Annotated in this window: 52 protein-coding genes and 2 pseudogenes; 23 read left to right on the top strand and 31 right to left on the bottom strand. The window is 71.3% G+C overall.

The genetic code is table 11. The features are described 5' to 3' along the window. The first annotated feature begins 15 nt into the window (after window positions 1-15). Entirely contained in the window at window positions 16-1,293 is a 1,278-nt protein-coding gene (locus tag ACQEXA_RS46640) for a PP2C family protein-serine/threonine phosphatase (protein ID WP_432938950.1), read from the top strand. Window positions 1,294-1,432: 139 nt separating this feature from the next. Next, window positions 1,433-2,470, top strand: a complete 1,038-nt coding sequence (locus ACQEXA_RS46635; protein WP_432924679.1) for an MASE1 domain-containing protein — start codon at window positions 1,433-1,435, stop codon at window positions 2,468-2,470. A 49-nt stretch (window positions 2,471-2,519) separates the two neighbouring features. On the opposite strand, the gene ACQEXA_RS46630 is transcribed toward ACQEXA_RS46635, so the two are convergent. After that, entirely contained in the window at window positions 2,520-3,362 is an 843-nt protein-coding gene (locus ACQEXA_RS46630) for a helix-turn-helix transcriptional regulator (protein ID WP_432924681.1), read from the bottom strand. A 102-nt stretch (window positions 3,363-3,464) separates the two neighbouring features. Between ACQEXA_RS46630 and ACQEXA_RS46625 the strand changes: the two genes are divergently transcribed. The 6 genes from ACQEXA_RS46625 to ACQEXA_RS46600 all read left to right on the top strand — a co-directional run bounded on the left by ACQEXA_RS46625 (window position 3,465) and on the right by ACQEXA_RS46600 (window position 9,290). After that, window positions 3,465-4,172, top strand: a complete 708-nt coding sequence (locus tag ACQEXA_RS46625) for an SDR family NAD(P)-dependent oxidoreductase (protein WP_433132897.1) — start codon at window positions 3,465-3,467, stop codon at window positions 4,170-4,172. A 116-nt stretch (window positions 4,173-4,288) separates the two neighbouring features. Beyond that, complete coding sequence (locus ACQEXA_RS46620) at window positions 4,289-5,044, top strand: (Fe-S)-binding protein (protein WP_432924684.1); 756 nt, start codon at window positions 4,289-4,291, stop codon at window positions 5,042-5,044. Between the two features lie 31 nt (window positions 5,045-5,075). Then, a complete protein-coding gene (locus ACQEXA_RS46615) occupies window positions 5,076-6,551 on the top strand; it encodes a LutB/LldF family L-lactate oxidation iron-sulfur protein (RefSeq protein ID WP_433132895.1) in 1,476 nt (491 codons plus the stop codon). Then, on the top strand, window positions 6,548-7,195 hold the full coding sequence (locus ACQEXA_RS46610) for a LutC/YkgG family protein (protein WP_433132893.1): 648 nt from the start codon (window positions 6,548-6,550) through the stop codon (window positions 7,193-7,195). Before ACQEXA_RS46615 ends, ACQEXA_RS46610 begins: the two co-directional genes overlap by 4 nt. Before the next feature lie 22 nt (window positions 7,196-7,217). Further along, window positions 7,218-8,372, top strand: coding sequence for an ABC transporter ATP-binding protein (locus ACQEXA_RS46605; RefSeq protein ID WP_432924690.1), 1,155 nt, complete (start codon window positions 7,218-7,220; stop codon window positions 8,370-8,372). Between the two features lie 177 nt (window positions 8,373-8,549). After that, window positions 8,550-9,290 (top strand): DUF4142 domain-containing protein, encoded by a 741-nt coding sequence (locus ACQEXA_RS46600; RefSeq protein WP_359408484.1) that lies wholly within the window; start codon window positions 8,550-8,552, stop codon window positions 9,288-9,290. Between the two features lie 48 nt (window positions 9,291-9,338). Here ACQEXA_RS46600 and ACQEXA_RS46595 read toward each other — a convergent pair whose 3' ends face one another. The 5 genes from ACQEXA_RS46595 to ACQEXA_RS46575 form a co-directional block, all read right to left on the bottom strand. Further along, a complete protein-coding gene (locus ACQEXA_RS46595) occupies window positions 9,339-9,860 on the bottom strand; it encodes a MarR family winged helix-turn-helix transcriptional regulator (RefSeq protein ID WP_432924693.1) in 522 nt (173 codons plus the stop codon). Between the two features lie 102 nt (window positions 9,861-9,962). Beyond that, on the bottom strand, window positions 9,963-10,898 hold the full coding sequence (locus ACQEXA_RS46590) for an ABC transporter substrate-binding protein (protein ID WP_432924695.1): 936 nt from the start codon (window positions 10,896-10,898) through the stop codon (window positions 9,963-9,965). Continuing rightward, complete coding sequence (locus ACQEXA_RS46585; RefSeq protein ID WP_433132891.1) at window positions 10,895-11,566, bottom strand: ABC transporter permease; 672 nt, start codon at window positions 11,564-11,566, stop codon at window positions 10,895-10,897. The genes ACQEXA_RS46590 and ACQEXA_RS46585 overlap by 4 nt, the downstream gene beginning before the upstream one ends. Continuing rightward, window positions 11,563-12,243 (bottom strand): ABC transporter permease, encoded by a 681-nt coding sequence (locus ACQEXA_RS46580; protein ID WP_432924699.1) that lies wholly within the window; start codon window positions 12,241-12,243, stop codon window positions 11,563-11,565. Before ACQEXA_RS46580 ends, ACQEXA_RS46585 begins: the two co-directional genes overlap by 4 nt. 87 nt (window positions 12,244-12,330) lie before the next feature. Further along, window positions 12,331-12,990 (bottom strand): UdgX family uracil-DNA binding protein, encoded by a 660-nt coding sequence (locus ACQEXA_RS46575; protein WP_432924701.1) that lies wholly within the window; start codon window positions 12,988-12,990, stop codon window positions 12,331-12,333. Between the two features lie 120 nt (window positions 12,991-13,110). Here ACQEXA_RS46575 and ACQEXA_RS46570 point away from each other — a divergent pair, with 120 nt between their 5' ends. Beyond that, entirely contained in the window at window positions 13,111-13,467 is a 357-nt protein-coding gene (locus tag ACQEXA_RS46570) for an ANTAR domain-containing protein (protein ID WP_432924703.1), read from the top strand. A 260-nt stretch (window positions 13,468-13,727) separates the two neighbouring features. On the opposite strand, the gene ACQEXA_RS46565 is transcribed toward ACQEXA_RS46570, so the two are convergent. The 6 genes and pseudogenes from ACQEXA_RS46565 to ACQEXA_RS46540 form a co-directional block, all read right to left on the bottom strand. Beyond that, window positions 13,728-14,522 (bottom strand): RNA polymerase sigma factor SigF, encoded by a 795-nt coding sequence (locus tag ACQEXA_RS46565; protein WP_432938952.1) that lies wholly within the window; start codon window positions 14,520-14,522, stop codon window positions 13,728-13,730. Between the two features lie 301 nt (window positions 14,523-14,823). Next, window positions 14,824-17,067, bottom strand: a complete 2,244-nt coding sequence (gene glgB, locus ACQEXA_RS46560; RefSeq protein WP_433134755.1) for a 1,4-alpha-glucan branching enzyme — start codon at window positions 17,065-17,067, stop codon at window positions 14,824-14,826. Between the two features lie 2 nt (window positions 17,068-17,069). Next, window positions 17,070-18,467: a maltokinase N-terminal cap-like domain-containing protein gene (locus ACQEXA_RS46555; RefSeq protein WP_432924705.1), complete on the bottom strand. Its 1,398-nt coding sequence runs from the start codon at window positions 18,465-18,467 to the stop codon at window positions 17,070-17,072. 46 nt (window positions 18,468-18,513) lie between these two features. After that, window positions 18,514-20,247 carry a maltose alpha-D-glucosyltransferase gene (gene treS, locus ACQEXA_RS46550; protein ID WP_432924706.1) on the bottom strand — a complete coding sequence of 578 codons (1,734 nt, stop codon included), beginning with the start codon at window positions 20,245-20,247 and terminating at the stop codon, window positions 18,514-18,516. A gap of 101 nt (window positions 20,248-20,348) precedes the next feature. Next, window positions 20,349-20,663: pseudogene (locus ACQEXA_RS46545) on the bottom strand (maltotransferase domain-containing protein); the annotation flags it as partial. 79 nt (window positions 20,664-20,742) lie between these two features. Then, window positions 20,743-20,991 carry a DUF5133 domain-containing protein gene (locus tag ACQEXA_RS46540; protein ID WP_359412493.1) on the bottom strand — a complete coding sequence of 83 codons (249 nt, stop codon included), beginning with the start codon at window positions 20,989-20,991 and terminating at the stop codon, window positions 20,743-20,745. Between the two features lie 359 nt (window positions 20,992-21,350). Between ACQEXA_RS46540 and ACQEXA_RS46535 the strand changes: the two genes are divergently transcribed. The 4 genes from ACQEXA_RS46535 (at window position 21,351) to ACQEXA_RS46520 (ending at window position 25,366) form a co-directional block, all read left to right on the top strand. Beyond that, window positions 21,351-21,881, top strand: a complete 531-nt coding sequence (locus ACQEXA_RS46535) for a pep a2 (RefSeq protein ID WP_432924708.1) — start codon at window positions 21,351-21,353, stop codon at window positions 21,879-21,881. A 705-nt stretch (window positions 21,882-22,586) separates the two neighbouring features. Further along, window positions 22,587-23,990, top strand: a complete 1,404-nt coding sequence (sthA, locus tag ACQEXA_RS46530; protein ID WP_432924710.1) for a Si-specific NAD(P)(+) transhydrogenase — start codon at window positions 22,587-22,589, stop codon at window positions 23,988-23,990. Window positions 23,991-24,187: 197 nt separating this feature from the next. After that, window positions 24,188-24,808: an L-threonylcarbamoyladenylate synthase gene (locus ACQEXA_RS46525; RefSeq protein WP_432924712.1), complete on the top strand. Its 621-nt coding sequence runs from the start codon at window positions 24,188-24,190 to the stop codon at window positions 24,806-24,808. 231 nt (window positions 24,809-25,039) lie between these two features. After that, complete coding sequence (locus ACQEXA_RS46520; protein ID WP_432924714.1) at window positions 25,040-25,366, top strand: DUF1876 domain-containing protein; 327 nt, start codon at window positions 25,040-25,042, stop codon at window positions 25,364-25,366. Window positions 25,367-25,430: 64 nt separating this feature from the next. On the opposite strand, the gene ACQEXA_RS46515 is transcribed toward ACQEXA_RS46520, so the two are convergent. Beyond that, complete coding sequence (locus tag ACQEXA_RS46515) at window positions 25,431-27,809, bottom strand: glycoside hydrolase family 65 protein (RefSeq protein ID WP_432924716.1); 2,379 nt, start codon at window positions 27,807-27,809, stop codon at window positions 25,431-25,433. A gap of 76 nt (window positions 27,810-27,885) precedes the next feature. Continuing rightward, window positions 27,886-28,761, bottom strand: a complete 876-nt coding sequence (locus tag ACQEXA_RS46510) for a universal stress protein (protein WP_359396164.1) — start codon at window positions 28,759-28,761, stop codon at window positions 27,886-27,888. Between the two features lie 668 nt (window positions 28,762-29,429). On the opposite strand from ACQEXA_RS46510, the gene ACQEXA_RS46505 reads away from it, so the two are divergent. Both ACQEXA_RS46505 and ACQEXA_RS46500 read left to right on the top strand, forming a co-directional pair. Beyond that, the gene (locus ACQEXA_RS46505; RefSeq protein WP_432924717.1) at window positions 29,430-29,885 is read left to right on the top strand and encodes a Crp/Fnr family transcriptional regulator; all 456 of its coding nucleotides are present in this window, start codon (window positions 29,430-29,432) and stop codon (window positions 29,883-29,885) included. A gap of 99 nt (window positions 29,886-29,984) precedes the next feature. Next, the gene (locus ACQEXA_RS46500; RefSeq protein ID WP_432924719.1) at window positions 29,985-30,629 is read left to right on the top strand and encodes a CBS domain-containing protein; all 645 of its coding nucleotides are present in this window, start codon (window positions 29,985-29,987) and stop codon (window positions 30,627-30,629) included. 36 nt (window positions 30,630-30,665) lie between these two features. Here ACQEXA_RS46500 and ACQEXA_RS46495 read toward each other — a convergent pair whose 3' ends face one another. From ACQEXA_RS46495 to ACQEXA_RS46475, 5 genes are all read right to left on the bottom strand, one after another. Next, entirely contained in the window at window positions 30,666-31,256 is a 591-nt protein-coding gene (locus tag ACQEXA_RS46495; protein WP_432924721.1) for an Rv1733c family protein, read from the bottom strand. Between the two features lie 72 nt (window positions 31,257-31,328). After that, complete coding sequence (locus ACQEXA_RS46490) at window positions 31,329-32,048, bottom strand: CBS domain-containing protein (protein WP_432924722.1); 720 nt, start codon at window positions 32,046-32,048, stop codon at window positions 31,329-31,331. A 33-nt stretch (window positions 32,049-32,081) separates the two neighbouring features. After that, window positions 32,082-32,531, bottom strand: a complete 450-nt coding sequence (locus ACQEXA_RS46485; RefSeq protein ID WP_432924724.1) for a pyridoxamine 5'-phosphate oxidase family protein — start codon at window positions 32,529-32,531, stop codon at window positions 32,082-32,084. Between the two features lie 71 nt (window positions 32,532-32,602). Beyond that, window positions 32,603-33,280: a helix-turn-helix domain-containing protein gene (locus tag ACQEXA_RS46480; protein ID WP_359396152.1), complete on the bottom strand. Its 678-nt coding sequence runs from the start codon at window positions 33,278-33,280 to the stop codon at window positions 32,603-32,605. Window positions 33,281-33,298: 18 nt separating this feature from the next. After that, window positions 33,299-34,369, bottom strand: coding sequence for a zinc-dependent alcohol dehydrogenase family protein (locus ACQEXA_RS46475; protein WP_359396150.1), 1,071 nt, complete (start codon window positions 34,367-34,369; stop codon window positions 33,299-33,301). Between ACQEXA_RS46475 and ACQEXA_RS46470 the strand changes: the two are divergent. Beyond that, window positions 34,260-34,853, top strand: a pseudogene (locus ACQEXA_RS46470) (SpoIIE family protein phosphatase); the annotation flags it as partial. The gene ACQEXA_RS46475 and the pseudogene ACQEXA_RS46470 sit on opposite strands and share 110 nt — an antisense overlap. A 118-nt stretch (window positions 34,854-34,971) precedes the next feature. After that, window positions 34,972-35,352 carry an ATP-binding protein gene (locus tag ACQEXA_RS46465; protein ID WP_432924727.1) on the top strand — a complete coding sequence of 127 codons (381 nt, stop codon included), beginning with the start codon at window positions 34,972-34,974 and terminating at the stop codon, window positions 35,350-35,352. Window positions 35,353-35,589: 237 nt separating this feature from the next. On the opposite strand, the gene ACQEXA_RS46460 is transcribed toward ACQEXA_RS46465, so the two are convergent. The 3 genes from ACQEXA_RS46460 to ACQEXA_RS46450 form a co-directional block, all read right to left on the bottom strand. Continuing rightward, on the bottom strand, window positions 35,590-37,971 hold the full coding sequence (locus ACQEXA_RS46460; RefSeq protein WP_432924729.1) for a phosphoketolase family protein: 2,382 nt from the start codon (window positions 37,969-37,971) through the stop codon (window positions 35,590-35,592). Between the two features lie 363 nt (window positions 37,972-38,334). Further along, window positions 38,335-39,240 carry a universal stress protein gene (locus ACQEXA_RS46455; protein WP_432924731.1) on the bottom strand — a complete coding sequence of 302 codons (906 nt, stop codon included), beginning with the start codon at window positions 39,238-39,240 and terminating at the stop codon, window positions 38,335-38,337. A gap of 262 nt (window positions 39,241-39,502) precedes the next feature. Then, complete coding sequence (locus ACQEXA_RS46450; RefSeq protein WP_432924733.1) at window positions 39,503-40,411, bottom strand: universal stress protein; 909 nt, start codon at window positions 40,409-40,411, stop codon at window positions 39,503-39,505. A gap of 266 nt (window positions 40,412-40,677) precedes the next feature. On the opposite strand from ACQEXA_RS46450, the gene ACQEXA_RS46445 reads away from it, so the two are divergent. The 3 genes from ACQEXA_RS46445 to ACQEXA_RS46435 all read left to right on the top strand — a co-directional run bounded on the left by ACQEXA_RS46445 (window position 40,678) and on the right by ACQEXA_RS46435 (window position 42,433). Continuing rightward, window positions 40,678-40,932: a hypothetical protein gene (locus tag ACQEXA_RS46445; RefSeq protein ID WP_432924735.1), complete on the top strand. Its 255-nt coding sequence runs from the start codon at window positions 40,678-40,680 to the stop codon at window positions 40,930-40,932. Then, a complete protein-coding gene (locus tag ACQEXA_RS46440) occupies window positions 40,904-41,587 on the top strand; it encodes a CBS domain-containing protein (RefSeq protein ID WP_433132889.1) in 684 nt (227 codons plus the stop codon). The genes ACQEXA_RS46445 and ACQEXA_RS46440 overlap by 29 nt, the downstream gene beginning before the upstream one ends. A gap of 144 nt (window positions 41,588-41,731) precedes the next feature. Next, a complete protein-coding gene (locus ACQEXA_RS46435) occupies window positions 41,732-42,433 on the top strand; it encodes a response regulator (RefSeq protein WP_432924739.1) in 702 nt (233 codons plus the stop codon). A 111-nt stretch (window positions 42,434-42,544) separates the two neighbouring features. On the opposite strand, the gene ACQEXA_RS46430 is transcribed toward ACQEXA_RS46435, so the two are convergent. Then, the gene (locus tag ACQEXA_RS46430; RefSeq protein ID WP_432924741.1) at window positions 42,545-44,269 is read right to left on the bottom strand and encodes a sensor histidine kinase; all 1,725 of its coding nucleotides are present in this window, start codon (window positions 44,267-44,269) and stop codon (window positions 42,545-42,547) included. Window positions 44,270-44,619: 350 nt separating this feature from the next. On the opposite strand from ACQEXA_RS46430, the gene ACQEXA_RS46425 reads away from it, so the two are divergent. From ACQEXA_RS46425 to ACQEXA_RS46415, 3 genes are all read left to right on the top strand, one after another. Beyond that, window positions 44,620-45,735, top strand: coding sequence for an AI-2E family transporter (locus ACQEXA_RS46425; RefSeq protein WP_432924743.1), 1,116 nt, complete (start codon window positions 44,620-44,622; stop codon window positions 45,733-45,735). Window positions 45,736-45,872: 137 nt separating this feature from the next. Continuing rightward, window positions 45,873-47,396: a N,N-dimethylformamidase beta subunit family domain-containing protein gene (locus tag ACQEXA_RS46420; RefSeq protein ID WP_432938954.1), complete on the top strand. Its 1,524-nt coding sequence runs from the start codon at window positions 45,873-45,875 to the stop codon at window positions 47,394-47,396. A gap of 125 nt (window positions 47,397-47,521) precedes the next feature. Next, window positions 47,522-48,277: an NUDIX domain-containing protein gene (locus tag ACQEXA_RS46415; RefSeq protein WP_432924745.1), complete on the top strand. Its 756-nt coding sequence runs from the start codon at window positions 47,522-47,524 to the stop codon at window positions 48,275-48,277. Window positions 48,278-48,351: 74 nt separating this feature from the next. On the opposite strand, the gene ACQEXA_RS46410 is transcribed toward ACQEXA_RS46415, so the two are convergent. From ACQEXA_RS46410 to ACQEXA_RS46375, 8 genes are all read right to left on the bottom strand, one after another. Then, window positions 48,352-49,050, bottom strand: coding sequence for an SDR family oxidoreductase (locus tag ACQEXA_RS46410; protein WP_359396132.1), 699 nt, complete (start codon window positions 49,048-49,050; stop codon window positions 48,352-48,354). 166 nt (window positions 49,051-49,216) lie between these two features. Then, window positions 49,217-49,786, bottom strand: a complete 570-nt coding sequence (locus ACQEXA_RS46405; protein ID WP_432924748.1) for a TetR/AcrR family transcriptional regulator — start codon at window positions 49,784-49,786, stop codon at window positions 49,217-49,219. A 68-nt stretch (window positions 49,787-49,854) separates the two neighbouring features. Further along, on the bottom strand, window positions 49,855-50,934 hold the full coding sequence (hypE, locus tag ACQEXA_RS46400) for a hydrogenase expression/formation protein HypE (RefSeq protein WP_432924750.1): 1,080 nt from the start codon (window positions 50,932-50,934) through the stop codon (window positions 49,855-49,857). Beyond that, the gene (gene hypD, locus ACQEXA_RS46395; RefSeq protein WP_432924752.1) at window positions 50,927-52,051 is read right to left on the bottom strand and encodes a hydrogenase formation protein HypD; all 1,125 of its coding nucleotides are present in this window, start codon (window positions 52,049-52,051) and stop codon (window positions 50,927-50,929) included. Before hypD ends, hypE begins: the two co-directional genes overlap by 8 nt. After that, window positions 52,048-52,356, bottom strand: a complete 309-nt coding sequence (locus tag ACQEXA_RS46390; protein WP_432924754.1) for a HypC/HybG/HupF family hydrogenase formation chaperone — start codon at window positions 52,354-52,356, stop codon at window positions 52,048-52,050. Before ACQEXA_RS46390 ends, hypD begins: the two co-directional genes overlap by 4 nt. A 54-nt stretch (window positions 52,357-52,410) precedes the next feature. Further along, window positions 52,411-54,804, bottom strand: a complete 2,394-nt coding sequence (hypF, locus tag ACQEXA_RS46385) for a carbamoyltransferase HypF (protein ID WP_432938956.1) — start codon at window positions 54,802-54,804, stop codon at window positions 52,411-52,413. Next, complete coding sequence (gene hypB, locus ACQEXA_RS46380) at window positions 54,798-55,571, bottom strand: hydrogenase nickel incorporation protein HypB (RefSeq protein WP_432924756.1); 774 nt, start codon at window positions 55,569-55,571, stop codon at window positions 54,798-54,800. The genes hypF and hypB overlap by 7 nt, the downstream gene beginning before the upstream one ends. Before the next feature lie 3 nt (window positions 55,572-55,574). Further along, window positions 55,575-55,970, bottom strand: coding sequence for a hydrogenase maturation nickel metallochaperone HypA (locus tag ACQEXA_RS46375; RefSeq protein ID WP_432924758.1), 396 nt, complete (start codon window positions 55,968-55,970; stop codon window positions 55,575-55,577). Between the last annotated feature and the right edge of the window lie 72 nt (window positions 55,971-56,042).

The following is a 56,042-nucleotide window of genomic DNA, read 5'->3' as shown; positions in this document are numbered from 1 at the left end:
CTTCCCGCGCTGCGGATGCGTCTGCGTGACGAGCTGGGCCGGATCGACGAGCAGTTGCGCGCCCTGCTCGCCGCCGTGGACCGGCTGGAGGGCCTGCTGAACGCGGTGGTGTCCATCAGCCGTGAGGTGGAGCTGCCCGCGGTGCTGCACCGTATCGTGCGCACCGCCATGGACCTGGTGGGCGCACGCTACGGGGCGCTGGCAGTGCTCGACGAGTCCGGCGAGCACGTGGATCAGTTCATCGCCGTCGGTCTGTCCGAGCGCGAACGCGCGGACCTGGACGCGGTCGGCCTCCCTCTCGGGCGAGGTGTCCTCGGGTATCTGATCCGCCACCCCGAACCCCTGCGGGTCGACGACATCTCGGCCCACCCGGCCTCGGCCGGATTCCCCCCGGGACACCCGCCGATGCGCACCCTGCTCGGGGTCGCCGTCCGCACCCGCGGTCATATCTACGGCGATCTCCTCCTCTCCGAGCGGCACGACGGGCGGTCCTTCGACGTCCACGACGAGCACGTCCTGGTGGCCCTGGCCAGCGCCGCCGGCATCGCGATCGACAACGTCCGTCTGTTCGAACGGATACGCAACGCATCCGAACAGTTCCAGCGCCTTCTGCTGCCGACCCTGCCCGATCTGCGGCCTTTCACCGCCGCCGCCATCTACCGGCCCGCCGCGGAGCCCAGCCGTCTCGGTGGCGACTGGTACGACGCCGTGCTGCTGCCGGACAACGTGGTGGCGATCGTCATCGGCGACGTGGTCGGCCATGATCTGCACGCCGCCGCGGCCATGGCCTGCACCCGCAACATGCTGCGCGCCCTGCTGTTCGAACGCGGCAGTCCGCCCGGCTCGGTCCTCGCCCAGCTCGACCGCACCATGCAGGCGATCACCGACAATCCGGTCACCACCACGAGTCTGGCCCGTATCGAACCCGAGGGTCCGGCCTGGCGGCTGCACTGGAGCACGGCGGGCCACGTCCCGCCGCTGCTGATGAGCCCGGACCGGCGGGTGGAATACCTGTTCGCGGAGCCCGGACTGCCACTCGGGGTCGACCTCGAGCAGTCCCGCCCCAACCACACCCGTCTGCTCCCTCCGGACACCACGGTCGTCTTCTTCACCGACGGGCTCATCGAACACCCCGGCCACCCCATCGACGAGAGCCTGGACGAGCTCGCCGCGCTCGCCGCCGACCACGCCGCCCTGCCCCTGGAGGACTTCGTCACGGCCCTCGCGGACAACCACCCCAGCGACGGCCACGACGACATGGCCATCCTCGCCCTGCGTACACCGCGGGCTTGAGGCACGCTCTAAGCGGGTCCAGGGACCGGAAAGTCCCTGGGGACGGGCCGACTGCCCACCCAGATCGCGGCGGTTCCCCGCGGACCCGCCGAGCCGCGGACCGCCGCTGGCGTGGTGGATCCGGCCGGACCGAAGGACCATGGACTACGGGGCGATGCCGATGGAGAGACCTCCCGATGCTGTCGCACGGCGTGAACGGCTGCGGCGGGCCGGTGTGGCCACGCTGGAGATCTGCGCCGTCGCCGCGCTGTACTACGCCTCCGGCAAGTTGGGGCTCCTCCAACAGCTCGTGCGCGGCCAGGTCACACCGCTGTGGCCGCCGACCGGGATCGCCCTGGCCGGCCTGCTCATCCTGGGCCTGCGGGTCTGGCCGGGCATCGCACTCGGCGCGTTCCTGATCAACATCTCGCTCGGTCCGTCGCTCCCCGCCGTCCTCGCGATCGTGTCGGGGAACACGCTCGCGCCCATCTGCTCGTACCTGCTCCTTCGCCGTGCGGGGTTCCATACGGCGATGGACCGTCTGCGGGATGCGCTCGCCCTGGTCTTCCTCGGTGCCTTCGTCGGGATGCTCATCAGCCCGACGGTGGGCGCCGGCGCCCTGCTCCTCGCCGGGGTGCTGTCTTCCGGTGAGTTCTGGCCCACGTGGTCGGTCTGGTGGACCGGTGACGCGATGGGCGTCCTGGTCGTCGCCCCGGTGCTGCTCGTGCTCCGCTCGGCACACCTGCCGAAGAACGTGTCGGCCTCCCGCTGGCTGGAGGGGTCACTGCTCGTGGTGGCGACCGTCTGCACCGGGATCCTCCAGGCCTCCCACACTCCGCTGCTGTTCCTCGGCTTCCCGGTGCTGATCTGGGCGGCCTTTCGTTTCCAGCGGGCCGGAGCCGCACCCTGTGCCCTTGCCGTGTCGGCCTTCGCGATCGTGGCCGCTGCCCGGGCCACAGGACCGTTCGCAAACAATGACCTGCTCACCAACATGATCACTCTGCAGGCGTTCAACGGCTCTGCCGCGCTGACCGCGCTGCTGATCGGGGCGGCCGTGACGGAACGCAACCAGACGCAGAGGGAGATCGAGCAGGCCTGCAGACAGCTCGCCGACATGGTCGAGAGGATCGACCCCGGAGGCGACCATCGCCCGGAGCCGCCGGAGCACGAAGGCGACGACGAGGAGGAGGGCGGCTGAGGAACCTCGGAGGCACACGCGCGCCGGGCCTCACCTCAAGCGGGCACGGTCACCCGACGAGTTCCTGGGTGCCGAGCACTGTGAGAAGGGCGAGGCGCTCGGCGTCCTCGGTGCCGGGATCGGCCGTGTAGATCATGATGTGCAGGTCGGAGCCCGCCACGGTGAGCACGTCGCAGTCCAGGGTCAGGGTGCCCACCTGGGGATGATCGATGGTCTTGCGCGCGGCCTCGTGGCGGCCGACGGTGCCGGAGTCCCACAGCTCGGCGAACCGGTCGCTGCCGGCCCGAAGTTCGGCAACCAGCCGCCGCAGCCGCCGATCGGCCGGAAAGCGGTGGGCGGCCGACCGCAGGTCGGCGACCAGTGCGGCCTCGAACGCGCGCCGGGACTCGGGGGTGTGCCGGACACGGGTGTTGCCCTGGCCCACCAGGTGACGCCACACGGCGTTGCGTTCGTTGCCGCGCCACCGGGACGGATCGCCCATCAGGGCCGCGTACGGCGGGTTGGCCATGAGCAGCGTCCAGGAGGCGTCGGAGACCGCGACGGGCGTCCCGGTCAGTCTGTCCAGCAACCGCTGCACGCTCGGCGTGATGTGCGTGGGTACCGTGTCCGGGCCCGGCGGTGCCAGACCGGCCAGCCGGAACAGGTGTGCGCGCTCGGTTCCCGACAGCCGCAGGGCCCTGGCCAGCGCCTCGACGACCTGCGCCGACGGATGGGAGGCGCGACCCTGTTCGAGTCGGGTGACGTAGTCGACGGAGATCCCGGCCAGTTGGGCCAGCTCCTCACGGCGCAGTCCGGGCGCGCGGCGGCGCTCTCCCGCGGGCAGCCCGGCCGCCTCCGGCGGGACCCGGTCACGCCAGCGGCGCACCGCCCTGCCGAACTCCGCCGTCGTCATGCCCACCAGTGTGCACCGCCGGCCGCGAACCATCCTGGTACCGGCAGTCCCAGGAAGACGGGGTCCCTGGCTGACCGCACTCCGCGGTCGGACTCTTGAGACATGACGACAACACTGATCACCGGAGCGAACAAGGGTCTCGGATTCGAGGCCGCCCGCCGACTGCTCGAGGCGGGCCACTCGGTCTACATAGGCAGCCGGGACGCCGAACGTGGGCGCCTGGCCGCCGAACGACTCGGCGCGCGCCTGGTCGTCCTCGACATCACCGACGACGCGTCCGTCGCGGCCGCGGCGAAGTCGATCGAGGCCGAAGGCGGACTGGACGTGCTGGTCAACAACGCCGGTATCGAAGCGCGGACACCGGACGGTGGCGTGCCAGGAGCCGCGGACCTGACCGCCGACGCGATGCGGACGCAGTTCGACACGAACGTCTTCGGCCTGGTGCGCGTCACCCACGCGTTCCTGCCGCTGCTCCAGCGCTCCGCGGCCCCGGTCGTGGTCAACGTGAGCAGCGGGCTGGCCTCGCTGACCCGGGTCAGCGCCGAGGGCACGCCGACGTACGCCTACCCGGGTGTCGCCTATCCAGCGTCGAAGGCCGCGGTCAACATGATCACGGTGCAGTACGCGAAGGCGTTCCCTGGCATGCGGATCAACGCGGTGGAGCCCGGTTACACTGCCACGGACCTGAACCACCACACCGGCGTCCAGACCGTCGAGCAGGGCGTCGAGATCATCGTCCGTATGGCACAGGTGGGTCCGGACGGCCCCACGGGGGGCTATTTCGACGTCGAGGGCCCACTCCCCTGGTAATGATCGTGGTGGAGGACGGCGAGGTCCGGCTCACCCTGTCGTGAGCCGGGGACTCCCCGAGGCCGCCTCCGCGGATTACGCTGCACTGATCCGATGACCGATCACTAGGAGCCGTGATGCGTGTCGCTCTGTTCCTGACCTGTGTCAACGACACGCTCTATCCGGACACCGGTCGTGCCGTGGTGAAGCTCCTGACCAGACTGGGCGTCGACGTCGACTTCCCGATGGCGCAGACGTGCTGCGGACAGGCCCACTACAACACGGGCTACCGACATGAGGCCGAGCCGCTCGCGGTGAAGTTCTCCGATGTATTCCGGGACTATGAAGCCATCGTGACCCCGTCCGGGTCGTGCGGGGCGATGGTGCGGGAGCTGTATCCCCGGATGGGCGAGCGGGCGCGGGCGGAGGGGCGGGGCGACAGGCTGGCGGCCACGCTGGCGCCGGTGGTCCCGAAGACGTACGAACTGACGGAGTTCCTGGTGGACGTGCTGGGCGTGACGGACGTCGGCGCGTTCTACCCGCACCGGGTGACGTACCACCCGACCTGCCACGGGCTGCGGAGCCTGGGGCTGGGCGAGCGGCCCCTTCGGCTGCTCCAGGCCGTCAAGGGACTGGAGTTGGTGGAGTTGCCGGGGGCCGAGGAGTGCTGCGGGTTCGGCGGCACCTTCGCGGTGAAGAACTCCGATGTCTCGGCGGCGATGGGTGTCGACAAGGTGCGCAACGCGGAGTCGACCGGTGCCAAGGTGCTGTGCGCCGCCGACAACTCCTGTCTGATGCACATCGGCGGGACCATGACCCGGCTCGGCACGGAGATGCGGCCGGTGCACATCGCGGAGATCCTGGCCGGCACGGAAGAGCAGTCACTGGTATGAGTGCCGTCGTCTTGTTGAAGGGACGCATCGCATGAGCGGGACGTTCGTCGGGATGCCGGCCTTCCCGAAGGCCGCGCACGAGGCGGTGGGTAACCGGACGCTGCGCGGGAATCTGCGGCACGCCACGCACACCATCCGGGCCAAACGCGCGAAAGCGGTCGCGGAGGTGTCCGACTGGGCGGCGCTGCGGGAGGCGGGCCGGCAGATCAAGGACCACACCCTGCGGCATCTGGACCGCTACCTGGTGCAGTTGGAGGAGGCGGTGACCGCCGCGGGCGGCACCGTCCACTGGGCCGCGGACGCGGACGAGGCCAACCGGATCGTCACCGAACTGGTCAAGCAGACGGGTGAGTCGGAGGTCGTCAAGGTCAAGTCGATGGCCACCCAGGAGATCGGGCTGAACGAGGCGCTGGAGGCCCAGGGCATCCGCGCCTACGAGACCGATCTCGCCGAACTCATCGTGCAGTTGGGCAAGGACCGGCCCTCGCACATCCTCGTCCCCGCCATCCACCGCAACCGCGGCGAGATCCGCGACATCTTCCGCAGCCAGATGGGCGAGTGGGGCCGCCCGGCCCCCGAAGCACTGACCGACACCCCGGCCGAACTCGCCGAAGCAGCCCGCCTCCACCTGCGGGAGAAGTTCCTGCGCGCCAAGGTCGGCGTCTCCGGCGCGAACTTCATGGTCGCCGAGACCGGCACGCTGGTGGTGGTCGAGTCCGAGGGCAACGGCCGGATGTGCCTCACCCTCCCCGAGACACTGATCTCGGTCGTCGGCATCGAGAAGCTCGTGCCGACCTGGCGGGACCTGGAGGTGTTCCTGCAGACCCTGCCCCGCTCCTCCACGGCCGAGCGCATGAACCCCTACACCAGCACGTGGACCGGGACCACAGGAGGCGACGGCCCGCGCACCTTCCACCTCGTCCTGCTCGACAACGGCCGCACCGACACCCTCGCCGACGAGGTCGGCCGTCAGGCACTGCGCTGCATCCGCTGCTCGGCCTGCCTGAACGTCTGCCCGGTCTACGAGCGGGCCGGCGGACATGCCTACGGCTCGGTCTACCCCGGCCCGATCGGCGCCATCCTCAGCCCCCAACTCCGCGGAGTGCAAAGCGAGATCGACGCCTCACTACCGTACGCGTCCTCGCTGTGCGGAGCCTGCTACGAGGTATGCCCCGTCGCCATCGACATCCCCGAAGTGCTGGTCCATCTACGAGAGCGGGTCGTGGAAGGCGGCAGCGTGACGCAGGCCGGCAACAAGGTGGTCCTGAAGCCGGCCAAGGGACACGCCGCCGAGCGGGCCGCGATGCGCGCAGCCCGCTGGGCCTTCACCCACCCCGGCGCCCTGCGCACCGGCCAGCGCCTCGCGTCGCGCTCGCGCCGCCTCCATCCACGGACGCTGCCCGGCCCCGGTAAGGCGTGGACCGCGAGCCGGGACCTGCCGGCCGTGCCCGCGGAACCCTTCCGCGACTGGTGGCAGCGCACGCACGGCGGGAAGGACACGAAGTGAGCAGCAGGGATCTGATCCTGGGCCGGGTGCGGCGCGCGCTGGCGGACGTAGCACAGGACGACGCGCCGTACGAGCAGGCCGTTTCCCGCAGTTATCTGTCGCGGCACGGCGAGCGTTCCATCGCGCGGACAGTGGATCTGCTCGCCGAGAACCTCGCGGACTACCGGGCACTCGTGCACCGGGCCGACGCTCCCGGGCTGCCGTCGGTCCTGGAAGGACTGCTCTCCGCACACGGCGCCCGGACCGTGCTGGTCCCGCCGGGGCTGCCGTCGAACTGGCTGAGCCTGAGCGGCGTCGAGCAGGTCCCCGACCGCGCGGACGACACGCCGCGCGACCTGGACCGCGTCGACAGCGTGGTGACCGGCTGCGCGGTGGCGATCGCCGAGACCGGCACCATCGTGCTGGACGGCGGCCCGGATCAGGGCCGCCGCCGGATCACGCTCGTCCCCGACCATCACATCTGTGTCGTCCGCGTTCCCGGGCAGGTGGTGTCATCCGTGCCCGAGGCTCTGCGGCGGCTCGACCCTACACGCCCGCTGACCTGGATCTCCGGGCCGTCCGCGACGAGCGACATCGAACTGGACCGGGTCGAAGGGGTGCACGGTCCACGCACCCTTGAGGTGGTGCTGGTGAGCGAGGAGTGACCGGCGCCCTTAGCGTGAGGGAATGATCCGGTTCGAGGAGGTCGCCAAGCGCTATCCGGACGGTACGACGGCCGTGGAGAAGCTGTCCTTCGAGGTCGCGGAGGGCGAGCTCGTCACGCTGGTGGGACCGTCCGGCTGCGGCAAGACGACCACGATCATGATGGTCAACCGGCTCGTCGAGCCCACGTCCGGCCGGATCTTCCTGGGCGGCGAGGACATCGCGGCCGTCGACCCGGTGCGCCTGCGCCGCCGGATCGGCTATGTGATCCAGCAAGTGGGTCTGTTCCCGCACCGGACCGTGCTGGACAACGCCGCCACCGTGCCGTCCCTGATCGGCTGGAAGAAGGCGCGGGCCCGGGCGCGCGCCGAGGAACTGCTGGACCTCGTGGGCCTGGACCCCAAGACGTACGGGCCGCGCTACCCCGACCAGTTGTCGGGCGGCCAGCGTCAACGGGTGGGCGTGGCACGGGCGTTGGCCGCCGATCCGCCGGTCCTGCTGATGGACGAGCCGTTCGGTGCGGTCGACCCGGTGGTGCGGGAGCAACTGCAGGACGAGTTCCTGCGGATGCAGGCGGCCGTGCGCAAGACGGTGCTGCTGGTGACGCACGACATCGAGGAGGCGGTGCGGCTCGGCGACCGGATCGCGGTGTACGGGCAGGGGCGGATCGAGCAGTTCGACACGCCGGGGGCGGTGCTGGGCAGGCCCGCGACACCGTATGTCGCCGGATTCGTGGGCGCCGACCGGGGACTGAAGCGGCTTTCGGTGACGGAGATCGAGCCGGGCGATCTGGAGCAGCCGCCGGTCGCCCGGCTGGACGAGCACGCCGAGCGGGCTGCGGCGCGGCTGCACGCGCAGGGCGCGCGCTGGGCGGTCGTCCTCGACGCGGACGGCGATCTGCACGGCTGGGCCGGGGCCGGCGAACTCGGCACGGGCGGCCTGGTGCGCGACCACGCCCACCGGATGAACTCCTGGGTCCCCGTGGGCACTTCACTGAAGCAGGCCCTCGGGGTCATGCTCCAGCACGACGCCGGATGGGTGGCGGTGCTGGACGGAGCACACTTCCTGGGCGTCCTGACCCCGGCCAAGCTCCACGAGGCACTGCGGCGCTCCGTGGACGCGGAGGCGCGCGGCGTGCCACGGGGGCAGGTGCCGTTCGACTCGGTGGCGGACGCGTAGCCGCCGCGGGGCGGCCGGTTGCGGCTCGGGGGCGTCAGTCGGGCACGCGCCCGTCGCTCCACCTCCCCTGTGACGCATGACACACACGAGCGTGCAATTTTTTGCACAGAGCAATGATGGATCCGCCCGGCCCGTCCGTACCTCCTGGCGTACGAGCCGTTCGCCTCTGGAGAGAGCATGCCCATTTCCCGCAACTTGGCAGGAACCGTCTTCGTGGCCGGCGCACTGGGCCTGACCCTCACAGCCCTCGCCTACCCCGCGATGATCGGCGTCCAGACCACGTCCAGTTCCCCGGACCGCGTCATCGCCAACACCCGCTACGGGCCGCTCACCGAGGCGGACCGCGACTTCGTGGTCAAGGTGCGTTCCGCCGGACTGTGGGAGTACCCGCTGGGCGAGATCGCGCTGAAGAAGGGCTCCACCCCCGAGATGCGGGAAGCCGGCAAGCACCTGATCGTCGGGCACGCCGGACTCGACGCGATGTGCCGCAAGATCGCCCCCGAGCTGGGTATCACTCTGCCCAACCAGGCCACTCCGCAGCAGCAGCAGTTCGTGGCGACCTCGGACGCCGAGTCCGGCAAGCAGTTCGACATCACCGCCGCCAACATCATGCGCGTCACCCATGGGCAGATCTTCCCGGCCATCGCCAAGATCCGCGCCACCACCAAGAACACACTCGTGCGCCAGCTCGCCGACCTGGCCAACGACACCGTGCTCGACCACATCACCGTGCTGGAGAAGACCGGCACGATCAACTTCGACCAGGTCCTCTTCCAGGAGACCACCCCGCCGAAGCTGCCCAAGGACCAGCTCACTCCGCCGCCGCCGCAGCCGGGCGCCCCGATGGTCGTGCTCACTCCCCGCCCCGACCTGAACATCAACACCGCCTCCCCCGCGCCCAGTCCGACGGTCGGCTGATCCGCGGCTGCCGGAGCCGGTATCAGTGAGCCGGAGGCGGTACCGCGGCTACCCGGCGTCCACCACCCAGCCGAGCGGATACGGCTCCGGATCCTCCGCCTCGGGGGCCGGCGGTTCTCCCCCCGCCTCGTTGAAGGCGGCCAGGGCCTCGACGAGCGCCTCCCGCTGGCTGGGGGTGAGCCGTTCGACGATCGCGGCGACCTCGGCACGGCGGCGGGCGGTGACGTCGACGACGGTGTTCCGCCCCTCCTCGGTGAGCCGCAGCAGCGTCTCGCGGCGGTTGTCCGGATTGGTCTGACGGTCGGCCAGCCCGGCCGCGATGAGCCGGTCGACCATGCGCATCGCCGTGGAGGGCGCCACCTGAAGCAGGTCGGCCAGCCCGACCAGCTTGGTGGCACCCCGGGTGGCCAGCACGACCAGCATGCGGAACTGCGGCAGGGTGACCCGCTCCTCGACCTCGGCGAGGGAACGTGCCGAGACCGCGACCAGAAGCCGGGACGCGGTCAGGACCGCCCGGGTGACCGCGTCGACGTCGTCCATGGCCCCCGACCGGGTCTCGCGCTGCGGCATAGGCCTTTTCTACCGCGCCGCGGCGGCCGCCCTGCCGCCCGATGGGAACACCTTTCCGTTCTCATGACCGCTTCACTGCCTGCGCTTTCGCCGCCCGCACCGTCACTTCAGCAGACCCCGCTCCTCGAGGTACCTGCGCGCCACGTCCTCGGGCAGCCGCCGCCGGCTGTCCACCTGCCGGTTCAGCGTCGCCAGGTCCTGCGTGGTGAGGATGGAGTTGAGAGCGCCGAGGGCCTTGGCGACGCGTTCGCCTCCCGCGCGGGAGCGGTTGACGACCGGGACGACGTAGTCCGCGTTCTGCAGGTGCTTGTCGTCGGCGAGCAGGACGAGGCCGAACTCGTCGAGGGTCGCGTCCGTCGTCGTGGTCAGCACCATCTGGTCCTGCCCGCTCTGCACGGCACGTTTGGCCTGGGTGGTGCCGACGCCCTTGGGATCGACGCCGGTGACGTCGATGCCGTACACCGTCTTCAGGCCGGGTTCGCAGTACGGCCGGCGCACGCATTCGTCGCCGGCCGCGAGCCGGACCGGGAGGCCCGACCGGCCAAGGTCGCTCAGTGTCCTCAGGTTGTGTTCGCGGGCGTAGGCCCGCGTCACCGCGAAGGCGTTCTGGTCGACCGCCCGGCCGGGATCGAGCACCACGAGCCCGCGGGGAGCAGTCAGTTTCCGCAGGGCGGCCATCGTGGCGGCGAGGTCGGGTGAGCCGGCGGGGGCCGCCCCGGCGCCGTTGGTCCTGGCGCCCAGCCAGTCGGCGAAGGTGGCCGCGTACTCCGGGACGACATCGATCTGCCCCGACTCCAGGGCCGGTTCGTACAGTTCGCGGTTGGCGACGGTCAGCATGGACGTCTTGTATCCGGCCTGGTTCAGCAGCAGTGCGTACATATGAGCGAGCAGATCGCTCTCGGTGAATCCGGCCGAGCCGACGGTCAGATGCCTGCTGTCACCGGGCGGCGCGGTGACCCGGCCGCGGGTCTCCAGCGAGGGGCCCGTGCTACAGGCGGCGACCAGCAGCACGCTCGCCAGCGCCGCGTACCGTCTCACGGCGAGCCTCGGGTCCAACGCGGTGCCAGCCGCTCGACGGCCTCGAAGACTCCTTCGACGATCAGCGCGAAACCGGCCACCAGGAAGGCCCCGGCGACGACCTGCGGCGTACTGGCCAGATTGAAACCGGCGGTGATGATCCGGCCGAGCCCGCCACCGCCCGCCAGCGCGGCGATCGTGGCCGTGGCGACGAGCTGCACCGCGGCGATCCGCACCCCGTTCAGGAGCATCGGCAGGGAAAGCGGCAGCTCCACCCGGAGCAGCGTCTGCAGGCCGGTCATTCCCATCCCGCGCGCCGCCCGCACCACGTCGCGGTCGACTTCGCGCACTCCGACATAGGCGTTGGTGAGCAGCGGCGGCACGGCGAACAGGACCAGGGCGACGACGGTCGGGCCCTCGCTCCAGGTGCCGACCGGGGTGAGCAGCAGCAGCACCAGCACGGCGAAGGTGGGCACCGCGCGACCGATGTTGGAGAGGTTGACGGCGAGCGCGCCGCCCTTGCCGAGATGTCCCAGGACGAGCGCCACCGGCAGCGCGATCACACAGCTGGCGGCCAGACAGACGGCGGTCAGGACGAGGTGCTGCACCAGCCGGTGCCAGATGCCCTCGTCGCCGGTCCAGTGGGCCGGATCGGTGAGCCAGCCCCAGGTGTCGCCGAGAGTCCTCATCCAGGTCTCGCCCTGGCCCAGGGCGTGATCAGCCACTGCACGGCGAGCAGCAGCAGATCGGCCACCACGGCGATCACCACGCAGAGCACGGACGCGGTCAGCACCTGCGCCTTGAAGTACGTGTTCATCCCCGCGTAGATCAGGTTCCCGAGCCCGCCGAAGCCGACGATGGCCCCGACCGTGACCAGCGAGACCGCCGAGACGGTGGCGATGCGGAGCCCGGCCATGGCGGCGGGCAGGGCGAGCGGCAGCTCGACGGTGAGAAGCAGCCGGATCGGTCCGTACCCCATGCCGAGCGCGGCCTGCCGGGTGTCCTCGGGGACGGCGCGCAGTCCGGCGAGGAGGTTGCGGATCAGCACGGTGAGCGAGTAGAGGACGAGACCGGCGACGACCAGCCCCGCCGACAGCCCGTACAGCGGCAGCAGCAGCGAGAACATCGCCAGGGACGGGATCGTGTAGAGGATCGTGGTGGCGGCGAGGACCGGACTCGCCGCCCAGCCCCAGCGCCGCGCCAGCACAGCCAGCGGTACGGCCACAAGCAGGCCGATGGACACGGACAGGGCGGTCAGCTGCAGATGCTGGAGCACCGCGTCCAGCAGGATGTGACGGCGCGTGCGCAGATACTCCCCGCAGATCCATTCGTTGCGGGCGAGGCAGTCGTCCGGGGGCGCGGTCACCCGTCCATTGCACCGGCCCTTGGAGCGGGGACGCTCGTTGTGCTGACCCGTCCGAGGTGCCGCCTGCCGGACCGCCGCTCCGGCCCCCTACGCATTGCCGTTCAGCGCTCGTGCCACCACCTTGAGGTCGGACACCAGACCCGCGTAGGCGGCCTCCCGGTCGTCGGCGCGCAGGATCGCCGAGGGGTGCACGGTCGCGACGACGTACTGCTCCTCGTCGGTGCCGGGCATCGGCAGCAGACTCCCCCGGTCCTTGGTCACCCGGAAGGAGCCGCCCAGCAGCGCCTTGCCCGCGGTCGCGCCGAGGACCACCACCACCTCGGGGCGGACCAGGTCCAGTTCGGCGCGCAGCCAGGGCCGGCAGGCGGAGATCTCGCGCAGACCGGGCGCCTTGTGGATGCGGCGCTTGCCGCGTTCGGCGACGGTGAACTTGAAGTGCTTGACCGCATTGGTGACGTACGCCGTGTCCCGGTCGACACCGGCCTCCGCCAGCGCCTTGTCAAGGAGGCGGCCGGCCGGGCCCACGAAGGGTTCCCCGGCGCGGTCCTCCTGGTCTCCGGGCTGCTCCCCGACCAGCACGACCCGCGCGGAGACCTCTCCCTTGCCGAAGACGGTCTGGGTGGCGTTCTCGTACAAGGGGCAGCCACGGCAGCCGGCCGCGGCGCGCCGGTACGCTTCCAGGCCGCCGTCACGCGGCAGGAACGGAGTGGCGTCAAAGGCGCTCGGCCGGTCGTCGGAACGGCTCATACCTTCACCTCCGGTGCCAGGTCCCGCAGTACCCCTTCCCGGCTCGCACACACATCGCCGTATGGTGACGATGGGAAGGAAGCCCGACATCGCCGCACGCCACCCGACCCGGAGGGGACGATGACCTCGAAAGCCCGTCCGGAGCATGAGGGGCCCGACGCCACCGGCCCGGACTCGGAGCGGATCTTCCAGCTGGAGGAGGAGGTCGGCCAGCTCAAGGAGGCCGTGAGCTCCCACGCGGTCGTGGATCAGGCGATCGGCATGCTCGTCGTCCTGGGGCATGTCACCCCGGACGAGGGGTGGCAGGTGCTGCGGGAGGTCTCCCAGCACGCGAACATCAAGCTGCGCAACATCGCGGAGATGATAGTCGTCTGGGGACGCAACGGGGATCTGCCGGATCATGTGCGCGTCCTCCTGGAGGAGACACTCGACCGCTACGGTCCCACCCGGCTTCCCGAGGATCCGCCGCCGCAGTGACGCCTTCTCACACCACGCAGGTCCCTGCGTTCATGGCTCTGGGGTGCTCCTCCCGTCGCCCATAGTGAGTCAGCCGGCCTGAAGTGTGTTTCGAATACCCTCTCGCGGATAGTCCGGAAAGGGTCGGCGCACTGGCCAAACCGTTCCCGGGAGGGTTCGGCAGTGAGCCCACCGCAAACGGCCGTCCGGTCGATGAGCGGCCGGGCGGCCGGATGCCGGCCGACCCCGCGGACGGGGGGCCGGCAGGACGGACCGGGACATCAGGCGGTGTCGGCCAGTGCCTCCTCGCGCACCCGTGCGCAGCAGCCGCTGAGCAGACGTGAGACGTGCATCTGGGAGATGCCGAGCTGGTCCGCTATGCGGCTCTGGGTCATACCGCGGAAGTAGCGCAGGTACAGGATGGTGCGCTCGCGCTCGGGCAGCGACTCCAGACACGGTTTGACCGCCTCGCGGTCGACGATCAGGTCGTAGCCGGAGTCGGACTCGCCGAGGGCGTCGCCCAGCGCGTACCCGTCGTCGCTGCCGGCCACCTCGGCGTCCAGGGACAGCGCGGTGAAACTGTCCATGGCCTCCAGGCCGATCCGCACGTCATCCTCGCTGAGGTGTGCGTGCTCGGCGATCTCGGCGACGGTGGGGCCGCGCCCCGGGGTCTCCTGCGAGAGCTCCTTGGCCGCGACCCGCACCCGGTTGCGCAGATCCTGGACGCGGCGGGGTACGTGCAGGACCCACATGTGGTCGCGGAAGTGCCGCTTGATCTCACCGGTGATGGTCGGGATCGCATAGCTTTCGAAGGCGTACCCGCGTGCCGGGTCGTAGCGGTCGACCGCCTTGACCAGGCCCAGTGCCGCGACCTGGCAGAGATCCTCGACGGATTCGCCCCGGCCGCGGTAGCGGCGGGCTATGCGTTCGGCCATGGGGAGCCATGACTCGACGATCTCGTCACGAAGCTCGTGCCATTCGGGGCCGCCGGACAGACCGCGAAGCCGTGCGAAGGCCTCGGTGGTATCGGGGGCGTCGTCGTGCGGGTGCTGCTTCGCTTTGACCGTGATGCGCATGGTGCTCTTCAACTCCCTCAAGGGGCTGATTGGACAGTCACCGTTGGGAGGGCGCACTCACAGGCACACGGGAAACACACCCGGGGTCTGGTGGGCCAGCTCCCACGGACGTGCCTCCTGTCCGAAGCACTAGTAAGAGCCATTCCCGAATTCCACTGTGCCAAACAATTCACCCGGCGAGTCACTCAGGGCGTTCTCTCGATTCCCGCTGGTGACACCGGGCGACTGTCGCGGAAATTGCGGTCCGGTAATTCTCAGGGAAATTGGAGAATCGGCGTAGCGAGGGATGATCCGTGGCGGATCAACGTCCCGGAGGCCGCCGCACGGAACGCTCGGCGCCCGGCCCGGAGACGGGGCGCAGCCATACGGTGGCCAGCGGGGGGAGAGTGAGACGGATCCGGCCGCCGGACCCGGGCTCGGACAGGACCGGGTCGGGATTGTGGACGTCGCCGCCGTACCTGGCCAGGTCGGTGTTGAGCACCTCGTACCAGGCCGGGACCTCACCGGGGACATCCAGGCGGTAGTCGTGGCGCACGACGGGGGAGAAGTGGGAGACGGCCAGCAGTGGTGTGCCCTCGGCGTCGTAGCGCAGGAACGCGAACACGTTGTCGTCGGCGGCGTCGCCCACCACCCACTGGAAGCCGGACGGCTCGGTGTCGCGCTGCCACAGCGCCGGCGTGTGGCGGTAGCCCGAGTTGAGGTCGCGGACCAGGTCACGCACGCCCCGGTGGTCGGCCTCCGCCCCGTACGCCGGGTCCAGCAGCCACCAGTCCGGTCCGTGTTCGTGCGACCATTCCCCGCCTTGGGCGAACTCCCGCCCCATGAACAGAAGCTTTTTGCCGGGGTGGGCCCACATGAAGCCCAGATAGGCACGGTGGTTGGCGCGGCGCTGCCACCAGTCCCCCGGCATCTTCGACACCAAGGACTGCTTTCCGTGGACCACCTCGTCATGGGAGATCGGCAGAATATAGTTCTCGCTGTAGGCATATACCATCGAGAACGTCATCTCATTGTGGTGGTACTTGCGGTGCACCGGGTCCTTGGAGGCATAGACCAGGGAATCGTGCATCCAGCCCATATTCCATTTCAGGCCGAACCCCAGACCTCCCTGGTCGGTGGCGCGGGTGACGCCGTCCCAGGCGGTGGACTCCTCGGCGATGGTGACCACGCCGGGGCAGCGGCGGTAGACGGTGGCGTTCATCTCCTGCAGGAAGGCCACGGCGTCCAGGTTCTCGCGGCCGCCGTGCTCGTTGGGCCTCCACTGGCCGGGCTCGCGTGAGTAGTCCAGGTAGAGCATGGAGGCCACCGCGTCCACGCGCAGCCCGTCGATGTGGAACTCCTCGCACCAGTACACCGCGTTGGCGACCAAGAAGTTGCGTACCTCGCGCCGTCCGTAGTCGAACTCCAGGGTGCCCCAGTCCGGGTGCGCCGCGCGCAGCGGGTCCTCGTGCTCGTACAGGGGGCGGCCGTCGAACTCGGCCAGTGCCCAGTCGTCCCGCGGGAAGTGCGCCGGCACCCAGTCCATCAGGACCCCGATGCCCGCCCGGTGCAGGGCGTCCACCAGGTACTTGAAGTCGTCGGGGGAGCCCAGGCGGGCGGTGGGCGCGTAGAAGCCGGTGACCTGGTAGCCCCAGGAGCCGCCGAAGGGGTGCTCGGCGATCGGCATCAGCTCGACATGGGTGAAGCCCAGGTCCTTCACGTAACCGGGCAGTTGCTCGGCCAGCTGCCGGTAGGTCAGGCCCGGCCGCCAGGACCCCAGATGCATCTCGTACACCGAGAACGGCGCCTCGCGCACCGGAGTGTCCGCACGCTGTGCCAGCCACTCCTCGTCCCCCCACACGTAGTGGGAGGCGGTGACGATCGAGGACGTGTTCGGCGGTGCCTCGGTTCGGCGCACCAGCGGGTCGGCACGCAGGGTCCTGGAGCCGTCCGGGCGGGTGATCTCGAACTTGTACAGTTCGCCCTCGCCGATGCCCGGCACGAACAGTTCCCAGACGCCGCTCGAGCCGAGCGAGCGCATCGGATGGGCGCCGCCGTCCCAGTGGCAGAAGTCCCCGCAGACCCGGACCCCGAGCGCGTCCGGCGCCCAGACGGTGAACCGGGTTCCCCGGACCCCGGCGTGGGTCATCACCCGCGCGCCGAGCGCCGTCCAGAGCTCCTCGTGGCGCCCCTTGCCGATCAGATGCAGGTCGAACTCGCCGAGCGCGGGCAGAAAGCGGTACGCGTCGTCGGTCTCCAGCACCGTGTCCTCGTAGGCCACCAGAAGCCGGTAGGAGGGGATGTCCTGGAGCAGCAGCAGTCCCGAGAAGAAGCCGCCGCCGTCGTCGTGCAGCTCCGCCCACTCCTCCCCCAGAACGACGGTCACCGAGAGCGCACACGGGCGCAGCGCCCGGAAGGCCACCCCGGCCGCCACCGGGTGCGCGCCCAGCACCGCGTGCGGGTCGTGGTGCGTGCCCGCCAGCAGCCGCTCCCGGTCGCCAGGTGCCGCGGGAGCGGGCTCCGGGGTGCCCGACGACGGTGAGGCGAGGGGCGGTTGTCGGGTGATGGTCACGGCGTCAGCCTCCTCAGGCCGGGGCGTTCGGCGAGGCGTGCGATCGCCGCCATCGGCACGGGCAGCCAGTCGGGGCGGTGCCGGGCCTCGTACAGCACCTCGTACACGGCGCGGTCCGTCTCGTACGCCCGCAGCAGCGCGGGCTCCGCCCGGGGATCCCAGCCCGCCTCGGCGGCGTAGCCGGCGCAGTAGGCCTCGCGGCAGTGCAGGGCCCACTCGGGGCGCCAGGGCCTGCGGGCGTGGGCGGCGTAGTCGAAGGACCGGAGCATGCCCGCGACATCACGGACCGGGGACCGGGCGCGGCGCCGCTCGGGGAGCGGGCGGGCCGGCTCCCCCTCGAAGTCGATCACGTGCCACCGCCGTTCGGCCCACAGCACCTGTCCCAGGTGCAGGTCACCGTGGATGCGCTGGGCGGGCCGGGGCGTGCGCAGTGCGCCCAGCTCGTTGAAGGCCTCACGCAGCCCGGACGCGTGGGGCAGCAGTTCCGGTACGGCGTGGATGGCGTCCCGCAGACGGCCCGTCATCGCGGACGCGAGCCGCCTGTTCCCGGGCGCGCCCCGGGCCTCGACGGGGAACGCTGCGGCGAGTGCCAGATGCACCTCGGCCGTGGCCCGCCCCATCTCGTACGCCTCGGCCCCGAAAGCCCGCCCGTGGGCGAGTGCCTCGAGGGCCTGCGTCCAGCCGTCGACGCCGCCGCGCAGGAACGGCTGGACCACACCGAGCGTCGCGTCCCACGGGCTCGAGGTGCGGAACCAGGCCACCGGTGCGGGTACGCGAGTACATCCCTGCCGGGCCAGGGCCCAGGGCACTTCCAGGTCCGGGTTGATTCCGGGGAGGACCCGGCGGAAGACCTTCAGGATGTACGTGTCGCCGTACACCAGCGAGGAGTTGGACTGTTCGGCCTCGAGAAGACGAGGGGCCAGTCCGGTGGGGATCGACACCCGCCAGTCACGTTCGAAGCGGAGGGCGCCCGTGGTGTCCGGCGTGCGCAGCCGCTCCAGGAGCAGGGACGCCGCGTGCGGTTCCTGGAGGGCGTCGTGGACCAGCAGCCCCGCCAGGGGGCCTTCGGTCACGCGCCCCAGCACGGCCGGGGAGAGCCGGGGCGACAGCGACTCCCCCACGCCGAGGAAGAGCTGGTAGCAGTCGTGGGCCGGGGCGGCGTCCGGCCCGCGTATCGCGGGCGGTTCGGCGTGGTCGACGCGTACCAGGACGTGCAGGAAGTCCGGTTGCAGCTCGGTCACCGACAGCAGCGCCAGATCCGTGACCGGGCGCCCCTTGCCGGCGAACCAGCGCTGACGCGGCAGCCACTCCCGCAGCAGACCGGAGAGCGAGGCCAGCAGCGAGGTGGGGCCGAGGCTGTACGGGCGGAGCGTTGCGGTCTGGGTCTTCGCCATGGCATCGCGTCCTTTCCGTGGCGGCCGGCGGATCAGCGGCGATCGGTCAACTGCCGACGAACAGATGGACCCTGGTGGCCTGCGGCACGTTCTTCCGGAGTCGGAACCAGTAGAAGCCGTGGCCTGCGAGGGTGAGCAGGTAGGGGAGTTCGCCGATGGCGGGGAAGCGGACTCCGCCGATCAGTTCCACGGGATGGCGGCCGTTGAAGCGGCGCAGGTCCAGTTCGGTGGGCTGGGCGAACCGGGAGAAGTTGTGCACGCACAGCACCAGGTCGTCCTTGTACTCCCGCAGGAACGCCAGCACCGCCGGGTTGGAGGAGGGCAACTCCGTGTAGGAGCCCAGCCCGAAGGCCGGGTTCTGCTTGCGGATCTCGATCATCCGCCGGGTCCAGTGCAGCAGCGAGGACGGCGAGGACATCGACGCCTCGACATTGGTGACCTGGTAGCCGTAGACCGGATCCATGATCGTCGGCAGATACAGGCGGCCCGGATCACACGAGGAGAAGCCCGCGTTGCGGTCCGGGGTCCACTGCATCGGCGTACGCACCGCGTCCCGGTCACCGAGCCAGATGTTGTCGCCCATACCGATCTCGTCGCCGTAGTACAGGATCGGCGAACCGGGCAGCGACAGCAGCAGCGCGGTGAACAACTCGATCTGGTTGCGGTCGTTGTCCAGCAGCGGAGCCAGCCGGCGCCGGATCCCGATGTTGGCGCGCATGCGGGGGTCCTTGGCGTACTCCGCCCACATGTAGTCGCGTTCCTCGTCGGTGACCATCTCCAAGGTCAGCTCGTCGTGGTTGCGCAGGAAGATCCCCCACTGGCAGTTCGAGGGGATCGCCGGGGTCTTGGCCAGGATCTCCGAGACCGGATACCGCGACTCGCGGCGCACCGCCATGAAGATCCGCGGCATCACCGGGAAGTGGAAGGCCATGTGGCACTCGTCGCCGCCGCTTTCGAAGTCGCCGAAGTAGTCGACCACGTCCTCGGGCCACTGGTTGGCCTCCGCCAGCACCACCGTGTCCGGGTACTGCGCGTCGATCTCCTTGCGGACCCGCTTGAGGAACTCGTGCGTGGCGGGAAGGTTCTCGCAGTTGGTGCCCTCCTCCTGGTAGAGGTAGGGCACCGCGTCCAGCCGGAACCCGTCGATGCCCAGATCCAGCCAGAACCGCAGCGCGGAGATCATCTCCTCCTGCACGGCCGGGTTCTCGTAGTTCAGATCCGGCTGGTGGGAGAAGAACCGGTGCCAGTAGTACTGCTTGCGGACCGGGTCGAAGGTCCAGTTGGAGGCCTCGGTGTCGACGAAGATGATCCGCGCGTCCTGGAACTGCTTGTCGTCGTCGGCCCACACGTAGTAGTCCCCGTAGGGGCCCTCCGGATGGGCGCGGGACTCCTGGAACCACGGATGCTGGTCGCTGGTGTGGTTCATCACGAAATCGATGATCACCCGCATGCCCCGCTGATGCGCGGCGTCCACGAACTCCACGAAGTCCGCCAGATCCCCGAACTCCGGCAGCACCGCCGTGTAGTCGGACACGTCATAGCCGCCATCGCGCAGCGGGGACTTGAAGAACGGCGGCAGCCACAGGCAGTCCACCCCCAGCCACTGCAGATAGTCCAGCTTCGCGGTCAGCCCCTTCAGATCACCCACACCGTCGCCGTTGCTGTCCTGGAAGGAGCGGACCAGGACCTCGTAGAAGACGGCACGCTTGAACCACTGCGGATCACGCTCGGCGGCCGGAGTGTCCTCGAAAGTGTCCGGGACGGGCTCGTTGACGATCATCGTGTGGGTGACCCCCCGATCTGCGGTGAGGACGGTCGCAGAACACTGAGCACATGCGCCGGACTCTCACCCGGCACAAGCCGCACATAATTGGTCCTGCCCCAGCGGTAGGTGACGGACGACGGTGTCACCTCGGCGCCCCAGCGGTCGGTGCCGGGGGCGAGCTCGCGCATCGGCGGCCATGGACCGGGGCGCCCCTGCGGGTCCGTGACCACGACGTTGGCGGCCACGGCGTCGTGCCCCTCGCGGAAGACCGTCGCGGAGATCTCGAACTCCTCGCCCACCACCGCCTTCGCCGGGCGGCGGCCACCGTCGACAGCGGGCCGGACGTCCACGATCGGAATGCGTCCGATCACGGGCCTGGTGCCCCCGGCGACAGGCGACGCACCGTCCCCGTGCACGGCCTGCGGTTCCATGGGTGTCACCTCCTCCCCGGTCTCGGGCCTGGGTGGCCGCCGGCTCTCCGGCCTCGCTCACCGCTGTGTACGGCGTCGCCTACGCGCTCGCCGTGGGCCGAGTGCCGCCCGCGGTTCGCTCGCGGGGCCGGTGGGTGTTCAGATACAACTCGGCGGCGTCGACGGCCTCGCGCGCACAGCGCTTGCCCATCAGCACGCACAGCGTGTAGCCCGTGTTCTCGAAGTTGCCCCGCACCGCCCGGTTTTCGGGGGACGCGAGCATCAGGCGCTCCCACGCCCGGTAGCGCTCGAGATGTCTGGCGACCTCGGCTCTGGCCGGCAGCAGCATGGCACCGGTCACCTCCCAACGTCTTCGCTGGAGCACGGATCCGGACGGTTCGCGGGTGGTTCGCGCGTCGCTGTCCGGACGGTGCGTGAAGGCCGCGCACGGAGTGGGGGTTGATCCGTTACGGCGATCGAGACTTTCACCCATGGTGCACGGCACATCACGTAGCGTCCTGTTCGGAATTCAACCACTGAGTCACGTGTGCACTCGCGTTTCGGGAATGTCTCGTGTTGCACGAATGGAGTAGTGCTCTCACCCTGGTACTGACTCAGGAGCGACGAACGCTCACGCTTCGTGTTCGGGGCTCGGCCCACCTGGGAGCGAGGAGAGGCGAGAGCTTCGCCGGTGAGGAGCCAACGAGAATGAACACCCCAGCGCCCTGCTACTACCACCTCGACGTGGAGATCAGCCCCGAGCGAATCGGGCAGGTCCGGCGGATTCTGGCCGCCCATCTCCGGTACTGGAACCTGGAGACCCTCGTCGAGCCCGTCTGCCGCTGCTCGGACGCGCTGCTGCGCACGATCGACGCACACGCGGTGGACAAGAACGCCACCATCGAGATGTGGTGGAACGGCCATCACCTCATCACCGCTGTCCAGGACAGCGAGCGGGACATCCGGCCGCACTACGCGCCGAGCGGCTGCCTCGCGCAGATCGCAGCGCTGAGCAACGGCTGGGGGTGTTGTGCCACCGACACCGGCGGCAAGATCATCTGGTTCTCGCAACGAGCCCGGACCGGTGACCACGCCCCGCTCGTCCCCCTGGGCCCCTCGCCGAGTCTGCGCGAGAGACGCCCGCTTCCGCGTGCGCTGCCCCTGACGGCGGATGCCGCCGCGCGGGAACGGGAGCAAACGTCGGCCGGGCGGCGGGAGCCCGCCGTGGCCCCGGCCTGACGACCGGTCGCCGGTGTGTTCGCCGAGGCGGACACACCGGCCGGCGCACCCGACCGCGGCGCCTGCCGCACTCACGACGGGGTGCGTCGTCACGGCCCAGCCGACGCAAGCCGCGCGCCGATGCCGACCAGGCCTCGGCTTCCCGCGGAGCAACAGCTGTCCGCCGAGGCGGACTCACCAGTCGGCGGACTCGGCCGCGATGCTGTCGCACTCACGGCGGGATCCGTCGTCAGTACGGCGCCGGACGGCCCAGCCGACGCCTGCTGCGCGCCGTTGCCGGCCAGGTCTCCGCTTCCCGCGGAGCCACCCGCTGTCCACCCAGGCGGACACACCGGGCCCCGCGCCCGACCGCGGCGCCTGCCGCACTCACGGCGGAGTCCGTTGTCAGTACGGCGCCGCACGGCTCGCGCTCGGCCAACCCGTGTCCCCCTGGCCACACTTCCAGCGCACCCGACCGTCTTCCGGTCGGCCACCGCTCCGCCCGCGTCGGCCCTTGCCGACCGCAGCCCAGGCCGGGGCGCCATGGAAGACGTCCGGGCCCGGTCGCCGTAGGCACGGCTCGGCCTGCTGACCGTGCGTCGTCAACCGGCCGTAGGCGCACGGGCGTTGCACCGGGGCGCACCCGGCGCGGACGCGTACCCCTGCCACGGATCCCGTCACCTTCGCCCTTTCGGCCAGGGGGTCCGGCCTGACAGACTCCGGAGCGTGCCCGACTTCGACATACTCGTCATCGGATCCGGCCCGGGCGGCCAGAAGGCCGCCATCGCCGCGGCCAAGCTCGGCCGCCGGGTCGCCGTCGTCGACCACCCCGACATGGTCGGCGGGGTCTCCATCCACACCGGGACCATCCCCTCAAAGACCCTGCGCGAGGCGGTCCTCTATCTGACCGGTCTCACCCAGCGGGATATGTACGGGCAGAGTTACCGGCTCAAGGAGGACATCACCGTCGCCGACCTGACCGCGCGCACCCGGCATGTGGTCGGGCGGGAGGTCGACGTCATCCGCAACCAGCTCTCCCGCAATCATGTCTCCCTGTTCGCCGGCACCGGGCGGTTCGTCGACCCCCACACCGTGGCCGTGCGCGAAGCGACCGGCAACGAACGGCTGTTGAGCGCCGAGCACATCATCATCGCGACCGGCACCCGGCCCGCCCGCCCGGCGAGCGTCGAGTTCGACGGCCGGTCGATCATGGACTCGGACAATGTGCTCGAGTTGGAGCGGGTGCCGCGTTCGATGGTCATCGTCGGGGCGGGCGTGATCGGCATGGAGTACGCCTCCATGTTCGCCGCCCTGGGCAGCAAGGTCACCGTGGTCGAGAAGCGGCCAGGAATGCTCGACTTCTGCGACGTCGAGGTGATCGAGTCGCTGAAGTACCACCTGCGGGACCTGGCGGTCACGTTCCGGTTCGGCGAGACCGTCGCGGCGGTCGAACGGCACTCCAAGGGCACCCTCACCATCCTGGAGAGCGGCAAGAAGATCCCCGCCGACGCCGTGATGTACTCGGCGGGCCGGCAGGGGATGACGGACGGACTCGACCTGGAGAAGGCGGGCCTGAACGCCGATCAGCGGGGCCGGATCACGGTCGACGACAAGTACCGCACCGAGGTTCCGCACATCTACGCCGTCGGCGATGTCATCGGCTTTCCCGCGCTGGCCGCCACCTCCATGGAACAGGGCCGTATGGCGGCGTACCACGCGTGCGGCGAGCCGGTGCACGGGATCTTCGACCTCCAGCCGATCGGCATCTACACCATCCCCGAGATCAGCTTCATAGGACGGACGGAGGATCAGCTCACCGAGGACCGCGTGCCCTTCGAGGTCGGGATCTCCCGCTACCGCGAGCTGGCCCGGGGGCAGATCATCGGCGACTCCCACGGCATGCTGAAGCTGCTGGTCTCCCCCGAGGACCGGACCCTGCTCGGCGTGCACTGCTTCGGAACCGGGGCCACCGAGCTGATCCACATCGGCCAGTCGGTGATGGGCTGCGGGGGCACGGTGGACTACCTGGTCGATGCGGTCTTCAACTACCCGACGCTCGCGGAATCGTACAAGGTCGCCGCGCTGGACGCGACCAACAAGATCCGGCAGATCGACCGGCTCAGGGACTGAGGGAACCGGCGGAACCCGACCGCAACGCCTGGCCACGACACGTGTGGCCAGGCGTTGCGGAAGACCCGACGGCAAGCGCGCGAAGGGACCTGGAAGCGGCGGCTCGCGGGGGTGCCGGCGCACCGGAGGGTGACACCGACGTGCGTCGTCGGCCCTTCGCATGGACAGCCCGCCCTCCGGTGATCGAGACTCGGCGGATGGCAAGGTACTTCGACGTTCACCCCGACAACCCGCAGCCACGCACGATCGCTCACGTCGCCGACAGCATCCGCGACGGTGCGCTCGTGGTCTACCCGACGGACTCCTGCTTCGCGCTGGGATGCCGGCTCGGCAGCCGCGACGGCATCGACCGCATCCGGGCGATCCGTCATCTCGACGACCGCCACCACTTCACGCTCGTGTGCCGGGACTTCGCGCAACTGGGCCAGTTCGTGCAGATCGACAAGGACGTGTTCCGGGCGATCAAGTCATCGACGCCGGGCAGCTACACGTTCATCCTCCCGGCCACGCGCGAGGTGCCGCGCAAGTTGCTGCACCCGAAGAAGAAGACGGTCGGCGTCCGCATTCCCGATCATGTGGTCGCCCAGGCACTGCTGGACGAACTCGGGGAACCGCTCCTTTCCAGCACGCTGCTCCTGCCGGGTGAGGAGGAGCCGATGACACAGGGGTGGGAGATCAAGGAGCGGCTCGACCACGACGTGGACGCCGTGCTCGACTCGGGCGACTGCGGTACCGAGCCCACCACAGTGATCGACTTCTCCGGCGGCGAGCCCGAGATCGTACGCAAGGGTGCGGGCGACACATCGCGGTTCGAGTGAGGTGACGCCGAGTTCCCGGGGCCGGGTGGGCGTTCGCCCACCCGGGGGATGGCTGTGCGCGAAGCCGGCATTTGTCTGTGACGGGCCGTGATGATCCAGCGGCCACCGCTGCTGCCCCAGACCGGTGAACGAGGTGACGATCGACCTCGTGCACGGACGGCTGGACCGGCTCCCGCGGCAGGTGCAGGCTGAGAGACGGCGGGGCGAGCGCCGCACGGCCCGCAAGGACCCGTGGCAGGGCTCGCGGCTCGCGGCATCGCCTCGCACCTCGCCGCAGAACTCCGCACGGAAGTGATCGCGATGGAAGCCAAGCAGTGGACCGTGCAGATCTACATCACCGAGGAAGGCGACGACACCCACGCGCGTGCCGTCCTGAGCAGCCGTGACACGGCGACCGTCACCGGCCGGGGCGTGGCCCGGCGCAATCCGGTCGACCGGCCCATTCCGGAGATCGGCGACGAACTCGCCGCGAGCCGCGCCCTGGAGGACCTCGCCATCAGGCTGCACGACGTCGCCTCCGACGACATCGTGGAACTGGCGGGCCCCGCCGCACCGTGACGGCGCCGGAAGGCGCGTCCCCGCACCGCGACAGCGATGGGCCGCGGGCCCCGCCGCGCACGCCTCAGTCCGGGAGCGGCAGCCGGCACGTCTCCCCCGGCTGGACGGACATCGCGCGGCCCGGCAGCCGGATGTCGATGGGGGACCGGTCCGACGAGGGCACCGCGATCTCCAGGCCGCCCCGCAGGAGCCGGAGCCGTACGCCCCAGTGGCCGCGGTAGCGGAGCGAGAACCCGTACGACGACAGCTCCGGCAGCGGTGCGGGATCGAGCCAGAGCGCTCCCTCGCGGGTCTCCAGACCGGTTAGTCCGCGCTGGACGAGGTCGAGGGTGCCCGCCATGGCGCCGAGGTGGATGCCCTCCCCGGTGGTGCCGCCCTGCACATCGGCGATGTCGCCGCACAGGGCCTCCTGGCAGTACGTCCACGCCTCGGCGCGCCGGGCCCGGGCGAGTACCCAGCCGTGGACGAGACCGCTGAGCGTGGACCCGTGACTGGTGCGGGCCAGGTAGTAGTCGACGGTGCGCCGCCAGGCGTCCGCGTCGAGCCGGTGTCCCAGGCGGGCGAACAGCCCCTCGAGCTCGGCGGGCCCGAAGAGATAGCCGAGCATGAGCACGTCGGCCTGTTTCGAGGCCTGGTAGTGGTTGGCGCTGTCGCCCTCCGCCTCCAGGATCCGGTCCAGGCGCCGGATGTCGCCGTACCGCCTCCGGTAGCCGTCCCAGTCGAGTTCCGCGAGGGCGCCATAGCCCTCGAACTGGCTGATGACGTCGTCGTGGAAGGGCACGTGGAGCGTGCGGGACACGTCCTCCCACAGCTCCAGTTCGCGCTCGTCCAGTTCGGTGCGCTCCACGAGTTCCTGGCGGCGGGGTTCGGGGAGGGCCCGCAGCACCTCCAGGGTGCGGGTGAGCACCCAGGCGGCGGTGACGTTCGTGTACGCGTTGTCGTCCACTCCCGGCTCCGGCGCGCCGGGATACGCGTCGTGGTACTCGTCCGGGCCGACCACGCCGCGGATGCGGTGCCGTCCGAGACTCTCGTCGTAGGTCGCCGAGTCCGCCCAGAAGCGGGCGATCTGCAGCAGCATCTCGGCGCCTTTGGTGTTCAGGAACTCGGCGTCGCCGCTGGCCTCCCAGTACTGCCAGATGTTGTACGCCACCGCCGAGCCGACGTGGCGCTGGAGCCGCGTGTTGTCGGGCAGCCACCGACCCGAGCGCGGGTTGAGGTGCAGCTCCTGGGTCTCCTCGCGTCCGTCGCTGCCGCTCTGCCAGGGATACAGCGCGCCTCTCCGGCCGATCGCGTGCGCCGCGGCCCGGGCCCGGTCCAGGCGCCGGTGGCGGTAGCGGAGCAGGGCGCGGGACACCTCGGGGAAGTGCAGATTGAGGTACGGAAGCACGAACAGCTCGTCCCAGAAGACATGCCCGCGGTAGGCCTCCCCGTGCAGTCCCCGGGCGGGCACTCCCACATCGAGGTCCGCGGTGTTCGGCGAGAGGGTCTGCAGGACATGGAAGAGGTGCAGCCGCAGGATCTGCCCGGCCTCACCGGGGACGTCGAGACCGGCCCGGCGCCAGAGCTGGTGCCAGGCGGTGCGGTGGGTCGCGAGCAGCTCGCCGAAGTCCGGGGCTGCCTCCACCCGGTCGATCGCGGCGTCCAGCGGGTCGCTGATCGCCGGGTCGCGGGAGGTGTGCAGGGCGACGGTCTTGTCGACGGTGACGGTCCGCCCGGGCTCCAGGTGCACACGCACCGCCTGGACGGCACACGGCGAGGTGTGCCGGACGGTGACGGGCGCCTCGGCGGTCAGCCGGGCCGCCATACCGATCCTGATGTCGGAGGTGCGGGTGCGGCAGCGCAGCCACACCGTGTCCGGGGCGGCGGTGCCGGTGTGCACGTGTACCAGATGGCGGCCGTCCAGATCGTGGTAGCGCGGCACTCCGGCGTTGATCACGCCACCGTCGAGCGCCGCCTCGACCTCCAGTTCGTCCGGTGCCCCGGCATCGCCCTCGACCGTGAACTCGGTGCGCAAGGCGGCCAGGTGAGGGTCGGCCATGTGCACCAGCCGCAGCTGGCGCACACACAGCGTGCGCCCCTCACCCAGCCCGTACCGGGTGCGGCGTTCGAGTACGCCCGAGGACAGCTGCAGGGCCTGGTCGTGGCCGAGCACGGTCCCCGTGTCCGGCGAGAGCCACGGCTCCCCCGCACGGCGGAAGCGCAACGGGAGCCAGTTGGGGAGGTTGACCATGTCCTCGTTCTCGACCTGGCGTCCCGCCACCTGCGAGGTGAGCCGGTCGTAGCAGCTGGCCGCATACGTGCCCGGGTAGTGGACCTCGTCGGCGGCGCACTCGGGGAGCGCCCCGCGGGTGGCGAAGTAGCCGTTACCCAGCGTGCACAGGGACTCCCTCAGACGTTCGTCCGCGGGGTGGTAACCCTCGTACCGCCAGGTCCAGCCGGTCACTGCGGGGTTCCTGCCACGAGGGGTTCTCCGAACGTCGTACCGCCGCGTCGCCACCAGTCTCGCGCGTGCGGGGCGGTCACACCTGCTGCGGGACGACCGCGACGGGGCAGTCCGCGTGATGCAGCAGGGTGTGGGCCACCCGGCCGAGCTGGAGCCCGAAGTGGCCGTGCCTGCGCCGTGCCCCGATGACGACGAGATCGGCGGCGGCCGAGCGTTTCAGCAGTGCGGTGCGGGCCGGTCCTTCGACCGTGTCCGGGCGCACCCGGACATCCGGGTGGTGCGCGCTCTCGTCCCGGATGAGGCGCTCCAGCTCGGCGGACGCCTGCTGCTCGTGCCGTGGCTCCGGTTCCCACCTCGCCGGCGGGTGATCGGCGGTCTCGGACGCCGGGCGGCGCCAGGCCCGTACGACGTCCAGCACGCAGTGCCGTGCTGCCGCCTCCCGGAAGGCGAACCGCACGGCCTCGGTGCTCCTGGCCTGATCCCCGGCCCCGAGCAGGATCCGCTCGTGCAGACCGGCCAGCCCGGCCTTGTCGCCCCGGACGACGATCACCGGGCAGTGGGCCCGCGCGGCCACGGCGAGCCCGACCGAACCGAGGAGCACCCCGGTGAGCTGGCCGCGGCCGAGGCATCCGGTCACCAGGGCGCAGGCGGTGTCGCCCTGGCGCACCAGGGCGTGCACGGCGTCCTCGGGCAGGACCTCCGCGACGACCTTCACCCGCGGGTTGCGGCTGCGCACACGCTCCGTCGCCGAGCCGACGATGAGCTGCGCCATCAGTTCCCCGGACGGGGGCTCGGGACCGCTCCACGGGGCGGCACCTTCGTAGCGCTCCCACAGGGACGCGTAGACCAGCCGCAGGGGGACACCGTGCCGGGCGGCTTCGTCCACGGCCCAGTCGACCGCCGTCAGGCTGGACTCCGAGCCGTCGACGCCCACGACCAGGGGCAGCTCCATCTTCTTCACCGCCTCTCGCCGGACCACGCGGCCACGCGGCCGGACACCACTTTCACGATCCCACCCGGACCCCGAGGGCGGCCATGGGTGGTTCGGCCCCGGCGGGGATGTCCGGCCCTGTGCGCCCGGCTCGGCGGCGGCCGCGCCGCAGCCGAGCCGACCTGGCGGTTCCGCTTCTCACGTGGTGTCCTGAAGGTGACGGGAAGGGCTCCGACGACAGACGCGGAGAAGCGGCCGGCGGCCGTGCACCGCGCAATCAGGATCCGGGAGAACCGGGTGGGGTCCTTCCCGCCTCGTCCTGCCCCGTCCGGTCGCTTCCCCCCGGGCAGCCCCAGGTTGGGCCGAACGACCCCCCACCGGGACCGGGCGGCCCGTGTCGCCACCGCCGTCGGGCGTCCACCCTGGTCCTGGGCAGCCACGGCAGGCCGGAGGGGATGATGAGAAGCAGCCTCAGGACCGCCCTCCCGGCCGGGACTCCGGGGGCGGCGAAACGGCCGGTCCTCGGCCCGGCCGCGCGGGACGGCCGCGCGGGACGGCGCCCTGGTCCTGGCCGGCTCCTGCCCCGGCTTCCCCGGCGGAGATCCGGTGCGCGCCGGGAAGCGGAGCCGGTGCCGGCACCGGTCGGCCGCCGCCCGTTCGCGGCGACAGGAACGAAAGGACACGGAGCGATGACCTCTGTCACCACCATGACGGCCGCCCTTCCCGTGGAGTACCGCGAACGGCTGATGCACATCGCCCGCGAGGTCTCCTTCCCCGAGGGGACCCGGCTGTTCGAGGAGGGCCGGCACGCCGACCGGTTCTGGATCGTCCGGACCGGGACCGTGGCGCTGGACCTGCATGTGCCCGGGCGCCGGGCCCCGGTCATCGAGTCACTGGGCCGGGGCGAGCTCGTCGGCTGGTCCTGGCACTACACGCCCCATGTGTGGCAGATGGGCGCCGAGGCCTCGACCCCAGTGCGCGCCTATGAGTTCGACGCGCTGCATGTGCGGGCGATGTGCGACGAGGACGCCGAGTTCGGCCGCGCCATCGCGGTCTGGGTCGGCCGGGTGGTCGCCCACCGGCTGCACGCGGCCCGCACCCGGCTGCTCGATCTGTACGCCCCCTACGGCAGCGGCAGCCGGTGACGCCGATCCCCGTCACCCCCGCACCGCGCGGCCCGTAGTGATCCGCCCGCATTCCCCGACCGTGCCGCCGAGCGCGCCCGACATCCCGAGGAGGAGACCGTGACCGGCAGCCCGTACGTCGTGAGCGACGTGATGACCCACTCTGTCGCCGCCGTCGGCCGCGACGCGTCGTTCAAGGACATCGTCAAGCTCATGGAGCAGTGGAAGGTCAGCGCTCTTCCCGTGCTGGAGGGCGAGGGACGCGTGGTCGGCGTGGTCTCCGAGGCCGATCTGCTGCCGAAGGAGGAGTTCCGCGACAGCGATCCCGACCGGCAGACGCAGCGGGACCGCATGCCCGACCTGGCGAAGGCCGGCGCGCTGACCGCGGGCGAGCTGATGACCGCACCGGCGATCACCGTGCACTCCGGCAGCACCCTCGCCCAGGCCGCCCGCATCATGGCCCAGCGCGGGGTCAAGCTGCTCCCCGTCGTCACCGAGGAGGGCCTGCTCGAAGGCGTCGTCAGCCGCGCAGACCTGCTGAAGGTCTTCCTGCGGCCGGACAACGACATCGCGGACGAGATCCGGCGCGACATCGTCGACGTCCTCTTCCCCGACCCGGTCGAGCCCGTGCATGTGATGGTCACCGAGGGCGTCGTCACCCTCACCGGGAAGGTCCCGGACGCCACCCTCATCCCGGTGGCCGTCCGTCTGGCCCGGGCCGTCGAGGGCGTCGTCGACGTCGAAAGTCATCTCGGCGGAGCCTGACCGCCGGCCCCGGCGCGCAGCCGGTGGGCGGCCGCGTCAGCCGGTCGTGCGGCGCCACCGGGGACCGACGGACTCCCACTCCCGGTCCCACGCCCGCATGCGCTGCCGCTCCAGCCGGCGGCGCGCCGCCCCTTGGCCGGCCAGCACCACGCCGGCGGCGCCGATCCCGGTCAGCGAGCCGACGATCTGGGCCTGCACCCGGGCCTGGGCCTCGGTGGCCGGCCGCGAGACCAACTCGCCGTCCCGACCGGTCCACACGGTGACCGACGTGCCCGTCCTCAGGCCCGGCTGGACCTGGGCCAGACCCGTGTGCTCGGCTCCGGCCGCTCTCCAGTGCACCTTCGCCCACACGCTGCCGCCGCCGTACGCGGGCACCGCCCGCGGGGCCCTGGCCGCGTCCTCGGCCAGTACGGCCTGCACCGGGTGCGAACGGGCGCCCCGCACGGCGAGTTCGTGCTCCACCGCATGCGTGGCGGCCCATCCCGCGAGCACACCGAACAGCACGACGAACACCCCGGTGACGAGCAGGAGCCACGCTTCCAGACGGTCACTGCGGCGCAGCAGCGGATTGCGCCGCCAGCGCCACAGCCACACCTGCGCCACCGTCCTGTGCCGTGTCGTCGCCATCGGTCATCACCTTCTTCCGCGTGCCGCGGGCCGTGGCATCTCCCGCCAGGATGCTGCCGCGGTGTCCGCCGCTCACGTGATGGTTCCGGCTCTCCTCGGCCACCGTGTCGCATCCTCCCCCGGAAGGTCGGCGTCGAGGTCCGGAACGCGGGGCGGTCCCGCGAGTGCGCAGTCCACGTCCACCACGCCCTCGGTTGCCAGTACCAGGCGTCTCACGACGGGCACGAGGGTGGTATCGCGGATCCGGCCCGTGAGCCTGACGACACCGTCCTGCACCTCCACCCGGACGGGCTCCAGCGGCGCGGGGAACAGGGCGACGACACTCTGCCGGATCTCCTCCTCGATGTCCTCGTCGTCCCGCAGGAACACCTTGAGCAGGTCCGAGCGGCTGACGATGCCGAGCAGCGTGTCCTCGTCGCCGACCACGGGCAGCCTTTTGACCCCGGCGCGGGCCATGGTGCGGGCAGCCTGGCCGACGGTTTCGTTCGCGCGGACGGTGACGGCCGGAGTGGTCATCAGCTCCTCGGCCTTCACGGCGCCCGACTTGACGAGGTCGGACAGCCGCTCGAGGCGCCCGGACCGGGCGGGCTCAGTGCCGCGGAACTCCTCCTTGCGCAGCAGATCCGCCTCGGAGACGACGCCGACGACCCGGTTCTCCTCCTCGACCACGGGCAGCGCGCTGACGTTCCACTGCCGCATCGCCTTAACGATGTCCTTGAAGGTCGCCGTACGGCTGAGCGCGACGACCCTGCGGGTCATGACATCGCTCACGAGGTGGGGAGTGCCATCCATGGTGTCCTCCGGTGATCTGGGACGGGAAGCGGGTCACTGCCGATCGGGGCGGGACGTCCACCCGTACACGCTGCGGCCGCCCGCGAGTTCGCGGCCCGTCACCAATGCGGGCTCGATGCGTACGAAGACCTCCTTGGGCGAGGGCGCCCAGGAGCGGGGACCCGACCGGGTCAGTCGCGCGTGTTCGGCGGGATCCGTGACCACCGCGGCCGGACCGGTGACGACCACGCTCCAGCCGGAGTGCGCGACCGCGTCGAACTCGTCCGCCTCGAAGGCGACGACCGAGCCGTCGACCGCGCGGACCAGTTCCGAGGCCGCCGAGGTGCGCAGCAGGACCGCGCCGTCGCCGTCGAGGGAGAAGTTGAGCGGCAGGACCGCGGGCAGCGCCTGACGCGTGTGGACGATACGGCCGATCGGGACCTTCGCCAGCAGACGGAGGCACTCGTGGCGGTCGAGTTCACGGAAGCCGTCGTTCGGGTACATGAGTCGGTCCGTCTTTCGCCTGGTGCGGCGGCGCAGCGGTGCGGCCTCGTCCCCGGTCCGGTGCCGAGGCGCTAGACGACCGTGATGCGCCGCCCGGTGATGGTGTCGGGGACGATGCGGATCCACAGATCGCGGTGTCCGCCCACCCAGGGCGTGCTGTGCGCATGTTCCTCCAGCCGGCGCACGTCGTCCGCGTCGGTCACGGTGCCGGCGTGTCCGCGCACCAGGACGCTCCAGCCCTGGCTGAAGGCGGCGTCGATACGGTCGACCTCGAAGGCCACCTGGGCGCCGGCCGCCCGCGACGGCAGCGTGTCCGCCGCGGTTCTGAAGACGACGGATCCGTCGACGACGGCGTAGTTGAGGGGAACGATCTCCGGGCCGCTGTCGGTGGGCAGGGCGAGCCGTCCCACCCCGTGCGTGGAGAGCAGATCCCGGCACTCCTCCATGGTCAGTTCGGTGAACTCCGGACGTCGCCCGGCCTGCCCCATCCCAGGCGGGAGTTCGACATCGCCACCGGTGAGCTCGAGCACCGTGGTCTCGAGCGCACCGGCCAGTCTGAGGAGGGTGCTCACCCCGGGCGCGGCGGTCGGCTGCCCCTCCAGGTACTGGAGATAGCTGGCAGCCATCCCCGCCCGGTTGGCGACCTCGTCCAGGGACAGTCCGAGTTCCTCGCGCCGCAGAGCGATGCAACGTCCGAGATTGCCCGCGGGGTGGCCCGCCACCGCGCCCGACGCTCCCCGTGCGCCCATGGCCGTCACATCCTCTCCTCAGGCCGCCCGGACGGCGACCACTTCGTGCTGCGGACCGCCCAGTACGACCTTGAGCGCCCCGGTGTCGGCGCCCCGGCCGAAGATGTCGTACGCCTCCTCGATCTGGTCCAGCGGGAAGGTGTGCGTGATCAGCGACGAGGTGGGCAGCCGGCCGGCGGCAGCCATGCGCAGCAGCGTGGCCGTGGAGTAGGTGTCGACCAGTCCGGTCGTGATCGTCACGTTCTTGATCCACAGCTCCTCGAGGTGGAGGGTGACGGGCTTGCCGTGCACGCCGACGTTGGCCACGTGCCCGCCGGGCCGCACCATGCGCGTGCACAGTTCGAAGCTCTCCGGCACGCCGACCGCCTCGATGACCACGTCGGCGCCCAGTCCGTCGGTGAGGTCGGCGATCAACTGCTCGGGCGCCTCCTTGGCATCGGCCACGGCGTCGGCGCCGAACTCCTTCGCCGCCTCCAGCCTGGCTGCGGCCAGGTCCACGGCGATGACGCGTCCGGGAGCGAACAGCTGGGCCGTGGCGATCGCCGCGAGCCCGATGGGGCCGGCTCCGACGACGGCGACGGTGTCACCGGGCTGCACGTGCCCGTTCAGGACGCCCACCTCGTAGGCGGTGGGGAAGATGTCCGCGAGCAGCACGGCGTCCCTGCCGTCCAGCGCGCCGGGCAGTGCGTGCACGGACAGGTCCGCGTACGGGACACGGACGTACTCGGCCTGCGTACCGTCGATGACATGGCCGAGGATCCAGCCTCCGCCTCCGCGGCACTGGCCGTACGTCCGCTCCCAGCAGTAGCCGCACCGGCCGCAGGCGGTAATACAGGAGACCAGGACTCGCTCCCCCGGCTGCACGGTGTGCACATCGCTGCCGGTTTCGACGATCTCGCCCACCGCCTCGTGCCCCAGCACCGTGCCCGGGCGCACCTCGGGCAGATCCCCCTTGAGGATGTGCAGGTCCGTCCCGCAGATGGTGGCGATGTCGACGCGCACGATCGCGTCGGTGGACTCCTTGATGTCGGGGTCCGGAACCTCTTCCCAGCCTGACTGGCCGGGACCGTGGAAGACGAAGCCCTTCATGGCGATCCTTCCTTCCTCTCCCCGGGCCGAGGTCCGGGGACTCTCCGGAAGCCGGTACGGCCGGGCGCCGGCGGGGTGCCGCGTTTGCCCAGCAGATCCAGCATGTCCGATCTCTCCGAGATCCGCTTGGGCCAGTCGGCCCCATCGCCCCGCCGGGCAGGCCCGCCCCCACGGGACGCCCGGCCGCGGCGGCCTGTCGACAGCGCCCGCCACCAGCGGTCCGGAGCGTCCGTGGCCTCCTCCCCGCATCGGGCTGTGCGCTCCCCCTCGCCTGCCGGCCGGCTCGTGGAAAAGCCGAGCGTGGCCGGGGTGTCCGGAGCGGACGTCCACGCTCCCGCGGGGTGCCACCCTCGTGCTGTACACGGACGGTCTGATCGAGACCCCGGGCAGCAACATCGAGGACCAGCTCACGCAGCTCGTCGCCACGCTGGACGAGCTCATGACCGCGGCGCCGGACCTGGAGGCCGCCGCCGACCACGTCCTGACAGCCCTGCTGCCCGACGCCCGCGGCCATGACGACGTAACGATGCTGCTGACGCGTCTGCCGGAGGCCCCGCTGGCCACGGCCTCGGGATCTGCCGTCCGAACCGGAGTCCGTGTCGGTGGGCCGCGCATTCCTCGACAAGACGCTCGGCACATGGGACTGCGCGCAATCGGCGGACGACGCACGCCTTCTGCTGTCCGAGATCCTCACCACCGCGGTGCAGCACGCCCAGGGCCAGATCGGTGTGCATGTGTGCCGCACGGACACCGACCTCACCGTCGAGATCAGCGACCGCAGACCGCATCTGCCCCAGCCGCACCTGGCGGCCGAGGACGCGGAGTCGGGCCGCGGCCTGCTGCTCGTCCGTGCCCTCGCCGACGACTGGGGGGTGCGGCCCACGGACGAGGGCAAGACGACATGGTTCAGCGTCTCTGGTTGGCTTAGCGAGGCTGAGCGTTGCTCAGCGTTGCAGCCAATCGCCTTCGTGCCCTGGTACTGAACGACAGGAGCCGCCAGCCCGCGTGGCACGTCCCTCCGGACGCTGGTCGACCGGGCCGTAAGACTCGACCGAGGAGGGTGCCCGACGTCGCCTGGGCGCCGGGCGTGCGCGTAGCACTCTGCCACAGGTTCACTACGCTTCGCTAATCCAACTGGTGAGCCTGAAGCTGTGACGTCCTGCCCCAGGGTCGCGCCCACCCCGCGGTCGGCCGGGCCGGCTCCCCCGCGGAACAGGGGATCAGGACGTCCAGGCCCAGTCGGCGACCTCGGGCATGTCCGTGCCGTGTTCGCGGATCCAGGCGTGGTGACGGGTCCGGGCGTCGGCCATCTCCTGGCGCACGACGGCGGCACGGACGGCGAGTCCGGGTACCCGGTCGATGACGTCCATGACCAGGCGGTACCGGTCCAGGTCGTTGCGGACCACCATGTCGAACGGGGTGGTCGTCGTTCCGGACTCCTTGTACCCGCGCACATGCAGGTTGCCGTGGCCGTCCCGGCGGTAGGCCAGGCGGTGGATCAGCCACGGGTAGCCGTGGTACGCGAAGATGACGGGCTTGTCCGCGGGGAAGAGGCCGTTGTACTCGAAGTCGGTCATCCCGTGCGGGTGGTCCTCGTGCGGCAGCAGGCAGGTCATGTCGACCACGTTGACGACACGGACCGCGAGCCGGGGCAGATGACGGCGCAGCAGTTGCGCGGCGGCCAGCACCTCCTGGGTCGGCACGTCGCCGGCGCAGGCGAGCACGACGTCCGGTTCGGTGCCGTTCTCGGTGCCCGCCCACTCCCAGATGCCGGCTCCGCGGGCGCAGTGGGCGCGTGCCTGGTCCATGGAGAGCCAGTCGAAGCAGGGCTGTTTGCCCGCCACGATCACGTTGACGTAGTCCCGGCTGCGCAGGGCGTGGTCGGCCACGGACAGGAGGGTGTTGGCGTCCGGGGGCAGATAGACACGGACGACCTCGGGGCTCTTGTTGAGCACATGGTCGACGAAGCCCGGGTCCTGGTGCGAGAACCCGTTGTGGTCCTGGCGCCACACATGCGAGGTCAGCAGGTAGTTGAGGGAGGCGACGGGAGCGCGCCAGTTCAGCCGCCGCGATGTCTTGAGCCACTTGATGTGCTGGTTGACCATCGAGTCCACGATGTGCACGAACGCCTCGTAGCAGGAGAACAGTCCGTGCCGTCCGGTCAGCAGGTACCCCTCGAGCCAGCCCTGGCAGAGGTGTTCGGAGAGGACCTCCACCACCCTGCCGTGCCGGTCGAGGTGTTCGTCCACCGGGAGCATCTGGGCCTGCCAGGCCTTGCCGCTGGCGTCGAAGACGGCCTCCAGCCGGTTGGAGGCCGTTTCGTCGGGGCCGACCAGGCGGAAGTCCCGGCGGGCCGTGGTGTCCTCCATGATCCGTTCCAGGAGACCGCCGAGCACCCGGGTGGGCTCGTGCAGGGTCGCGCCCGGCTTGTCGACGGGTACCGCGAAGTCGTCCAGGGGCGGGACCGGCAGATCGCGTACGAGCAGCCCGCCGTTGGCGTGCGGGGTGGAGCCCAGCCGCCGGGTGCCCTCGGGCACACAGGCCAGCACGTCGGGGCCCGGGCGTCCTTCGGGGCCGAAGAGCTCCTCGGGCCGGTACGACTTCAGCCACTCCTCCAACTGCCGCAGATGCTCCGGGTTCTCCCGGACGCCGGGCAGCGGGACCTGATGGGCGCGCCAGGTGCCCTCGACCGGCACGCCGTCCACCTGCGCCGGCCCGGTCCAGCCCTTGGGGGTGCGCAGCACGATCATGGGCCAGTGCGGCCGCTCGGTCACGTCCTCCTCGCGTGCGGTGCGTTGCAGCAGGGCGATGCGGTCGAGCGCGTCGTCGAGGGCCTGCGCCATGGCCCGGTGGACGTGGGCGGGGTCGTCACCGGCGACATGGATCGGCTCATGCCCGTACCCCCGTAGCAGCGCGTCGAGTTCGGGCTCCGGGAGACGGGCGAGCACCGTCGGGTTGGCGATCTTGTAGCCGTTGAGGTGGAGGATCGGCAGGACGGCACCGTCGTTGACCGGGTCGAGGAACTTGTTGGAGTGCCAGGACGTGGCAAGCGGACCGGTCTCCGCCTCGCCGTCGCCGATCACACAGGCGACCAGCAGGTCCGGGTTGTCGAACGCGGCGCCGTAGGCGTGGGCGAGCGAGTAGCCGAGTTCGCCGCCCTCGTGGATCGAGCCGGGCACCTCCGGTGCGATATGACTGGGTACCCCACCGGGGAACGAGAACTGCCGGAACAGCTGCGCCATGCCCTGCGCATCCCTTGTCACGTCCGGATACGTCTCGCTGTAGCTGCCCTCGAGCCAGGAGTTGGCGAGTACGGACGGGCCGCCGTGCCCGGGCCCCCAGATGCACAGCGCGTCGAGGTCGCGCGCCTTGATGACACGGTTGAGGTGGGTGTACACGAGGTTGAGGCCGGGCGAGGTGCCCCAGTGGCCGAGCAGTCGCGGCTTGATGTGCTCGGGCTTCAGCGGTTCGGTCAGCAGCGGGTTGGCCGTCAGGTAGATCTGTCCGGCGGCCAGGTAGTTGGCGGCTCGCCAGTGGGCGTCCAGTGTGCGCAGTTCGTCGTCGGTCAGTGCGGTGCCGGGGGTTTGTGCGGCGTTGGCCATGGGTGACTCCACAAGTCGTCGACGGTCCTCGTCGGGCACGGCAGGCGTCTGGTCTGCCGCGGGGGTGTGAAAACTGCCGGTCACGCCGACCGGGTACCACGGAGACCGGGCGGCCGCAGCACGATCACGCAAAGGTCCATGCAGCGCGGCCTGCGGTGCCGGAAACGAAGGGCGCTCTCGGCCGGTGGCGCGGGGCGCCATGGGCGGCGTGGGTGCCGATCCGGCACCGTTCGCGGGACGCGGGGCGGATGCGGACCTGGCCGGGGGTTCCGGCGCTCCTCGACGGCCCGGGGCCGGCCGAGGGCCCGGACGGCGGCTGTCTGCATGAGGACTCTCCTCCGTGCGGGGGCGAGTGGGGTCCGGTCAGTTGTGGGCGACGACGGCCACGGGGGCTGTGGCGTGGTGCAGTACGGCGTGGGTGACCGAGCCGATGTGGGTGCCGAGGGCGCTGCGGCGGATACGCCGGCCGACCACGACCAGCGACGCCTCACCCGAGGCGGCGACGAGGCGGTCGGCGGCGGTGCCCGTCGGGACCTCGGCCGACACCTCCACCGCCGGGTACTTCTGCCGCCAGCCATCCAGCACCTCGCTCAGGGACTCGGGGTCCGGGCCCGCGGGCTCGACGGGGATCCCCTGCCCCATGGAGAGGCCGTACAGGTAGGAGGACGAAGGGTTCCAGGCATACACGACGCGCAGCGCGGTGGCGCGCAGACGGGCCGCCTCGAAGGCGAACTCGATCAGCGATTCGTCCGGGCTCGCGATGTCGAGGCCCAGCAGGACGGGCCGGAAGGGCGCCGCCGCGGAGGGGATGCCCGAGGGGTCCGGCTCATGTTCGTCGGGCGCCTGCTCCCCCGCCCGGACCAGGACCACCGGACGGGTGGCGTGTGCGACGACGGCGAGTGAGACGGAGCCGACCAGGAAGCCGACGGTGCCGCTCATGGCGCGCGAGCCCAGCACCAGCAGTTCGGCGTCCTCGGACCGGTCCACGAGCACGCCACCGGGCTGGCCCTCCACGTGCTCGGAGGTCACCTCGACCCCCCGGTGGCGCCGGCGGAGGCCCTCGGCGGCCTCGCGGGGGATCTGCTCGGTCCAGTGCTGCTGGGTCTCTGCGCCGAGCAGCGGGGCCTGCGCCATGGGGTCCGCAACGGGTTCCCAGACGTGCACCACCTTCAGCGGCAGACCGCGCAGTTCGGCCTCGCGGGCCGCCCACTCGGCGGCGGCCCTGCTCTCGGGTGAACCGTCGAGACCGATGATGACGGGGCGGGGCATGGTGTCCTCCTGGTCGCAGGTCGCGGATCCGGGCATCCGTGCTCAGGTTCGTACGGGCAGAGGGCGGGATGCAGGGGCCGCAGGTCCCCCATCGGGGCCGACCGGCCCCATGGGCCGGCCGGGGCGGCGGGGCGGTGCGAGGTCTCGTGACGGCCACTGGATGCCGTCCGCGGGGGTCGGTGGGACACCGCGAGCCCCGTCCTTGGGCCATGGGAAGGTCCTCCCGTGGGCCTCGGATCCCCGAACGCGTCCACCAACCGGTTCAGGTGTGCGACACCACGGCGACTGGGCAGCCCACATGGTGGAGCACGGCGTGCGTGACGGAACCGATGTGCCTGCCGAGCCGGGCGTCGCGGGTCCGGCGGCCGACGACGATCAGACAGGCGTGCGCCGCCGCCTGCACCAGCTCCGCGGCGGGCCGCCCCACGGTGACGGTCTCGGACACCGGCACTCCGGGGAACTTCTCGGCCCAGGGACGCAGCGTGGCCGCCACGAGCTCCCGCCGGTCCTTGAGCAGGTTCGCGCCGCGCGCCGCCCCCGCCCTGCCGTCGGCACCGCTGTCCGACACGTCGCAGGCGACATGGATCACCCGCAGCGAGGTGCCAAGACGCCGGGTGGCCGCGAAAGCGAACTCGATCAGTTCGTCGGCGGGGTGCCGGGGGTCGAGGCCGAGCACGACGTCGCGGAACGGTGTCTCGGGTATCTCCTCGGGCGAGACGCCGTCCAGGGGCGGCAGATGTTCGTCGGTGCAGGTCTCCCCGGCCCGTACGAGCACCACGGGGCACAAGGACCTGGCGACGACGCGCTGGGACAGCGAGCCCATCACGAACCCGGCGACGGTGCCGAGGCCGCGGGACCCGAGTACGAGCAACTCCGAGTCCTCGGCCGACGTGAGCAGGACCGTGAGCGCGGAGTCGCCCACCAGCACGTCCTCGACCCGCAGCCCTGGATGCGCGGCATGGACACTGCGGACCGCCCGCTTGAGAACGTGCTCCGCCCAATCGTGCTGGGTGGCGTCCATGGGCACGGAGGGCGGCGGTGTCAGCTGCCAGCGCCAGGCGTGCACGAGGCGCAGCGTGGCACCCCGGCGCAGGGCTTCCCGTGCCGCCCAGTGGGCGGCCGCAAGACTCTCGTCGCTCTCGTCGACTCCCGCGGTGACGTGCCGAACCATGGGTCGAACCTCCTGCGTCCGGGATGTTCTGTTGTCGCGTCGAGCCTCGTGCGCACAGGGCCCCGTGCACAGGGCCGCCCGGGCCGGTCCGGAGGGCCTGCCGGGCCAAGCCGCCTCGCGGGCCACGGCGCGCCCCGGGTCTCGAGCACCGGTCTTCGCCCGGCTCGCCGAGGCCGCTCGCGCAGGTGGGCCAGGTGGCCCATGGTCAGCGCCGAAGGACCGGGAGACGCTGGAAGCGTCGGGTTCCCAGCACCTTGGAGGCTGTGATGAACGCGCCTCCCCTCACCAGCATGCTCCGCGCGCTGCCCCTCGGGCACCGGGAACGGCTGATGCGGACCGCCCGCGAGGTGCTCTCCCTCCGTTCCTTGTTCCAGGGAACGCGCCGTGTCGACGTGGACGGCCGCGCCGCGGACCCGGCTGCCGGATCTCTGCGCCCCGTACGGCAGCGGCAGCCCCCGCTGACCGGAAGGGCCGTCGACAGGAGGAGACATCATGCACGGCACCCCGCACATCGTCAGTGATGTGATGACCCAGACGGTCGCAGCCATCGGCCGCCGCGCGCCCTTCAAGGAGATCGTGCAGATGATGCAGGACTGGAGGGTCAGCGCCCTGCCGGTGCTGGAGGGCGAGGGCCGCGTCGTCGGCGTCGTGTCGGAGGCCGACCTGCTGTCCAAGGAGGAGTTCCGCGGCGACGATTCGTCCCGGCAGGGCGCCCCTGAGAGCTCGCCCTTCGCCCGGCGCCGCGGCATTGCGGGCTCGGGCAAGGCGGACGCGGTGACGGCCGAGCAGCTGATGACCTCCCCCGCTCTGACCACGCATGCCGACGCGACCGTCGCGCAGGCGGCGCGGATCATGGCGCGCCACAAGGTCAAGCGGCTGCCCGTCGTCGACGACTTCGGCATGCTCCAGGGCATCGTCAGCCGTGCGGACCTGCTGAAGGTGTTCCTGCGGGACGACGAGGAGATCGCCGAGGAGGTCCGGCGCGAGGTGGTGTGGTACCTCTTCCCGCCGCCGGCCTCGGTCGTGCACGTCGAGGTGGAGGACGGGGTGGTGAAACTGGGCGGCCACATTCGGGACACCGCTCTGGTGCCGGTGGCCGCGCGTCTGACGCGGGCCGTCGAGGGCGTCGTGGACGTACGGTTCGAGCTCACCGCACGAGAGCCGACACCTGCGTAGGACGGAGTGCGGCGTTCCTTCCCGCCGGGCACCGAGGGCGCCACTGGGGCCGATCGGCCCTGGTGCGGGGCGGTCCCCACGGGTGATGATCGTCGGCACGGGCCCTCCGCGGTCTGTCCTCCACCGGGAAACGAGAGGTACCCCATGGCCGAGGCACACACCTTCAGCGAGCGGAACCCGATCCGGGTCTTCCTGCTGGACGACCACGAGGTGGTACGGCGGGGCCTCGCCGATCTGCTCGACGCCGAACCCGACATCTCGGTCGTGGGCGACGCCGACACCGCGGAACACGCGCTCGCCCGTGGGCCGGCGGTACGGCCGCACGTGGCCGTCCTGGACGTACGCCTCCCCGACGGCGACGGCATCAGCGTCTGCCGTGAGCTGCGCAGCCGCATGCCGGAGCTGGCCTGCCTCATGCTGACGTCGTTCGACGACGAGGAAGCGCTGCTCGACGCGATCATGGCCGGGGCCTCGGGCTATGTACTCAAGCAGATCAAGGGCTCCGACCTGATCTCGGCGGTCCGCACCGTCGCCTCCGGCCAGTCCATGCTCGACCCGGCGACCACGGCACGGCTGATGCACTCACTGCGGGCCGACCCGGCCGAGCAGCCGGCCGTGGCGCCCGAGCTGGCGAGTCTGTCGCCACGTGAGCGCGACATCCTCGCCCTGATCGGGGACGGGCTGACCAACCGGGAGATCGGGAAGAAGCTCTATCTGTCGGAGAAGACCGTCAAGAACCACATCTCACGGCTGCTCGCCAAGCTCGGCGTTCAGCGCCGCGTGCAGGCCGCCGTCCTCGCCTCCCAGTTGGAGACGCCCGAGTCCGGGGACCGTTCCGCCCGGTGAGCCGGAGCCGTGCGACGGCATCCTGGGGCCGGAGGACGCGTGCTGCGCCGTCTCGCGCCCCAGCGCCGCGCCGTGCCGCTCATGAGGTACTCGACGGCCCGGCGGTCGGCGTCACCCTGAACGCACGGGGACACGCCACACCAGTCGCGTTCCCCCGCCCTCGCGTCGTTCGCCCACCGTGAGGGTGCCGCCCAGCGCGACCGCCCGTTCCTCCAGGTTCCGCAGCCCGCTGCGCGCCGCGTTCTCCGGCACCCCGCAGCCGTCGTCCGCCACGGTCAGGGTCAGGTCACCGCCCAGGAGCCGGAGGTGTACGTCCACGCAGTGGGCCCCGGAGTGCCGTGCGGCGTTGCTCAGGGCCTCACCGAGGACGGCGACCACATGATCGGCCACATCGCCCGGGACATCGGTGTCCACCAGGCCTTCGATCCGCAGCGCGGGAGTGAAACCGAGGGAGGCGGCCGACGCCGTCACCGCCTCGGACACCCGGCTGCGCAGACCGGCCTCCTGCTTGCCGCCGCCGTGCGTACGCAGCCCGAAAATCGTGGACCGAATGATCTTGATGGTCTCGTCCAGGTCGTCCACCGTCCGCGACAGCCGCTCGGCGGCCTCGGGGTGGTCCACGAAACGCTGGGTGCTCTGCAGGGTCATGCCCGCCGCGAACAGCCGCTGGATCGCGAGGTCGTGCAGGTCCCGGGCGATCCGGTCGCGGTCCTGGAGCAACGCGATCCGCTCGGCGTCCCGGCGCCGCTCGGCCAGCTCCAGCGCCAGCGCGGCCTGTCCCGCGAAGCCCAGAAGAGGGCCGGCGTCGGTGTCCGTGAACGGGTTCCGCCCCGCGGTGCGCCCCAGCAGCAGCGCCCCGATGGACTTGCCGCTCGCCACCAGCGGCACTCCCACCACGGATCCGAGCCCGCCCCACAGGACCGAGTCCGGATCGATCCGGGGGTCCTGCCGGATGTCGGGGCTGATCAGCGGTTCCGCCGTGCTCAGGGTGGCCTCCACGAAGCCGTCCTGCCCTGACATCACGAGCCCGCTGCGCCGCTCCGCGTCGCGGCCGACCGCGAACAGCGGCCGCAGCACCTCTTCCCCGGCCGCCCGCTCGGCGATCATCCCCACGTCGGCGGAGACGATGCCCCGCGCCTGCTCGACGATCAGCTCCAGCACGTCCGCGCTGGGGGCACCGGAAAGCAGCGCGCTGGTGACCTGCGCGCTCGCCCTCAGCCACCGTTCGCGCAGCCGGGTCTCCTCGTAGAGCCTGGCGTTCTCGATGGCGACGCCGGCTGCCACCGCCAGAGTGGACAGCACGGCCTCGTCCTCGGCGTCGAACTCCGCCGCGCCGCGCTTCTCGGTGAGGTACAGATTCCCGAAGACCTGGTCGCGCACCCGGATGGGCACGCCGAGGAAGGAGCGCATCGGCGGATGGTGGGCCGGGAAGCCGTAGGAGGCCGGGTGCTCCGAGAGCTCGGACAGACGCAGCGGTTCAGGGTTGCGGATCAGTTCCCCGAGGATGCCGTGTCCACTTGGCAGCGCCCCGATCCTCGCGCGCTCCGCGTCGCCGATGCCGACGGTGAGGAACTCGGAGAGCATACGGTCCTCGCCGATGACGCCCACTGCGCCGTACTCGGCGTCCACGAGGACGACGGCCGACTCGACGATGCTTCGCAGCACCTGCTGCAGATCGAGTTCTCGTCCGACCGACAGGACGCCCTCCAGGAGGCGGTGCACCCGGTTCTGCGTTCCGCGCGCCGCGTCGATGCGGGCCTGGACCTCGTCCAGCAGCTCGTCCAGCCGCAGCTTGGGCAGGTGCTGCTCCGGCCGCCCATGCCCTTCCCCGCTCATCGCTTCCTCCACCGCATCAGGCAGACAAGGTGCGGGCCCGCGGCAACCCTTGGTCCTCACGATACTGGGTGGCACACCCGACCGGGCGACCAGCGCTCACATACCGTCACCTTCTGGCCCGTGCGCTCCGGCACGGGTGGCGCTCCACCCCGCGAGGCTCTCCGAGCCGCCCCGGCGAGGTCGGACCGTACGCAACGGCGCACCACCGTTTGCCGTGCACCCGGGCGTGTTCCACGCCGCGCCCCATGTCCGATTTACCCCTACTGTGCTGTCGAGACGACCGACACCGGGACACGGGAGACGTGGTGGCGCATGCGGGCGGCCGGGACCGGGGGCGCAGGAGGGGCGCCGTGGTGCGGGGCAGCCGCCCGCCCCGTTCCGCACGCGTCGCACGGCGCGCCCCGTCCCCCCCAGGAGTCCTGGAGGCCGAGCGCACGGTTCCATGGCTGCGGGTCGCCGCCGCCTACGCCTGGCGTCTCGTCCTGGTGGGGGTCGTCGTCTACGTCGTCTTCATGGTGCTGGGCCGCTTCCAGCTCATCGCCGTGGCCCTGTTCCTCGCGCTCGTCATCACCTCGCTCCTGAAGCCCGTCACCGACCTGCTGAACCGTCTGATGCCACGGCCCCTCAGCGTCGCGATCGCCCTCATCGGCAGCATCCTGGTGCTGGTCTCCCTGCTCGCCCTCGTGGGCGACGCGGTCGTGGGCGAGTCGGGGAAGCTCGCCGGCGAGTTCCGCGGCGGCATCCGGCGGATCGAGAAATGGCTGGAGAACCCGCCCTTCCGGCTCAGCCACCGCAAACTCGGCGATCTGCAGCGACAGGTCGCCTCCTACATCTCGACCCACCGCTCCGAACTGCTCAGCAGCGCCGTCAGCGGCCTGGGCAGGGTGGTGGAACTGATCACCGGGGCCGCACTCGCGATCTTCGCCTCCGTCTTCTTCATCCACTCCGGGGAGAAGCTGTGGTCGTGGGCCCGCGACACGTTCCTGCCCCGCTCTGCCCGGCCGGCCTGGGACCGGGCGGGGCATGCGGCCTGGCGGACCTTCGCCGGCTACACACGGGGCATCATCATCGTGGCCGCGACGAACGCCGTGCTGGTCGGCATCGCCCTGCTCCTGCTGCGGGTGCCGCTCGCGCTGCCGCTCACCCTGCTGGAGTTCATCGCCGCGTTCGTCCCACTGGTCGGCTCGCCGGTGGCGCTCGGGGTCGCGACGGTCGTCGCCCTCGCGGGGCGCGGGCCCCTGACGGCCGCGGCCGTGCTGTTGCTCATCGTGGTCATCGGCCAGCTCGAGGGGCACGTGCTGCATCCCCTCGTGATGAGCTGGGCCGTCAGTCTCCATCCGCTCGTCGTCGCCGTGTCCGTGATCGCGGGCAGCATCGTCGCGGGGGTGACCGGCGCCGTCGTGGCCGTCCCGTTCGTCTCCGTCGTCTGGGCGGTGCTGCAGGCGCTGCGGCCGGCACCCACCTGACGTCCGGCGACCGGCCGCGGGGCGCGCCCCGCCCCGCCGTGCGACTCTGGCCTGAAGGCGATGGCACCCCGGCCGTGAGCAGGGGAGGCGATGTGAGTCCAGACGAACGGAGCAGGCCGCAGCACGGCGGTGAGCACATGCGGCGCCGGCACTTCCTCGGTGTGTGCGCGGGCGTCGGGCTCGCCTCGGCGGCGGCCAGTGCCGATCCGGCCCCGCACGCGCGCAAGCGGCCCGCGGCAGCGGCCGCCCACCGGGCCGAGTCCGAACGCGACCGTCCGGGGACCCCGGACTGGCGCGTCACCTCGGAGGGCCCGGCCACGTCCGTCGCCGCCTACGCCGACCGGGTGAGCGTGACCCCGGGCGAGGAGTGCGGTCTGTACGTCTCGACGACCGCGTCCTCCGTCCGCGTCCATGCCTTCCGCATCGGCTGGTACGGCGGAGCCGAGGCCCGGCTCGTCTGGTCCTCCGGGCGCATACCTGGGCGGCCGCAGCCGGAACCCCGCCTGCTCCAGGGCACCCGCACGGTCCGCGCCGACTGGAAGCGCACCCTCGTGTTCAGCACGGGCGGCTGGCCGGAGGGCGCGTATCTGCTGCGAGTGGACGCGGACAACGGGCACCAGCGCCATCTCCCGCTCATCGTGCGCTCCACCCGGGCCGCGGGACGTACCGTCCTGATGCACGCCCCGGCCACTTGGCAGGCGTACAACGGGTGGGGCGGGTACAGCCTGTACGCCGGGCCGTCGGGCGCCTACGCCACCCGGTCCCTGGCCGTCAGTTTCGACCGGCCCTACGACTCCGAGGGCAACGCCAGGTTCCTGACGTACGAGCGGGCGCTGGTGGTTCTGGCCGAACGGCTCGGCATACCGCTGGCGTACACCACGGGCTTGGACGTGCATCGCGATCCGCGGGTCCTGCGCGACGCGACCGCCATGCTCTGCCTGGGCCATGACGAGTACTGGACCCCGGAGCAGCGGCAGCACATCACCGAGGCCCGCGACGCCGGCACCAACGTGGCCTTCCTCGGCGCGAACACGTGCTTCCGCCGGGTCCGGCTGGAGGAGGGCGAGAAGCAGCCCGACCGCACCGTGGTCTGCTACAAGTCCTCCGTCCGCGCCGACCCGTACTACGCGACCCGCCCCGCCCTGGCGACCACCGACTTCCGCCAGGCACCCGCGGCCGACCCGGAGTCGTCCCTCACGGGTGTCCTCTACGAGGGCTATCCGGTGGACGCGCCCTATGTCGTCCACACGGCGGATCACTGGCTGTACGAGGGCACGGGGGTGCGGGCAGGCGACGGCTTCGACCACCTGGTCGGCGTCGAGTACGACCGGGTCACCCCGGCGGCGCCCGTGCCCGAACCCCTGGAGATCACGGCCCACTCGCCGCTGGTGTGCAACGGCGAGCGCAGTCACAGCGACTCGGCCTACTACACGGTCCCGAGCGGAGCGGGAGTCTTCGCGACCGGCACCATGCGCTGGGTGGAGGCGCTCATGGCCGACACCGCCGACGGCGGCCGCGACCACGGCATGGACGGCCGTACGCGAGCCTTCGTGACCCGTACCTCGGAGAACCTGCTGCGCGCCTTCGCGGAAGGCCCGGCGGCCGGCCGTCGGCCAGTACCGCGTCCCAACGTGGATGAGGTGTACACGAGGCCGGACTGAAGCCCGGTCCGGCCTCTGCGTCCACGCCTCGGTCCAGCAGGGCCTCCCCGTTGCGTCCTCGTGCGCCGCGACACGTGCCGCGGCCCGCGGCGGCGGCCGAAGGCCGGGTGTGCCAGCATGTGCCGGTGACCGAGCCACTGCCGCGATCTTCCGATGTCGCCCTGCTGGACGTCCACCGGCTCCGGTTCGTCGAAGCGGCCACACCGCTGCTGTCACCCGACGACCGTTCGGCCATGGACCGGGTGTGGGAGGAGGCGGTCCGGGCCAACCCAAGCCTCTTCGACGGGCCGGTGGCAGCGTGCGCGGGCGTCGAACGGGAGGGTCCGCACAGCCTGGTGGTCTCCTGGGCACGGACGACCTACCGGCACTACGTCCTGCGCCGGGTACCGGGTGCTGTTTCCTGGCTGCCGTCGCTGTTCGTCGCCGTGGTCCAGCCGACGGACGACGGGCGCCTGCTGGTGGCACGTATGTCGTCGTCCACGGCCGCGCCAGGCCGCTGGCAGCTGCCGGGCGGCTCCGTCGAACCGCCGGACGACCAGGAGCCCCTCGACCTCGGCACGCTGCGCCGGCACGCCGCGCGGGAGCTGGTCGAGGAGACCGGGCTCGACATGCCACCCGGGGAACTGACGCTGTGGCGCGTCACCCGCGGCCGCAACGGGAACGTCGGCGCCCTGTTCACCGCTCCCCGCAAGCCGGCGTCGTTCCTGTACGAACGATTCGAAGCCCTGGTGCGCTCGGAGACGGCACACGGCGTGGAGCCGGAACTGGACCGGATCGCCCTGATCCGCTCCCCCGGCGATCTGGCCGGACTCGACGGCCCGCACGTGGACTATCTGGAACCGGTCGTACGCCTCTACACCCGGGCGGTGCCGCAGCCATGACCTGCGGACTCTGCGGTGCGCCGCGAGAGCGGAGCCGCCGTACCGCCCCGATCGCCGTGAGGCCGTGACCGCGGTTACCGCAGCTGCTCGTACAGGGCCTCCAGCTCCCCGGACAGCGCCGACTTGACCTGCCGGGTGACGTCGTCGACCAGCACCTCGTGCGCACCGGACTCGATGCCGTCGAGGGCCGCCACGGCGACGTCGCGGGGGCTCGACTTGGGCGCGTCGATACCCGAGGTCATGTCGGTGTCGACGTAGGCCACATGAAGCCCCGTGACGGTGATGCCGCGCGGCCGCAGGTGCAGGCGCAGGGAGTTGGTCTGCGACCACAGCGCGGCCTTGGAGGCGCTGTAGGGGGTGCCGTCGGCGAGCCAGGAGAGGGCGGAGTGCACGTTGAGGACGTGGCCGCCGCCGTTGCGCTCGATGACCGGCACGAAGGCGCGCGCGACCTGCAGCGGACCGTAGAAGTTGATGTCCATGTCACGGCGCACGTCGTTCATCGGCGAGTCGAGGTACGAAGCGTGGCTCGCGGTCCCGGCGTTGTTGATCAGGATCGTGACGTCCCCGGCCTGCTCCGCGGCGGCCGCGACGGAAGCGGGGTCGCTCACCTCCAGTGCCACCGGGACGGCGTCGGGGTGCGTCACCGTGCGGGGGTCGCGGGCCGTCGCGTAGACCTTGCCCGCACCACGGGCGTACAGCTCCTCCACCAGTGCCTTGCCGATGCCCCGGTTGCCACCGGTGACGAGAACGGTGGCGTTTTTGATCGCGGTCATGATTGCCTCCACAGCAGGAAACCGATCGGTTTCCGCTTACCGTAAACCGATCGGTTTCCTCGTTCAAGTCGAGGCGCGCATTCAGTTTGTTTTTCCGACGCAGGGCGCGGGGCAGACGCGCCCCGCCCTGGCGAAGGCGCTCAGGGCCCGGCCGGCGGCCTGTGGCTCAGCGCACGCCGGCCGCGTCGAGGAGGGTGGTGACGGTCGGGCCGACCAGGCCGGCCAGGGACTCGACCCGGGCACCGGCGCGGGCGCTCGCACCGTCGAAGACCAGGACCAGTTGCCTGGCCAGCAGATCGGGGTCGTTCGCCCCGCCCCGTTCGGCCTCGCCGCGGAAGAAGGCGGTCAGATCCCGCTTGACCCGGCTCGCCACACGGCTCGCGGGATGGTCCGGGTCCTTGAGCTCGGTCAGCACGGCGAGGTAGGGGCAGCCCCGGTAGTCCGGGGCCACCGACTGCTCCTCCGTCCGCTCGAAGACGTACAGGATGCGTTCACGCGGCGACCGGCCGTCGTCGGCGTCCGGCAGCAGCTCGGCCGCGTAGAAGGGAGCCCGCTTGTCCAGACTCGCCGCCAGCAGTTCGTCCTTGCTCTCGAACAACTGGTACATCGAGCGTTTCGACACACCCGCCGTCCGGCACAGCGCTTCGACGCCCACGCCGACACCCTCGAGGTAGGCGAGTCTGGCCGCCGCATCCAGCAGCCGGTCACGGGAACTCTGTTTCGCGTCCGTGGTCATGTACCAGAGGTTAGACCCGTTTCCGCCCCATGAAAACCGATCAGTTTACCTGGTGACGGTCGTGCGGGTCAGCAGATCCTCGGCAACTGCTCGCCGATCGGCATGTCCACCACGCGGGTGCCGCCGAGGCCGGTGCGGGCCACGACCATACCCGGATGGGTCGCCACCGCCTCGCCGACGATCCGGGACTCCCTGCCCAGGGGGTGCGCGCGCATGGCGTCCAGGACCGCGTCCGCGTGCTCGCGCGGGACGAACGCCACCAGTTTCCCCTCGTTGGCCACATACATGGGGTCCAGGCCCAGCACGGCGCAGGCGTTGGCCACGGGCTCCGGGACCGGGACCTCGCGTTCCGTGATCACGACCCCGGTGCCCGAGGCGGCCGCGATCTCGTTCAGCGCCGCCCCGAGGCCGCCCCGGGTGGGATCGCGCAGGACGTGCAGGTCCGGGGTGACGGCGAGCATGGTGTCGACCAGTCCGACCAGGGCCGCGCAGTCGCTCTCGATCTCCACGCCGAATTCGAGGCCCTCACGCACGCTCATGACCGCCACGCCGTGCACACCGATCGGGCCGCTCACGATCACCACATCACCCGGAACCACTCGCTGCGGCCGCAGATCGACCCCCTCCGGGATCAGGCCGATACCGGCGGTGTTGATGAACACACCGTCGCAGTGGCCGGCCTCCACCACCTTGGTGTCGCCCGTCGCCACCTCGACTCCGGCGGCCCGTGCCGCCCTGCCGAGGGCGTCGGCGACGCGGGCGACCGTCTCCGTCTCGACTCCCTCCTCCAAAATGAATCCGCAGGACAGGTACGCCGCGCGGGCCCCGCTCATGGCGAGGTCGTTGACGGTGCCGTTGACGGCGAGATCGCCGATGCTGCCGCCGGGGAAGAACAGCGGGCGTACGACGAACGAGTCGGTGGAGAAGGCCAGTCGGACACCGCCCAGCGACAGGGCGGCGGAGTCACCCAACTGGGCGAGGGCGTCCGAGCCGTAGGCGGGTGCGAAGACGTGCTGGACCAGCTCGGCCGAGAGCGCCCCGCCCCCGCCGTGGCCCATCACGATGCGGGACTGGTCGCGCAGTGGAGCAGGGCAGGTCCAGGTCGCGGGGTCCACGGCCGGCGTGCCGAGGTCGAGGGTGTCAGACAACGGAGGTCGCCTCCCGGGGCTTGGGGGTGGTGTCCAGGCGCCGGTAGAGGTAGTACGCGGCGCAGGCGCCCTCGCTGGAGACCATGGTGGCTCCGAGCGGGGTACGGGGTGTGCACACGGTGCCGAACGCCTCGCACTCGTGCGGTTTGATCAGGCCCTGCAGAACCTCGCCGCTGCGGCACGCGGCGGGCTCCCGGGTCTGGATGTCCTCGACCGAGAAACGGTGCTCGGCGTCGTATTCGCGGTACTCGGCGGAGAGCCGCCAGCCGCTGGCGGGGATCACGCCGATACCGCGCCAGGCGCGGTCGGTGACCTCGAAGACGTCCTCCAGCATGGCCTTCGCCGCCGGGTTCCCCTCGGGCCGGACGGCGCGCGGGTAGGCGTTGTCGACGGTGTGTTCGCCACGCTCCAGCTGTGCCACGGTCCGGCGTACGCCTTCGAGGATGTCCAGCGGTTCGAACCCGGTCACGACGATCGGGACGCGGTGGCGGGCCGCCAGATCCGGGTACTCGTCGACCCCCATCACGCTGCACACATGACCGGCGGCCAGGAAGCCCTGCACCCGGCAGCTCGGGGACTGCATGATCGCCTCGATGGCCGGAGGCACCCGGACATGGGAGACCAGCAGGCTGAAGTTCGGGATGCCCAGCTTGCGGGCCTGATACACCGTCATGGCGTTGGGCGGCGCGGTCGTCTCGAAGCCGATGCCGAAGAACACCACCTGCCGGTCGGGGTTCTGCTGCGCGATCTTCAGGGCGTCGAGCGGCGAGTAGACGACCCGGACGTCCCCTCCCTGGCCGCGTACCTGGAACAGGTCCCGACCCGTGCCGGGCACGCGGAGCATGTCGCCGAAGGAGCAGAAGACGACCTCGGGGCGGGAGGCGATCTCCAGGGCCTTGTCGATGACCTCGAGCGGGGTCACGCACACGGGACAGCCGGGACCGTGGATGAGCTCGATCTGGTCGGGCAGGAGCTGATCGATGCCGTGCCGGATGATCGAGTGGGTCTGTCCGCCGCAGACCTCCATCAGCGCCCAGGGTCTGGTCACCGTGGCGCGGATCTCGTCGAGGAGCCGGCGAGCCAGTTCCGGGTCCTGGAATTCGTCGATGTACTTCACTTCCGCGCCTCCTCGCGCGCAGGCGGGAGAGCCTCGCCGGCTTCCGCGGCCATTTCCCAGGGGTCGCCGAACTCCTCCTGCAGCATGCCGAGGTTTTCGAACAGTTCGAGCGTCTTCTTCGCCGACTCCTCGTCGAGGCGCTGCAGGGCGAAGCCGACGTGGACGATGGCGTACTCCCCGACCTGGAGGTCGGGCAGGTACTCCAGGCACACCTCCTTGACCACACCGCCGAAGTCGACGGCGGCCATCCGGGTGCCGTCCCGCTCCTGGATGTCCAGCACTTTGCCGGGTACCGCCAGGCACATGGGCCTCTCCTCGCTGTGGGTGGTACGTGGCCCGGCGGCTGCCGGGCCGTCGGATCAGTCGGAGGTGTCGGGGCGGCGGGCGGCCACCATGAGCTGACCGAGGGCCAGACCGCCGTCGCCCGGGGGAACGAGGTGGTGGCGCAGCACCGTGAAGCCGTCCGCGGCCAGGACCTCGGCACAGGCCGAGGAGAGCAGGGAGTTGAGGAACACACCGCCGGTCAGAGCGACCGTGTCCACCGCGTGCCGCTCCCGCGCCAGCACGCACACGCGGTGCACGAGGCCGGTGACGGCCCGGTGGAAGCGGGCCGCGATCAGGACGGGAGCCACACCTGCGCGCAGATCGCCGACGACGGCCGCGAGAACGGGGGCCGGATCCGCCCGCACCGGCCCGGCGCCCGTCTCCGGGTCCCCGACGCCGAACGTGTAGGCGGAGGTGTCTCCGGCGGGCGCGCACAGTGCGGCGGCCTCCAGCTCGACGGCGGCCTGAGCCTCGTACCCCGCCCGGTGGCAGACGCCCGCGAGGGACGACACCGCGTCGAAGAGCCGGCCCATGCTGGAGGTGGGAGCGCAGTTGAGGTTCCGCTCCAACTGCCTTTCCAGCACCCGGCGTTCGCCCGACGGGCAGGCGGCCACGCAGGCCAGCTCGCCGGACCATGCGATCCCGGCCGTGCGCAGGTGCGCGAGCGCCATCCGGTACGGCCGGTGCACCGCGGCATCGCCGCCGGGCAGTGGCACATAGGCGAGGTGCCCGAACCGGGTGAACCCGTCGTAGTCCGCGATCAGGAACTCGCCGCCCCACACGGCCCCGTCGTCGCCGTAGCCGGTGCCGTCGAACGCGACGCCGATCACCGGGCGGCTGCCGTCGAGCCCGTTCTCGGCCATCGCGGCGGCGACATGCGCGTGATGGTGCTGTACGCGGACCACGGGGCGGCCGGCCGCGTGGCGTTCGGCCCACCGGGCGGAGCGGTAGCCCGGATGCCGGTCGGCCGCCAGCACTCCGGGCCGCACCGGGGTGATCGACTCCAGTTGTGCCACGGCACGCTCGAAGGCCCGCTGGGTGGCGAGATCGTCCATGTCGCCGATGTGCGCGGACAGCCAGGCCTGCCGGCCCTCACCGAGGCAGAAGGCGTTCTTCAGGTCTCCACCGACGGCGAGGCCAGGGCGTACAGGCACCGGGAGCGTCAGCGGCAGGGGCGCGTACCCGCGGGCACGGCGCACGACCAGCGGCAGGCCGTCGCACACGCGCACCACGGAGTCGTCGCAGGGCACATGGATCGGCCGGTCGTGCGTGAGCCAGGCGTCGGCCAGGTGCGCCAGCCGTTCGAGCGCCTCCCCGTCGTCGGTGACGATCGGTTCGCCCGACACGTTGCCGCTGGTCATGACGAGCAGTCGAGGACCCGCGGGGTCGCCGGGGAGCCCGAACAACAGGCGGTGCACCGGCGTGTACGGCAGCATGACGCCGAGGTCGGGGCTGCCGGGCGCCACGGTCCGGGCCGGGCGCGGGGCATCCGCTGCGGGAGTGCCGCCGATGCGTCGGCGCAGCAGTACGACGGGTCTCACGGCTCCGTCGAGCAGGTCGCGCTCCTCGGGGGAGATCCGGACCAGGTGCTCGATGTCGTCGACTCCACCGGCCATGATCGCGAACGGTTTGCCGCCGCGGGCCTTGCGGCGGCGCAGCCTGGCGACCACCTCGGAATCGGTGGCGTCGCAGGCCAGGTGATATCCGCCGAGGCCCTTGACCGCGAGGATCGCGCCGCTCGCCAGAAGCCTGCGCGCCTCGGCCACCGGGTCCGCCGCGGCTGACGGTACCGGTGTGCCCGCGCCATCCTGCGGGTGGACGAGCAGGCGGAGCCGTGGTCCGCAGTGCGGGCAGGCCACCGGCTGGGCATGGAAACGGCGGTCGGCCGGATCGGCGTACTCCCGGGCGCAGTCGGAACACATCGGGAAGTCCGCCATCGTGGTGTGCGGCCGGTCGTAGGGCAGGCCCGTGACGATCGTGAACCGTGGGCCGCAGTGGGTGCAGTTGACGAACGGATGGCGGTGGCGGCGGTCCGCGGGGTCGGCCAGTTCGCGCAGGCACGCGGCGCACGTGGCGGTGTCCGGCGGGATCAGGGTTCCGGCGGGCCCGTCCGTACGGGAGGCGAGGATGGCGAACGCGGTGTCGCCGGTGGCGGGCACCTCTTCGTGTTCGACGCGGTCCACGCGGGCCAGCGGCGGTGCCTCGCGGGCGATGCGGTCAAAGAACCCGGCGATGGCCTCGGGCGCTCCCTCGATCTCCACGACGACGCCCTGCGGGGTGTTGGTCACATGCCCGTACAGGCCGAGTCCGGTGGCGAGCGTGTAGACGTAGGGCCGGAAGCCGACGCCCTGCACCACGCCGCGCACGGTCACCCTTCGGCGCAGCGACGTGGGGACGGCGACGGCCGCCGGGGGCACACCGCTCACGATCGCGACGGTGCCATGACCCCGGAGCCGTCCGTGTGGTCATGGGGCCGGTCATGAGCGTGGTCATGACCGTGGCCGTGGGGCTGACGGGCCATGACGGGCATGTGCGGGGGCGCGCCGTGGGCGGCCGCCAGTGCCCGGTCGAGCAGGGCGCCGAGGCCGAACTCCCGGCGGGCCGAGGTCAGCAGCACCTCCACCCCGGGGTTGACCCGTTCGACGTTCGCGCGGAACGCGGCCTCGTCGAACGCCGCCGCCTCGGCGAGGTCGGTCTTCGTGACCACCACCAGGTGGGCAAGGCCGAAGGCGGTCGGGTACTTGAGCGGCTTGTCCTCGCCCTCGGTCACGGAGGCGAGCACGACCCGCAGCGTCTCCCCCAGGTCGTAGGAGGCGGGGCAGACGAGGTTGCCGACGTTCTCCACGAACAGCAGCCGGGTCGCGTCCGGCAGCCAGCCCGCCACGTGGCGGGCGAGCATCCCGGCCTCCAGGTGGCATAGCCCGTCGGTGAGGACCTGCTTGACCGGAACGCCCGAACGCGCCAGGCGCGCCGCGTCGTTCTCGGTGGCGAGGTCGGCGGTGAGCGCCGCCACCGGCACGGACCGCTCGCGGGCCAGCACCAGTTCGCGTTCCAGCAGCGCGGTCTTGCCGCTCCCCGGGCTCGACAGCAGGTTGACGACGGTGGTGCCGCGAGCCGTCAGTTCGGCGCGAAGGGTGTCCGCGGCCCGGTCGTTCTTGGCGAGTACGGCCTGCTTCAGGTCCACCACACGGCACATGGTTCAGCGCTCCTCGGGGATCGGTTCGGGGGTGGGCGTGGTTGCCCGTCCGTCCTCCCACTGCACGCCGACGATCTGCAGCTCGCGGCCCGACAGCAGGTCGGTGGTCCCCCCGTCGCACAGCGGGCAGCTCAGCAGGGGTGGCATACCGACGGCCCATTCGTGTGCGCAGGGTGTGCAGCGGGCCCGTCCGGGCACCGTGTCCGTGACCAGCTCGGCGCCCTCCAGCACGGTTCCCGCGCAGGCCAGTTCGAAGCAGAAGGAGAGGGCATCGGGGACGACGCCGGCCAGTTCGCCGACCTGGAGCCGCACCGAGAGCACCGCCGTGACGCCACCGGCCCGCTCCGCCGCCTCTTCCACCTGGCCGATCACCGCCATCGCGATGGACATCTCGTGCATGCGTCTCCGTCCCGGCGAAGACCGGTCCCCGCCTCGTGGGACAGGGCGTGCGTACGCGGCCCGCCGGTGTCC

This window comes from Streptomyces sp. CA-106110, from assembly GCF_050936285.1.
Lineage (GTDB): Bacteria > Actinomycetota > Actinomycetes > Streptomycetales > Streptomycetaceae > Streptomyces.
The sequence above is the reverse complement of the archived record's forward strand: the minus strand, read 5'-3'. Positions and strand labels throughout refer to the sequence as shown.

What these genes read in the sequence shown, in the direction of transcription:
- ACQEXA_RS46640 (WP_432938950.1), top strand. Translation starts at nt 16, where the DNA reads ATGCGTCTGCGTGACGAGCTGGGCCGGATCGACGAGCAGTTGCGCGCC.
- hypB (WP_432924756.1), bottom strand. Translation starts at nt 55,571, where the DNA reads ATGTGCCGTGTGGTGGACCTGAAGCAGGCCGTACTCGCCAAGAACGAC.
- ACQEXA_RS46375 (WP_432924758.1), bottom strand. Translation starts at nt 55,970, where the DNA reads ATGCACGAGATGTCCATCGCGATGGCGGTGATCGGCCAGGTGGAAGAG.
- ACQEXA_RS46630 (WP_432924681.1), bottom strand. Translation starts at nt 3,362, where the DNA reads ATGACGACGGCGGAGTTCGGCAGGGCGGTGCGCCGCTGGCGTGACCGG.
- ACQEXA_RS46410 (WP_359396132.1), bottom strand. Translation starts at nt 49,050, where the DNA reads ATGACCGCGATCAAAAACGCCACCGTTCTCGTCACCGGTGGCAACCGG.
- ACQEXA_RS46435 (WP_432924739.1), top strand. Translation starts at nt 41,732, where the DNA reads ATGGCCGAGGCACACACCTTCAGCGAGCGGAACCCGATCCGGGTCTTC.
- ACQEXA_RS46390 (WP_432924754.1), bottom strand. Translation starts at nt 52,356, where the DNA reads ATGTGCCTGGCGGTACCCGGCAAAGTGCTGGACATCCAGGAGCGGGAC.
- ACQEXA_RS46445 (WP_432924735.1), top strand. Translation starts at nt 40,678, where the DNA reads ATGAACGCGCCTCCCCTCACCAGCATGCTCCGCGCGCTGCCCCTCGGG.
- ACQEXA_RS46635 (WP_432924679.1), top strand. Translation starts at nt 1,433, where the DNA reads ATGGACTACGGGGCGATGCCGATGGAGAGACCTCCCGATGCTGTCGCA.
- ACQEXA_RS46585 (WP_433132891.1), bottom strand. Translation starts at nt 11,566, where the DNA reads ATGAGGACTCTCGGCGACACCTGGGGCTGGCTCACCGATCCGGCCCAC.
- treS (WP_432924706.1), bottom strand. Translation starts at nt 20,247, where the DNA reads ATGATCGTCAACGAGCCCGTCCCGGACACTTTCGAGGACACTCCGGCC.
- ACQEXA_RS46455 (WP_432924731.1), bottom strand. Translation starts at nt 39,240, where the DNA reads ATGCCCCGCCCCGTCATCATCGGTCTCGACGGTTCACCCGAGAGCAGG.
- ACQEXA_RS46555 (WP_432924705.1), bottom strand. Translation starts at nt 18,467, where the DNA reads ATGGCGAAGACCCAGACCGCAACGCTCCGCCCGTACAGCCTCGGCCCC.
- ACQEXA_RS46605 (WP_432924690.1), top strand. Translation starts at nt 7,218, where the DNA reads ATGATCCGGTTCGAGGAGGTCGCCAAGCGCTATCCGGACGGTACGACG.
- ACQEXA_RS46540 (WP_359412493.1), bottom strand. Translation starts at nt 20,991, where the DNA reads ATGCTGCTGCCGGCCAGAGCCGAGGTCGCCAGACATCTCGAGCGCTAC.
- ACQEXA_RS46405 (WP_432924748.1), bottom strand. Translation starts at nt 49,786, where the DNA reads ATGACCACGGACGCGAAACAGAGTTCCCGTGACCGGCTGCTGGATGCG.
- ACQEXA_RS46505 (WP_432924717.1), top strand. Translation starts at nt 29,430, where the DNA reads ATGACCTCTGTCACCACCATGACGGCCGCCCTTCCCGTGGAGTACCGC.
- ACQEXA_RS46570 (WP_432924703.1), top strand. Translation starts at nt 13,111, where the DNA reads ATGACCTCGAAAGCCCGTCCGGAGCATGAGGGGCCCGACGCCACCGGC.
- ACQEXA_RS46485 (WP_432924724.1), bottom strand. Translation starts at nt 32,531, where the DNA reads ATGTACCCGAACGACGGCTTCCGTGAACTCGACCGCCACGAGTGCCTC.
- ACQEXA_RS46460 (WP_432924729.1), bottom strand. Translation starts at nt 37,971, where the DNA reads ATGGCCAACGCCGCACAAACCCCCGGCACCGCACTGACCGACGACGAA.
- ACQEXA_RS46480 (WP_359396152.1), bottom strand. Translation starts at nt 33,280, where the DNA reads ATGGGCGCACGGGGAGCGTCGGGCGCGGTGGCGGGCCACCCCGCGGGC.
- ACQEXA_RS46615 (WP_433132895.1), top strand. Translation starts at nt 5,076, where the DNA reads ATGAGCGGGACGTTCGTCGGGATGCCGGCCTTCCCGAAGGCCGCGCAC.
- ACQEXA_RS46565 (WP_432938952.1), bottom strand. Translation starts at nt 14,522, where the DNA reads ATGCGCATCACGGTCAAAGCGAAGCAGCACCCGCACGACGACGCCCCC.
- ACQEXA_RS46575 (WP_432924701.1), bottom strand. Translation starts at nt 12,990, where the DNA reads ATGAGCCGTTCCGACGACCGGCCGAGCGCCTTTGACGCCACTCCGTTC.
- ACQEXA_RS46450 (WP_432924733.1), bottom strand. Translation starts at nt 40,411, where the DNA reads ATGGTTCGGCACGTCACCGCGGGAGTCGACGAGAGCGACGAGAGTCTT.
- ACQEXA_RS46430 (WP_432924741.1), bottom strand. Translation starts at nt 44,269, where the DNA reads ATGAGCGGGGAAGGGCATGGGCGGCCGGAGCAGCACCTGCCCAAGCTG.
- ACQEXA_RS46525 (WP_432924712.1), top strand. Translation starts at nt 24,188, where the DNA reads ATGGCAAGGTACTTCGACGTTCACCCCGACAACCCGCAGCCACGCACG.
- ACQEXA_RS46595 (WP_432924693.1), bottom strand. Translation starts at nt 9,860, where the DNA reads ATGCCGCAGCGCGAGACCCGGTCGGGGGCCATGGACGACGTCGACGCG.
- ACQEXA_RS46420 (WP_432938954.1), top strand. Translation starts at nt 45,873, where the DNA reads ATGCGGCGCCGGCACTTCCTCGGTGTGTGCGCGGGCGTCGGGCTCGCC.
- ACQEXA_RS46620 (WP_432924684.1), top strand. Translation starts at nt 4,289, where the DNA reads ATGCGTGTCGCTCTGTTCCTGACCTGTGTCAACGACACGCTCTATCCG.
- ACQEXA_RS46495 (WP_432924721.1), bottom strand. Translation starts at nt 31,256, where the DNA reads ATGGCGACGACACGGCACAGGACGGTGGCGCAGGTGTGGCTGTGGCGC.
- ACQEXA_RS46600 (WP_359408484.1), top strand. Translation starts at nt 8,550, where the DNA reads ATGCCCATTTCCCGCAACTTGGCAGGAACCGTCTTCGTGGCCGGCGCA.
- ACQEXA_RS46440 (WP_433132889.1), top strand. Translation starts at nt 40,904, where the DNA reads ATGCACGGCACCCCGCACATCGTCAGTGATGTGATGACCCAGACGGTC.
- ACQEXA_RS46625 (WP_433132897.1), top strand. Translation starts at nt 3,465, where the DNA reads ATGACGACAACACTGATCACCGGAGCGAACAAGGGTCTCGGATTCGAG.
- ACQEXA_RS46535 (WP_432924708.1), top strand. Translation starts at nt 21,351, where the DNA reads ATGAACACCCCAGCGCCCTGCTACTACCACCTCGACGTGGAGATCAGC.
- ACQEXA_RS46510 (WP_359396164.1), bottom strand. Translation starts at nt 28,761, where the DNA reads ATGGAGCTGCCCCTGGTCGTGGGCGTCGACGGCTCGGAGTCCAGCCTG.
- ACQEXA_RS46490 (WP_432924722.1), bottom strand. Translation starts at nt 32,048, where the DNA reads ATGGATGGCACTCCCCACCTCGTGAGCGATGTCATGACCCGCAGGGTC.
- ACQEXA_RS46475 (WP_359396150.1), bottom strand. Translation starts at nt 34,369, where the DNA reads ATGAAGGGCTTCGTCTTCCACGGTCCCGGCCAGTCAGGCTGGGAAGAG.